Annotated in this window: 46 protein-coding genes and 1 pseudogene; 31 read left to right on the top strand and 16 right to left on the bottom strand. The window is 46.6% G+C overall.

Annotated elements, in window-relative coordinates; all coding sequences use genetic code 11:
- Nucleotides 1-58: 58 nt before the first annotated feature.
- The 8 genes from ATB78_RS14300 (at nucleotide 59) to ATB78_RS14265 (ending at nucleotide 9,178) form a co-directional block, all read left to right on the top strand.
- Nucleotides 59-490 carry a Spy/CpxP family protein refolding chaperone gene (locus ATB78_RS14300; RefSeq protein ID WP_009706585.1) on the top strand — a complete coding sequence of 144 codons (432 nt, stop codon included), beginning with the start codon at nucleotides 59-61 and terminating at the stop codon, nucleotides 488-490.
- 534 nt (nucleotides 491-1,024) lie between these two features.
- Nucleotides 1,025-1,825, top strand: a complete 801-nt coding sequence (locus ATB78_RS14295; RefSeq protein ID WP_038894649.1) for a tyrosine-type recombinase/integrase — start codon at nucleotides 1,025-1,027, stop codon at nucleotides 1,823-1,825.
- A 379-nt stretch (nucleotides 1,826-2,204) separates the two neighbouring features.
- A complete protein-coding gene (locus tag ATB78_RS14290; protein WP_307718076.1) occupies nucleotides 2,205-2,951 on the top strand; it encodes a helix-turn-helix transcriptional regulator in 747 nt (248 codons plus the stop codon).
- Nucleotides 2,952-3,287: 336 nt separating this feature from the next.
- Nucleotides 3,288-3,821: a fimbrial protein gene (locus tag ATB78_RS14285; protein WP_009706582.1), complete on the top strand. Its 534-nt coding sequence runs from the start codon at nucleotides 3,288-3,290 to the stop codon at nucleotides 3,819-3,821.
- A 69-nt stretch (nucleotides 3,822-3,890) separates the two neighbouring features.
- Nucleotides 3,891-6,356, top strand: a complete 2,466-nt coding sequence (locus ATB78_RS14280; RefSeq protein ID WP_081096598.1) for a fimbria/pilus outer membrane usher protein — start codon at nucleotides 3,891-3,893, stop codon at nucleotides 6,354-6,356.
- Between the two features lie 17 nt (nucleotides 6,357-6,373).
- On the top strand, nucleotides 6,374-7,132 hold the full coding sequence (locus tag ATB78_RS14275) for a molecular chaperone (RefSeq protein WP_061008982.1): 759 nt from the start codon (nucleotides 6,374-6,376) through the stop codon (nucleotides 7,130-7,132).
- A complete protein-coding gene (locus ATB78_RS14270; protein ID WP_061008981.1) occupies nucleotides 7,132-8,172 on the top strand; it encodes an adhesin in 1,041 nt (346 codons plus the stop codon). The genes ATB78_RS14275 and ATB78_RS14270 overlap by 1 nt, the downstream gene beginning before the upstream one ends.
- A gap of 10 nt (nucleotides 8,173-8,182) precedes the next feature.
- Nucleotides 8,183-9,178, top strand: a complete 996-nt coding sequence (locus tag ATB78_RS14265) for an OmpA family protein (protein ID WP_061008980.1) — start codon at nucleotides 8,183-8,185, stop codon at nucleotides 9,176-9,178.
- Nucleotides 9,179-9,294: 116 nt separating this feature from the next.
- Here the strand turns inward: ATB78_RS14265 and ATB78_RS14260 are convergent, their stop codons facing one another.
- Nucleotides 9,295-9,681: a DUF2541 family protein gene (locus ATB78_RS14260; protein WP_005434277.1), complete on the bottom strand. Its 387-nt coding sequence runs from the start codon at nucleotides 9,679-9,681 to the stop codon at nucleotides 9,295-9,297.
- A 505-nt stretch (nucleotides 9,682-10,186) separates the two neighbouring features.
- Here ATB78_RS14260 and ATB78_RS14255 point away from each other — a divergent pair.
- From ATB78_RS14255 to ATB78_RS14205, 11 genes are all read left to right on the top strand, one after another.
- Complete coding sequence (locus ATB78_RS14255; protein WP_005434280.1) at nucleotides 10,187-11,164, top strand: LacI family DNA-binding transcriptional regulator; 978 nt, start codon at nucleotides 10,187-10,189, stop codon at nucleotides 11,162-11,164.
- Between the two features lie 390 nt (nucleotides 11,165-11,554).
- Nucleotides 11,555-12,793, top strand: a complete 1,239-nt coding sequence (locus tag ATB78_RS14250; protein WP_061009123.1) for an extracellular solute-binding protein — start codon at nucleotides 11,555-11,557, stop codon at nucleotides 12,791-12,793.
- Between the two features lie 11 nt (nucleotides 12,794-12,804).
- A complete protein-coding gene (locus tag ATB78_RS14245; protein ID WP_005434283.1) occupies nucleotides 12,805-13,899 on the top strand; it encodes a sugar ABC transporter permease in 1,095 nt (364 codons plus the stop codon).
- Nucleotides 13,892-15,310, top strand: coding sequence for a carbohydrate ABC transporter permease (locus tag ATB78_RS14240; RefSeq protein WP_061008979.1), 1,419 nt, complete (start codon nucleotides 13,892-13,894; stop codon nucleotides 15,308-15,310). The genes ATB78_RS14245 and ATB78_RS14240 overlap by 8 nt, the downstream gene beginning before the upstream one ends.
- Before the next feature lie 18 nt (nucleotides 15,311-15,328).
- Entirely contained in the window at nucleotides 15,329-17,716 is a 2,388-nt protein-coding gene (locus tag ATB78_RS14235) for a glycosyl hydrolase family 65 protein (RefSeq protein WP_061008978.1), read from the top strand.
- Nucleotides 17,664-18,299 (top strand): beta-phosphoglucomutase, encoded by a 636-nt coding sequence (gene pgmB, locus ATB78_RS14230; protein ID WP_061008977.1) that lies wholly within the window; start codon nucleotides 17,664-17,666, stop codon nucleotides 18,297-18,299. Before ATB78_RS14235 ends, pgmB begins: the two co-directional genes overlap by 53 nt.
- A gap of 96 nt (nucleotides 18,300-18,395) precedes the next feature.
- Nucleotides 18,396-19,529: a sn-glycerol-3-phosphate ABC transporter ATP-binding protein UgpC gene (ugpC, locus tag ATB78_RS14225; protein WP_039987398.1), complete on the top strand. Its 1,134-nt coding sequence runs from the start codon at nucleotides 18,396-18,398 to the stop codon at nucleotides 19,527-19,529.
- Between the two features lie 194 nt (nucleotides 19,530-19,723).
- On the top strand, nucleotides 19,724-20,728 hold the full coding sequence (locus ATB78_RS14220; RefSeq protein ID WP_005434293.1) for an OmpG porin family protein: 1,005 nt from the start codon (nucleotides 19,724-19,726) through the stop codon (nucleotides 20,726-20,728).
- Between the two features lie 261 nt (nucleotides 20,729-20,989).
- On the top strand, nucleotides 20,990-22,471 hold the full coding sequence (locus tag ATB78_RS14215) for a glycoside hydrolase family 32 protein (protein ID WP_061008976.1): 1,482 nt from the start codon (nucleotides 20,990-20,992) through the stop codon (nucleotides 22,469-22,471).
- A complete protein-coding gene (locus tag ATB78_RS14210; protein WP_061008975.1) occupies nucleotides 22,465-24,387 on the top strand; it encodes an alpha-amylase family protein in 1,923 nt (640 codons plus the stop codon). Before ATB78_RS14215 ends, ATB78_RS14210 begins: the two co-directional genes overlap by 7 nt.
- 230 nt (nucleotides 24,388-24,617) lie before the next feature.
- A complete protein-coding gene (locus ATB78_RS14205; protein ID WP_061008974.1) occupies nucleotides 24,618-25,334 on the top strand; it encodes a GntR family transcriptional regulator in 717 nt (238 codons plus the stop codon).
- Nucleotides 25,335-25,386: 52 nt separating this feature from the next.
- On the opposite strand, the gene ATB78_RS14200 is transcribed toward ATB78_RS14205, so the two are convergent.
- Nucleotides 25,387-26,586 carry an enolase C-terminal domain-like protein gene (locus ATB78_RS14200; protein ID WP_061008973.1) on the bottom strand — a complete coding sequence of 400 codons (1,200 nt, stop codon included), beginning with the start codon at nucleotides 26,584-26,586 and terminating at the stop codon, nucleotides 25,387-25,389.
- Between the two features lie 286 nt (nucleotides 26,587-26,872).
- Here ATB78_RS14200 and ATB78_RS14195 point away from each other — a divergent pair, with 286 nt between their 5' ends.
- The 4 genes from ATB78_RS14195 to ATB78_RS14180 all read left to right on the top strand — a co-directional run bounded on the left by ATB78_RS14195 (nucleotide 26,873) and on the right by ATB78_RS14180 (nucleotide 31,271).
- Nucleotides 26,873-28,279, top strand: a complete 1,407-nt coding sequence (locus ATB78_RS14195) for a PTS transporter subunit EIIC (protein ID WP_227742621.1) — start codon at nucleotides 26,873-26,875, stop codon at nucleotides 28,277-28,279.
- 75 nt (nucleotides 28,280-28,354) lie between these two features.
- Nucleotides 28,355-29,320, top strand: a complete 966-nt coding sequence (locus ATB78_RS14190) for a sugar kinase (RefSeq protein ID WP_061008972.1) — start codon at nucleotides 28,355-28,357, stop codon at nucleotides 29,318-29,320.
- 16 nt (nucleotides 29,321-29,336) lie between these two features.
- Nucleotides 29,337-29,975 (top strand): bifunctional 4-hydroxy-2-oxoglutarate aldolase/2-dehydro-3-deoxy-phosphogluconate aldolase, encoded by a 639-nt coding sequence (locus tag ATB78_RS14185; RefSeq protein WP_061008971.1) that lies wholly within the window; start codon nucleotides 29,337-29,339, stop codon nucleotides 29,973-29,975.
- Between the two features lie 171 nt (nucleotides 29,976-30,146).
- Nucleotides 30,147-31,271 carry a carbohydrate porin gene (locus ATB78_RS14180; RefSeq protein ID WP_039974016.1) on the top strand — a complete coding sequence of 375 codons (1,125 nt, stop codon included), beginning with the start codon at nucleotides 30,147-30,149 and terminating at the stop codon, nucleotides 31,269-31,271.
- A 67-nt stretch (nucleotides 31,272-31,338) separates the two neighbouring features.
- On the opposite strand, the gene ATB78_RS28465 is transcribed toward ATB78_RS14180, so the two are convergent.
- Together ATB78_RS28465 and ATB78_RS14170 are read right to left on the bottom strand one after the other, a co-directional pair.
- Complete coding sequence (locus ATB78_RS28465) at nucleotides 31,339-31,770, bottom strand: polymer-forming cytoskeletal protein (protein ID WP_080642206.1); 432 nt, start codon at nucleotides 31,768-31,770, stop codon at nucleotides 31,339-31,341.
- Entirely contained in the window at nucleotides 31,674-32,627 is a 954-nt protein-coding gene (locus tag ATB78_RS14170; RefSeq protein WP_061008970.1) for a M23 family metallopeptidase, read from the bottom strand. The genes ATB78_RS28465 and ATB78_RS14170 overlap by 97 nt, the downstream gene beginning before the upstream one ends.
- A 445-nt stretch (nucleotides 32,628-33,072) precedes the next feature.
- Here ATB78_RS14170 and ATB78_RS14165 point away from each other — a divergent pair, with 445 nt between their 5' ends.
- The 3 genes from ATB78_RS14165 to ATB78_RS14155 all read left to right on the top strand — a co-directional run bounded on the left by ATB78_RS14165 (nucleotide 33,073) and on the right by ATB78_RS14155 (nucleotide 37,604).
- Entirely contained in the window at nucleotides 33,073-34,806 is a 1,734-nt protein-coding gene (locus tag ATB78_RS14165; protein WP_061008969.1) for a hypothetical protein, read from the top strand.
- 246 nt (nucleotides 34,807-35,052) lie between these two features.
- Entirely contained in the window at nucleotides 35,053-36,066 is a 1,014-nt protein-coding gene (locus ATB78_RS14160) for an HlyD family secretion protein (protein WP_061008968.1), read from the top strand.
- A gap of 5 nt (nucleotides 36,067-36,071) precedes the next feature.
- Nucleotides 36,072-37,604 (top strand): hypothetical protein, encoded by a 1,533-nt coding sequence (locus ATB78_RS14155; protein WP_061008967.1) that lies wholly within the window; start codon nucleotides 36,072-36,074, stop codon nucleotides 37,602-37,604.
- 105 nt (nucleotides 37,605-37,709) lie between these two features.
- Here ATB78_RS14155 and ATB78_RS14150 read toward each other — a convergent pair whose 3' ends face one another.
- The 5 genes from ATB78_RS14150 to ATB78_RS14130 all read right to left on the bottom strand — a co-directional run bounded on the left by ATB78_RS14150 (nucleotide 37,710) and on the right by ATB78_RS14130 (nucleotide 42,140).
- On the bottom strand, nucleotides 37,710-38,312 hold the full coding sequence (locus ATB78_RS14150; protein WP_009706559.1) for a TetR/AcrR family transcriptional regulator: 603 nt from the start codon (nucleotides 38,310-38,312) through the stop codon (nucleotides 37,710-37,712).
- A 143-nt stretch (nucleotides 38,313-38,455) separates the two neighbouring features.
- Nucleotides 38,456-39,217, bottom strand: coding sequence for an ATP-binding cassette domain-containing protein (locus ATB78_RS14145; RefSeq protein WP_005449633.1), 762 nt, complete (start codon nucleotides 39,215-39,217; stop codon nucleotides 38,456-38,458).
- 11 nt (nucleotides 39,218-39,228) lie between these two features.
- Nucleotides 39,229-40,179, bottom strand: a complete 951-nt coding sequence (locus tag ATB78_RS14140) for an iron chelate uptake ABC transporter family permease subunit (protein ID WP_061008966.1) — start codon at nucleotides 40,177-40,179, stop codon at nucleotides 39,229-39,231.
- Nucleotides 40,172-41,128, bottom strand: coding sequence for an iron chelate uptake ABC transporter family permease subunit (locus ATB78_RS14135; protein ID WP_005429179.1), 957 nt, complete (start codon nucleotides 41,126-41,128; stop codon nucleotides 40,172-40,174). The genes ATB78_RS14140 and ATB78_RS14135 overlap by 8 nt, the downstream gene beginning before the upstream one ends.
- Nucleotides 41,129-41,219: 91 nt before the next feature.
- Entirely contained in the window at nucleotides 41,220-42,140 is a 921-nt protein-coding gene (locus tag ATB78_RS14130; RefSeq protein WP_081096597.1) for a siderophore ABC transporter substrate-binding protein, read from the bottom strand.
- A gap of 202 nt (nucleotides 42,141-42,342) precedes the next feature.
- Between ATB78_RS14130 and ATB78_RS14125 the strand changes: the two genes are divergently transcribed.
- From ATB78_RS14125 to ATB78_RS14115, 3 genes and pseudogenes are all read left to right on the top strand, one after another.
- Nucleotides 42,343-43,284, top strand: coding sequence for a LysR family transcriptional regulator (locus ATB78_RS14125; protein WP_005434330.1), 942 nt, complete (start codon nucleotides 42,343-42,345; stop codon nucleotides 43,282-43,284).
- Between the two features lie 135 nt (nucleotides 43,285-43,419).
- On the top strand, nucleotides 43,420-45,438 hold the full coding sequence (locus tag ATB78_RS14120) for a TonB-dependent receptor (RefSeq protein ID WP_061008965.1): 2,019 nt from the start codon (nucleotides 43,420-43,422) through the stop codon (nucleotides 45,436-45,438).
- Between the two features lie 117 nt (nucleotides 45,439-45,555).
- Nucleotides 45,556-45,989: pseudogene (locus tag ATB78_RS14115) on the top strand (EamA family transporter).
- A 147-nt stretch (nucleotides 45,990-46,136) separates the two neighbouring features.
- Here ATB78_RS14115 and ATB78_RS14110 read toward each other — a convergent pair.
- The 7 genes from ATB78_RS14110 to ATB78_RS14080 all read right to left on the bottom strand — a co-directional run bounded on the left by ATB78_RS14110 (nucleotide 46,137) and on the right by ATB78_RS14080 (nucleotide 54,277).
- A complete protein-coding gene (locus tag ATB78_RS14110; protein ID WP_061008964.1) occupies nucleotides 46,137-47,291 on the bottom strand; it encodes a crosslink repair DNA glycosylase YcaQ family protein in 1,155 nt (384 codons plus the stop codon).
- Between the two features lie 41 nt (nucleotides 47,292-47,332).
- The gene (locus ATB78_RS14105) at nucleotides 47,333-48,517 is read right to left on the bottom strand and encodes a multidrug effflux MFS transporter (RefSeq protein ID WP_009706552.1); all 1,185 of its coding nucleotides are present in this window, start codon (nucleotides 48,515-48,517) and stop codon (nucleotides 47,333-47,335) included.
- On the bottom strand, nucleotides 48,514-49,143 hold the full coding sequence (locus ATB78_RS14100) for a recombinase family protein (protein ID WP_061008963.1): 630 nt from the start codon (nucleotides 49,141-49,143) through the stop codon (nucleotides 48,514-48,516). Before ATB78_RS14100 ends, ATB78_RS14105 begins: the two co-directional genes overlap by 4 nt.
- A 192-nt stretch (nucleotides 49,144-49,335) precedes the next feature.
- The gene (locus tag ATB78_RS14095; RefSeq protein WP_005429187.1) at nucleotides 49,336-50,343 is read right to left on the bottom strand and encodes a LacI family DNA-binding transcriptional regulator; all 1,008 of its coding nucleotides are present in this window, start codon (nucleotides 50,341-50,343) and stop codon (nucleotides 49,336-49,338) included.
- Between the two features lie 257 nt (nucleotides 50,344-50,600).
- On the bottom strand, nucleotides 50,601-51,686 hold the full coding sequence (locus ATB78_RS14090; protein ID WP_061008962.1) for a porin: 1,086 nt from the start codon (nucleotides 51,684-51,686) through the stop codon (nucleotides 50,601-50,603).
- Between the two features lie 177 nt (nucleotides 51,687-51,863).
- Entirely contained in the window at nucleotides 51,864-52,880 is a 1,017-nt protein-coding gene (locus tag ATB78_RS14085) for a nuclear transport factor 2 family protein (RefSeq protein WP_005374772.1), read from the bottom strand.
- Between the two features lie 101 nt (nucleotides 52,881-52,981).
- The gene (locus ATB78_RS14080; protein ID WP_017634479.1) at nucleotides 52,982-54,277 is read right to left on the bottom strand and encodes an MFS transporter; all 1,296 of its coding nucleotides are present in this window, start codon (nucleotides 54,275-54,277) and stop codon (nucleotides 52,982-52,984) included.
- A 337-nt stretch (nucleotides 54,278-54,614) separates the two neighbouring features.
- Between ATB78_RS14080 and ATB78_RS14075 the strand changes: the two genes are divergently transcribed.
- Both ATB78_RS14075 and ATB78_RS14070 read left to right on the top strand, forming a co-directional pair.
- Nucleotides 54,615-56,156 carry a sodium:solute symporter gene (locus tag ATB78_RS14075; protein WP_039840591.1) on the top strand — a complete coding sequence of 514 codons (1,542 nt, stop codon included), beginning with the start codon at nucleotides 54,615-54,617 and terminating at the stop codon, nucleotides 56,154-56,156.
- Nucleotides 56,157-56,167: 11 nt separating this feature from the next.
- Complete coding sequence (locus ATB78_RS14070) at nucleotides 56,168-57,538, top strand: L-serine ammonia-lyase (RefSeq protein ID WP_061008961.1); 1,371 nt, start codon at nucleotides 56,168-56,170, stop codon at nucleotides 57,536-57,538.
- Nucleotides 57,539-57,671: the final 133 nt, after the last annotated feature.

Below are 57,671 nucleotides of genomic sequence, written 5' to 3'. Positions count from 1 at the left end.
ATGTGGTATCGATTGAGTCTCACCTAACTCCAAACTGAAGTTAATGAAGGTTCCCCCAATGAAACGCTACCTATTGTCGACGATTCTACTACTAAGCAGCGCAAATGTATTTGCAGAAGCAGCACCAACTCAACCTGCTGCGCCAAAACCATTCGGTTTAGAGAGCATTACGGCTGATCAACAAGCGAAGATTGAAGAAATTCAAATCAATTTAAGCAGCAAACTAGCGGGTCAGCAGGATCCTAAAGCAGTACAAGAAAGCGCGAAGCAGTTCGAGAAGTTAGTGAAAGCGTCTTCTTTTGATGAAGCAAAAGCCAAGCAACTTATCCAACAAGCGCATGCAAAACAGCTGGACACGCAGTTGGCTCAACTTAAAGCACAGCACGACATCTACAATGTTCTAACCGCAGAGCAAAAGTCGACGCTAGAGAAGCGTCAACAAGAGCAACTTAAAAAGTTAGAAGCGATGAAGCAGCAACAAGCGCAGTAATCGAAACCACTTTTTACTCCCCTGTAGAATGTTCAAGGCTCCCAATTGGGGGCCTTTTTTGTGTGGTTTGCATCGGTTTGAGCATAAAGGTCTGGCTTTCCGTCGGTGATTACTTACTCAGCGACACTTCGAGAACGTGTGTGATGTCGGTTCAATAAAACTGTCATGAGAAGTAGATCACAAAAAATGCGCTACAAAACAATTTCATACCGTTCATATCACCAAATAAACCGCCATCTTTCTGAGTAAAAAATCAATATAGTTATGAATCCAGATAAATTATCGAGTTAATACATAAATTTACTTATCAAATCATCACTGTGAGGGACTTGAATCAAATTGATATAGTGAAAGCGACTGATAAATCACTTGATTGGAATTATTCAATTAATACATCAATTAAATTAATGGTATAGAAACAAATATAACCGTGGCAATTGAGATTAATAACAGTAAGTAATATTAACTCAAATGCTTATTACTGCTTGAGCTATATTTAATATTAATAATTATAACGTAATGGAAGGTATGTTCATGAGTACCGTGCAGGCAATTAGCGACAAGCGTATTTTAAAGAAAGCAGAAAAATACCTGAAGCGACACCACGATGAAGTCTATTGGCTAATTTGGCGAATAGGCATTGAAACGGGATTACGAATTACCGACATCACCAAACTGGGCTACGACAACATTAATTTCGAATCGGGTGAAGTGGTGGTGATTGAGAGTAAAGGAACGCTGGCTCGACAAGCAAGAGCGCGACATAAAGTCTTAAAAAGCATCAAAAATGAATTGCTCAACTACTACAAACGAGATCATACCAAGTTGCTCTCAGTGTACGTGTGTGATTACCGAAACGTAGCGGGGTTAGTGCCTCGTAGTTGGAAGAACAGCGTCCAAGCACGCTTAGAAGAAGCAACGAAAAACGCGCCGGTGAAAAAGCGCATCGCTTATCTTAGCCCGCGTACTTTAACCGCACTGAAGAAACGCCGAAGAATGTGGCAAGACAAGGATAACGGTCTGATTTTTTCGCGCTCTACCCTAGCCAGTAATCGAGCTAAAAGACAGCGAGGCGTTATCTCGCGTCAGGCTTGTTGGAGTGTCTTCTCGTGCTTATCTCGATGTATTGATGAGCTGCGTCAGTACAAAATCGGCTGTCACAGCCTAAGGAAAATATTTGCACGTCACCTTTATCACTCAAGCGATATGGACATTGGCTTAGTAGCGACCATTATCGGCCATCAGTCTGTTTCGACAACGCTAAGATATATTGGTATTTCAGATGAAGATACCAAACGGGCGCAATTGCGGCTGTTTGACTATTTCTTCGCGTAGCGAATAACACAACGACCTTTTCGTTTATAGGTTGAGGAAGCCAGCGCGACCTCAGGCATCCCAGTATCTCAAGCCCCAAACTCTCGCAATGAGAGGCAATTTTTGACGTCTGTTAGTAGGTCGATTGCACGCTTTTGCCCTCATTCCTGTAGGAATGGTACTACGTGCTACACACCTTTTTCTGAAATTGAGCAATTGTTCTTTACCATTGAATCAAAATGCCGATTTTAAGCGTTTCCCTTTATTTTTCAGGAATATAACCTCGCTCAATTCGGGGCATATTCTACCCTTGTTCAAATTCAAACCGACAGAGCATGCCCATATTGCTTAACTTTGTTATGCCTATTTAACTGTTTGATTCATAAGTCAATTAAGGCATGTGGAGGTAAAGGTGGAGTCGAACTTTTCTCAACACCTTCGAAAGGCACGAAAGAGAAGAGGTTGGTCGCAAAGAGAGCTGGTGGATCGGTTACGCCATTTCCCTTTCTCTTTGTTTGTTGGGCTCGATGTTAACGCGCTCTCTCGGTGGGAAAGTGAGAAAGTCCAACCCACTGCAGAGCGGATGGTTCAGATTCTCAGAGTGCTTGAAAACAGTGTAGATGAACTCAAGGCATGCTGCTTTCCGACCAAGCCTCAATTGATCAAAAGGTTCGAGCGTTATCGTCATGGCAACTTTGGCCTTGTCCCGCTTCCTGAAGGAAAGGGGAAGTGGCGACGTTTGAACGAAAAGGGCAGTGGTCGTCAGTTTTTAAGACAGCTTTGTTCACTGACAGAGTATGAGCGTTTTCTCAATGGCAAAGAGTCGACGGAGCAATGGTCCGTTGGTGGGAGTGCCTTGGCTTCTTTGACTTACCGAGTCGAAGGTGATGCGTTCATTCTCATGCATACCGAGAGTCTCAGTTATTCGGCTTTGCTGTCTAGCATTGAGCGATTGATTGAGTTGTTGTACGCCAGTCGGGCAAGGCTTTTCTTAATGGTTGCGCCAGAAAAGAAAACCGTTAAGCAAGTACGAGTGTTCCAACTTGAAGAAGTCGGAGCGAGTACCGGTGTTTATTCCGCGGGGGCCGATTATGTATTGGGTGAGCTGCTTACGATTCGTTCGTGGAGCCACTCAAATCGCGCGTAATGTTCACGGAGCGTACACCCAATAATAACTTTACAGTTCGGGTCAACGTTTAATTGGATAAATCTCATTAGGAACAGGTAATTAAATATATAGGCTCATAACAAGAATGCATTATTTCTTGATGAAAATGAGCGAATAATTTAGGGAGAATTAATGGTTTAGAACTTAATAACATTCACGCTAACCAAAAATCATAACGTTTGTAAAACGATACAAACACATCGAGTTGGAAATAAAACTATTCCATCCACACATTTATTAAAAACTAAATTGCAATGATAAGAAGTCATCACTTCTTGTCTGCATTTATTCGCTAAAAATACACGGGATTTAAAAATGAAAGCTAAATTCATTCGCTCATCAATCGCAGCTACTTTTCTTTTTGGACTGATGTCTGCAACCCCTGCTTTGGCAGAAAACACGACCAACGTTTACTTCAAAGGTGAAATCGTAGAATCAGCATGTGGTCTATCACCAGACAGCATCGATCAGACAATCCAACTTGGTCAACAGCCAACACACATCTTTAAAGCAAAAGGTGACCGCTCTACACCAGTGCCTTTCCAAGTGAAGCTGACAGATTGTGATACGACTGTAGCAACAAAAGCGGAATTCACATTCGATTCTAACCCAGACACTACTGGCGACCTATTCAGCGTTGAAGGCGGTGCAACGGGCGTTGGCGTACGTATCCTTCACGATGGTAACCCAATCGACAACGGTGACGTAGCGGCAAGCAACGTAATCGTAGACGGCACAAACATCGCGTCTTTCTCTGCAGCGTATGAAGCAAACGTAGACGTAACAGCAACACCTGTTACTGCGGGTGTTGCAGAATCTTGGGCGCTACTACGCGTAACGTACCCATAAGCAGTTGCCGAGAGAGCTTTGGCTGTTTAGCCAAAGCTCTCGTTCTAATAAAAAACACTGGTTGATAAAATGCGTCGTCATTTACTCGGTTTAATAATTGTACTTTCCTTTCCTTCTTTTTCTTACGCGACCAGCTTCAATGATTATTTTATAAGAAGTAAAAATAGTGTCGATTTAAGCAAATTCTCGAATGCGAACTTTGTGGAAGACGGTAAATATGAGCTAGAGGTTTATATTAATGGGGAGTTCTTAACCAAAGAAAATATTGTATTTAATAACAATAAACCCTGCATTTCTGATGCATTAATGGACAGCCTTCCTCTTAGCGAGCGTGGTTATAAAGTCTACAAAGAAAACGCGATCTCAGTTGATGGTGGTGTGTGTTATCAGTTTGAAGATGTCGGCTACACCAAAGTTACGTCCGATCTCGGTAAAGCACGTTTAGACATCACGACGCCTCAAGAATACATCGCCAATGAGTACAAATATGGTTTTGTACCTGATCGTTTATGGGACGATGGCATCGCTGCTCTCTATCTGGATTACAACGTTAACTATTTTTCCAGCCAACAAGACGATGAAAACGGTTGGAATGACGATCTATCCACCTATGGCATTGTTGGGTTAAATGCCGGAGCGTTTCGCTTTCGAGCAAATTACCAAGCATCCAACAACTACTCGGGTGACTTTACGTCATTGTATGGCTACGCGCCGATCCGCAGCATTAAATCGAAATTGACGTTCGGTAACACCCAGTTTGGTTCGGACGTGTACGACTCGTTCCAAATGACAGGTGTTCGTCTGCAAAGCGATGACCAAATGTTGCCATCTAACTTGCGTGGTTACTCGCCAGTGGTCTCTGGCACGGTCAATACCAATGCGGTGATCACCATTCGCCAGCAAGGCAACGTACTTAAAGTGGTGAATGTGAATGCGGGGCCGTATCTGATTGATGACCTATCACAAGCGTCTCAAGGTACGTTGGATGTTGAAGTAAAACAAGCAGACGGGACGATTCAACGTTACCAAGTGAACGGTGCAGATGTGCTGTACCTAACGCGACCTAATCACGTGCGTTATAGCGTTTCTGCGGGCGTACCGGACAGTGATGCTTATGAGCACACGCCAGAGTTTTTCTCCGCCGAAGCGTCCTATGGTGTTAACAACTACCTGTCGTTGTTCTCTGCAACGCTGCTTTCTGAAGATTACCAATCTTACACTTTCGGTAGTGGTATCAACCTGAATTACTTCGGGGCGGCTTCATTCGATATTTCTTCTGCGCAGGCGAAATTAGGCGACAATACGGATGCCTCTGGCTTGTCTTATGGCTTTACCTACAACAATACGCTGACCGACTTTGGCTTGGGTTTACGTGTGGCAGGGTATCGCTTTTCGGAAGAGCAATACTACGAATTTGATGAGTATTTGAAGTCTTATGATGACCGCACTTCTTCCATCGTCTATGCCGCGAACAACAACCGCAAAGATGAAAAGTACATTGCACTAACCCAGAGCTTTGGCTCGACCAGTGCGTATTTGTCTTACACCTCAAACAACTATTGGGACAATCGCCGCGACAGTTCTCGTTACGACGTCAATATTTCGCATCCGTTGAAGATCAACGGGATCGATCTCTACTTAACGATGAACCTGTACAAGTCGAACGATTCATACATCAGTTACGACTACGAGTCGGGCATTAATGAATACTCGCCAAGCATTGACGAAAAAGGCTGGTCATTGGGGATCTCTATTCCTATTGGTGGCAGCAACACTGTCTCAGTTCAAACCAATTCACGCAGTAGCGACTACTCTCAAAACCTTGCCTACTCGGGATACAACAATGATGACGGTTCTAACTATCGCGTTGCTTACGATGTTTACGAGGGTGAATCCAACGGCGTAAGTGGCAACTACAATCGCGATTTCTCATTCATGTCGACGTCTGTGGGTGGCAGCTACAAAACCAACTCGTACAGCCAAGTAAACGCCAATGCGATGGGCACGGTGCTGCTTTCAAAACATGGCTTGGCTTACAGCGCACTTAACTCTGGTACGTCGCGCATTCTTATCGACTCGAATGTACCGGACGTCACCATAAACGGCAGCAACAACGAAGAGACCAATGCATTTGGCTTGGCGCTGATCAATGGCGTGACGCCTTATCAAAAGAGCTACAACACCATCGATTACAAATCACTACCTGATGATGTTGAGGTGCTCGGCAGCGTTAAGAGCATGGTGCTGACCGAAGGTGCGATCGGCTATCAAAAAATCAAGGCCCGCCAAGGCAGCAACTTCATGGCGCGCTTGCAAGGCGAACAAGACATTCCGTTTGGTGCATTGGTGTTTGACGACGAACTCAATCAAGAGATTGGCATTGTTGGGCAAGACTCGACGGCTTATCTGGTCGGCGTCAATCTCGATTCAAAAATCAGTGTGAGCTGGGGGGATAACCAAAGCTGCCACTTAATCATCGATGACTCAATTCTAAACAGTAAAGAAGTCATCCGTTCCGTTCATTGTGATAATTAATCAGTAGTTGAGAAGTTATGAAAAAATCAATTCTAGCCGTCATGTGTTGTTTGATGGTCTCGGCATCGGCGAATGCGGCATTGGCTTTAGACCGAACTCGTGTGGTTTATGAAGGTAACTCAAAGGTAGAGACCGTCAAAATAAAGAACCCCGCTGACATTCCATTCTTAGCGCAATCTTGGTTGACGGACATGGACGGAAAGGATGTAGAAGACAAATTCATCGTTGTTCCACCCGTGTTGAGAATCGAGAGTAAAGATTACGCCATGTTGCGCATCAAATCTTTGCCAACCGCTTCCCAGCTTCCGCAAGACAGGGAAACGGCTTACTTCTTACATGTTCGCGAAGTGCCGCCTTCGGAGCATGACAAGCACGATGATGCTGTCGCAGAGACCGCCAGTGGTTCTATCCAAATCGCAATTGAATCGGTGATCAAATTTTTCTATCGACCTACCAGTCTGGACAAGATTAAGCGCGTCGATAAAGCGGTGGCGAGCGCGACCAAAATTAAGCGCACGGGCAACAATAAGATCTTGGTAGAAAACGGTTCGCCATTTTACGTGACTTACTCTGAGTTGATGGTGGGGAAAGCGAAGAAAGACGCGACAGGTTTCACCCCTTTGATGCTTGCGCCGTTTACCAGCAGAACATTGAAAGTAGAAAAAAGCGACCGATACACGTTAAGCCACATCAATGATTATGGTGCTACGGTGAGCAACACCTATTTCTGCAATTCAAAAAACATTTGCACGGCCAAAGACGAAAGTGAGGGGTAATGATGAGAGCGTTATTTCTAACACTTTGTTTGCTTGTCACGGGGCTCTCAGTGGCTCCCAATGCGTGGGCATTAGCCTGCTACAGCACAGAAGCCGGTGGTAGTTTTGGTGGCAGTGGTCCTGGCGGTGTAAGCAGTTTCTACATTGACCCTTCTGCATCGGTACCCATTGATGCGCCTGATGGGCAAGTGGTATGGCGTGGCCCCTCTCAAACGGTGAATGTTACTTGCTATAAAGATGCGACGAATTTCCCTCACCTGAAGGACTTCCCCGAGCAAGTGTTCTTTTGGCCCGGTAAAACGGGTGATACCGTCGTCCCGAATATTCCTGGTATTAAGGTGGGGTTTCGATATGAAGGCCGAGATATTTATGGCGTAAAAACGGCGGTCGATGGCTTCAGGGTCCCTCAATGTAGTGCTAGTGAAGACAACAACGCTTGTGAATCACGCACTAAAACATCCAAAACCATTACATATCAGCCCATTATTGTTACGGGGCCGGGGGACTTCTCTGGATATAGCGCGCCGGTCAACATTTTCCAGTTAGATGGGGAGTTGGGCTACAACGGTGCGTATGCGAACTACCGCAGCGTGATTCAGAACATGGACATTCTTAAGCCTTCTAAATGTTTGGTTGAGCTGGAGATCAAGAACAATAACATCGACTACGGGCGCATTGGTGTGGACGATATTGTGCAAACCGAGCCTCGACCTCTTACTATTATCGTTCGCAACTTAAAGTACGGAGCCGATTGCCCATCCGTTAAGCTGCGTGGCTACTTTGATAACGTGCGTGATCTGACCAACCGATCTTATGTGCCTGTCTTTGACGAAAGCGGCAAAGAAATCAAATCCTACGGCATCAAGCTTTACACCCCAAGTGGTGAAGAGGTGCAACTTAATGAGCCTGTCGGTGATGGCTACGAAGTAGAGCAAGTCGGGTATGATCGTTATCTTGCCAAACTGGTGCCTTTTGACCCTGACAATATCAAGAAAGGGAAATTTGAAGGAATGGTGGTGTACACCGTTTCTTACTTATAGGGGAAGGCTTGTGAATTACAAACAAATGATTTTGTTCGCGATTTCTGTTTTTGCACTCTCCCCAGTTTTGGCACAAGAGGCTCAGCAAGTCGACGAACCCGAGAAAGGCGTTATCGATACTTTGGTATCCAATGGATTGTATTTTCAAGTGGGAGGGGGACTTGCTCAGTTTAAAGACGATCCTTACAAGCACGATAACGACATTACCAGTTTGAAGTACAGCTTAGGTATCTCGACGCAGCCTTTTGATTATGAGTTAGGCTATCGCAGCTTATCGGACGGCAATGGTTTTGACATGAAAGGTTTGGACATTCTCGCCAAACACAAATGGTCACTGTGGCGCGATGGTGGTTTGTTTGCTGGTGTGGGTGGTTACATCTATAACGCCGACATGGACAAGCCGCAGTTGGACTCGCCGACGGAAACCAGCGGCGTGGCACCGTACCTGTCGTTGGGTGGCTACTATGCCTTGAGTGAGTACATCGACGTCTCGTTGCAATTCGACAATCTGTTTAATGTCAGTGTGCTCGATCAGTACTACGACAAAAAAGACACCAAACAGCTGCGTCAGGTGAACTTATCTCTGGTGCTTCATCCGTGGTCGAGCAGCAGTTACGATCCGCAACCTATTGAGTACATAGAAGATGCGCCAGAAGAGCAAACCGTGATTCTAGCGGAGAACAGCCCGGTTTATAGCTACGACGATGCAGCGCTCAACCCACAGATGGAAGCTCAATTGATGCAGTTAGCCAGTCGAATTACTGAGTTAGAAAGCTATGAAGTGGTGGTAACAGGAGGGGCAGATAGTAAGCCTGCTTATCTGGAGTACAACAATCACTTAGCGAGAGAGCGAGCAAAAGTCGTGGCGGATTTCTTGATTTTGCATGGCGTGAAAGCGGACAACATTCGTCTTGAGACGTCAGTCATTGAACAAGAACATCGCGAGCAAGCCGCCCGCAAAGTTGAAATTACGGTCAATGGAACCGAATTGGTTGCGCCAGAATAAGAGTCTTCTTCGTTTCTGACCAAAAATAAAAATCCCTCGCCAATCGACGAGGGATTTTTGTATTCGTAGAGAGGAGGTTAATTCTCATCCCTTTTAAATGTCGAGATCAGTAACGATTAATCGTTCTTCTCTTTACCGTAAACGCGTACGCCCGCTTTAGAGCCTTCTGAGTTACCGTATACTTCGATGTTTTTCACACAGCGACGGTAACCGAAGTAACGCCAATCGGTCATCTTGTCTTTCTTTAGATCACGGTGGAAGCGAATGGTTTTCTCGTCACCGTTTTGGAATCGCACAACGACCTTTCTTAGTTCTAGGTCTTTCTCTGCTTTCACTTTGATCGCGTTGGTGTTGCGGCAAATCACCATTGGGATTTTTGCAGCTAGGTTACCGTGCTCAAGCAAGATAGTACGACCTAAAGTGAATTTATCGTCTGCGTGTGCAGGAGCGATAAGTGTTGTTGCAGCCAATGCTGCCGTGATAATAGCGGTATAAATTCTCATTTAAAAAATCACCAAAACACAGGAGCGCGAATCATAGTCGAGAGGAATGAAAAACAGCTAGCAATATTTTCTGATGTGGATGAAGTTTCACAATTCGCTGACTTTAGGCGAAGAAAGCATCAGTTGTATTAGGGAAGGGGCTGAGACTGGTATTTGGCGGTTTTCATCGCCCGCAGATAGCCCAATAAGGTTTACGTAAATCGATTTACGTAATTTCTTAACAGGCAGTGCGAGAAAAACATCCAGTTTCTGAGTGCTTTCTCGACGTTCGTTATCAGTCTGTTGTGCTGATATTCATCTTGTTTCTATTCTAACTGTCAGATTATTCGATGTTTTTATAAAAGAATGGGCCTTGTCTGTGCTTGTGCTTATTGGTTTTATACAAAATGTGACATATGAGTCATAAGTTTACGCTTTGCTATCGTTTTACGTATTTCTCGCTTGCTTTTTCTCTGTTTACTCACATAATGAACGTAAATTTTACGTTTTGCCGTAGGAGAGCGCCGTGAGTGCACCAAAAACTGATGCGGAACTGAAGAAAGCGACCATACACGAAGCTGCAAAAATTGCTGGTGTATCAATCGCTTCTGTTAGTCGAGCTCTAAATAATAAACCGGGGATCAGCGAAAAAACACGTAAAAAGATTCTCGATATATGCAAAGAGTTGGGTTACGTACCAAGCACGTCTGCACGTGAATTGACTGGTAGTCACAAAAATACCATCGCAATTTCGCTTGGTCCGCACGATTTTTACGCTTCTCGTTACCTCGGTATGCTATGGCCTTCTTTGTCTGCTTCCATCCGTAATTCTGGACGCAACTTGTTGCCAGTAAGCTTTGGTGAAGTGGATTTAGAGCAGGTTGGCGGCGCGATTTTACTTGGTATTACCCACAACGACCCACGCATCGAAACCTGTAAAGAGATGGACTTGCCTTACGTTTGTATCGGCATGAGTGAAGGCTCTTTTTGGGTAGCTCCAGATGATTTCAATGGCGGCCGTGAAGCTACGCAACACCTTGTTGATAAAGGCTTAACAGATATTTGCTTCGTGACGCCAACGACTTATGGCGACGGTTATCAGTTCCGTCATCAAGGTTACATGTCAGTGATGGCAAGCAACGCACTTCCTGTTCGAGAGCTTAGAACGGGTGCTGATCCACTGGGTGAAATCGCGGCTTATCGCTACTTCATGAACATTGATAAAAAGCAGCTTGAGGGCTATCAAGGCTTTGTTTGTGAGTGTGACGAAACGGCACTTGGTGTTATCGCGGCACTAAAAGACCGCGGTTACACGCTACCTGATGACTTCTCTGTGGTGGGTTACGATGGTTTACCTGGTATTTCACGTGAACTCACGACTATTGAACAAGACACGGACAAGATCGCGGCGCGTGTTGCGAGCATGCTAGAGCAAGCCATGCTGCGTGAACAGCCTGTTGGCTCCGTTGTACCTGTGTCTCTGAAGCTAGGTAAAACCAGCTAACTCGCATTCCTCATATTGGTAATCGAAAGCAAAGAGCATGGCTTAGTCCATGCTCTTTTTGTTTACGGCTTTCATCCTCTTTACCCATTTCTTTGTTTCTCCGTTTCGTATCTCCAATCGAGTTTTATTAATCGTTATCTCTGTATCTGTTTTACGTAAATTTTTCGTAAGAATGAGATGGTCTTACGAATCATATTTCGTTACATAACGGCCTTTTATGGCGTTTTTCTGAATTTACGAGCGAAAAATGCACCATTTTTGTAAGCGAGATCACCATTCTTGTGCGTTCTGATACGTAACTGAGTTTTTTGTGATCATCTTAACGTAAGCGCTTACGTTAATTTCGCATAATACCCTCAGATTTTGAAAGAAATGGGATTTGAGGGCGAGATGAAAAAAACAATATTGGCAGTATCCCTACTAGCTGCTGGCCTATCTGCAAACGCAGTTGCAAATACAGAAGTCACGATTGCCGGCTGGGGCGGTAATGATGTTGTGGTTCTGAACAAATTGGTGAACGAGGTACTTGCTGACGATTTTGATAAAGAAGGTCTTACTGTTAAATATCAAGCAGTTGAAGGTGATTTTTCTCAATTTATCACTAACTCTCTTTCAGCTGGCACTGCACCAGACGCCTTCTACATCGACGTTGTATTCGCTAACACGTTAGTTAACTCTGGCAAAGTTTCTCCAAATAACAGCAGCTTAGAAAAAGTCGCCACCAACATGATCCCAAGCTTGAACTCGGCGTTTACGTTAGAAGGTAAACAGTACGGCGTAGCTAAGGATTTCAACACAATTGCACTGCAGTACAACAAAGATATTTTTGATGATGCTGAAGTCGCTTACCCAACGAATCAAGATTCTTGGGAAGATTTACGTAAAAAACTACTGGATGTGAAAGATGCGCTAGCAGATGAAGTGTCTGGTATCTGCGTTATGCCTGATTACGCGCGTTTCGCACCCTTTGCACTCGCAACAGGTTGGACGCCATTCAACGCTGAAGGCAAAACCGTTCTGGATGAGAACTTCGAGCGTGCATTTAACTTCTACACTGGCTTAGTTACCGAAGACAAAGTGGGCATTTTGGCGACTGACCTTGGTCAAGGTTGGGGTGGCGGCTGTTTCGGTACGGAAGAAACGGCAATCGCTCTAGAAGGTAACTGGATCAGTGGTTACTTACGCGATAAAGCGCCAAACCTGCCTTATGGCACAACGTTGATGCCAAAAGATCCAGTAAGCGGTGAACGTGGCAATCTACTGTTTACTGTTGCTTGGGGCGTAAATGCAGATGGTAAGAACATCGAAGCGACGCAAAAAGCGGTAGAGATCTTAACTAGCCAAAAAGCACAAGAATGGGTGTTGGATTCAGGTCTTGCTCTGCCAAGCCGTGAAGCGCTTGGTAAGTCAGAGTTCTTTGCACAGCAAAAAGCAGAAAACGAATTGGCAAAACAAGTGTTTGAAGGTGCTCTTGAAGGAAATGTAGAGCCATTCGCATTTGGTAACTACGGCACAGCATGGATGACTCCGATTAATGAAGCATTGAACTCAGTGTTGCTTGGTCAGATGACGCAGAAAGAAGCGATCAAGATGGCGCAAGCTAAATACGATGCACTGATGGCGAAATAACGGGGCGAGGGATGAACTCTTTACGTTTACGCCAACAAGTTTACGGATGGCTCCTAGCTGGGCCATTTGTACTGACTTTGGTGGTGTTCTTTCTATACGCATTGATCAGAACGGTTTACTTCAGCTTTACCGAGTACGACTTGTTCAGCGATGCAATCTGGGTTGGTTTAGCGAACTTTAAAGCTCTGCTTACTGACGATTTATTCCTGCTTTCACTGGCAAACACCATTTGGTTCTCTTTAATTGTGACCTGTGTACAAACCGTGTTAGCACTTGGCTTAGCGATTTTAGTGAACTCTAAAATTCGCGCAAAAAGCTTCTTTAGAACCGCATTTTACTTACCAAGTATTTTGTCGAGTGCAGCGGTGACATTGATCTTCATTTGGTTCTACCAAAAGAACGGCTACCTGAACGGCTTTGTCACCGATGTGGTGAACCATTACCCACACTTGAGCTGCTTTGTGCTTGTCGCTATCGCTACTCAGTTTGTGTTGGTAACCAAAGACCGTTTGAAAGGCTTACCGGTAGGTTGGTTGGATCCAGCATGGGGCATTCTCTCTTTCATCGTTGCGGGTGTGGCGACTTTCGTAGCCAGCGCAATGGGCTGGGTCGAAGTGACAGACCAAATCGTGGAAGTGAACTGGTTGAACACGCGAGACAATGTGGGGCCGATGCCTTTAACACTTTGGGCTATCGTGATTCAGAACATTTACACCACTATCCCGACCTTCATGCTGTTGTTCCTAGCGGGCTTGCAAGGCATTCCGGGTGAGCTTTACGAAGCGGCGCACATTGATGGTGCGAACAAGTGGCAACAACACTGGAACATTACAATTCCTCAGTTAGCACCGGTGACGTTCGTTGTCGTGACCTTCTCGATTATCGGTACGCTACAAATGTTTGACCAAGTAGCACTACTTGGCTCGGCAGCACCGTTGGAATCACGTATTACGCTGGCTTACTACGTTTACCACAACGCCTTCCCACCGGGTGGCACGCCACAAATCGGCATGGCAAGCGCAGCAGCATTGGTATTGGCATTCATCACGTTGGCAGTGGTTTATCTGCAGAAAATCTTTGGTGTGAAGGAGAAAGCAGATGACTAATCCCGTTTCAACCATGAATCACGATGATGCGAAACCTATGGCATCAATGGAAGAGATTTCCAAGTTCCAAGCGCGTCGTCGCTGGGCAAAAGTGGCGTGGGTTTACAGTGCTTTGCTACTGGTTGCGACTGTCATGCTAGGTACGTTCGTGGTGGCTTTCTTAGCGAGTTTGAAAGATGACCCACTAGAGCAGCCATTTAAGTTCAACTTTGCACAGGTTCAGCCAAGCAACTGGGGTGCTGCTTACCAACTCGGTAAAGAAGGTAACGATGCGCCAATGTTCGGTGGTTTTGCTCCGGGCGCAGAAGTGAACTTCACCGTAACTTACGCGGTGGAAGACGGCAAAGAGCTGACAACGCCAGAGATTGAAGTGCCACGCCGTCGTCCAGGTACAGGTATGGCTGCGGCTATCGTGACCGACTTTGCTGCCGATTACGCGCAAGTCAGCGAGCCAGTGCTGGTAGACACCAACGACAACGTGACGTTTGTAGAGAAGCGTGGTCGTCGTGAACTGACTAAGCAAGGTCACAGCCAAACGTGGGCATTTTCCATCAAGTATCAAGGGCAAGGTCCTGAGATTGCAACGCTACCCCTAACGGTAGAAGTGCCGCGCGGCCAAGTGCTGATTGATAGCACGCTAGCGCCAAGCAAGATGGAACGTCGTGGCCGTGTCGCGGCATGGGATAACGCAGCGCCGGGTTTGATTGGTTATGTATTTAAGTCTTACGTTCGCGTGTACACCGAGTCGGTGAGCCTAGATACAGGTAAGAGCTTGTTCATGAGCTGGACCATCAACTCGTTCTTCATTGCGATTGGTAAGGTGATTCTGACCCTGTTCTTTGCATGTACTGCTGGTTATGCCTTAGCTCGATTGAAGTTCACTGGTGCGCGTGCTGTGTTCGCTTTCATGTTGTTCAGCATGATGATTCCGGGCCAAGTAACGTTCATCTCTAACTACTTAATTTATAAAGATATCGGCTTATTGAACACACCATGGGCGGTCATCACTGCGGTCGTTGCTTCGGGTCAGGTTCTGATCATGAAACAGTTCTTCGAGAACATTCCGAAAGAACTGGAGGAAGCCGCAATCGTAGATGGCGCAAGCCCTGCTGTGATTCTTTGGAAGGTATTCATGCCACTGGCGAAGCCAGCCATCTTGTCAGTCACCATCCTTGGTTTCCAAGGTGCTTGGAACGACTTCTTCTGGCCGCTTGTGGTGATTAACAGCCCAGCTGACGCATTCACGCTTCCTGTTGGTCTATTGAGTTTACGTAACGCCTATGGCGTAGCAGGTGACTGGAACCTGATCTTGGCGGGGGCTTTCCTGTCAACAATCCCAGTACTGATTGTATTTATGGTTTTCCAACGTTACTTCGTGGGTAACGACATTTCTTCCGCTGTTAAAGGTTAAATTTCGGGGATATTTAAGATGTTTATGAACTACAACGCTGGTCAAGGCGAACTAAAAAACTGGATCGTTGAAGAGACGGCGTTTGACTCAGCTTTCCAAGGCAAATGTGAAGTGGTAATGAGCCAAGGTAATGGCTACATGGGGGCGCGTAGTGCAACGGAAGAAAAATACGTGGGCCAAGTTCGCAACCTTTTCGTTGCTGGTACTTACAACAAGTTTGATGCAGACGAAGTAACTGAGCTGCCAAACTCTGCAGACATGAGCTCGATTGAAATCTTCATCGATGGTCGCCGTTTCCACCTAGAAACAGGTGAAGTGAGCAACTACTCTCGTCGCCTAAACGTGAAAAACGGTGAGCTAATCCGTGAATTCACATGGACAAACAACGAAGGTAAGAGCTTTGAGATGCGTTTCCGTCGCTTCTTCTCGCAAGCAAACCTTCACCTAATGGCATTCGACGTTCAAGTAAAAGCACTGAACAGCGATGCGAAAATCGAAATCCGCTCTGGTGTGGATGCGCAGCTTTCTAACTCAGGTGCCCAGCACTTCCACGAAGGCGAAAAGCGTATCTACGACAAGCGTTTTATCGAGCTACTACAGCACACAACAGAGAGCAAAGTTGACTTTGTATTCCTAACGTCTCACCGCTACCTAGTTGACGGCCAAGAGACAGAAATCGACCCATCACTTGCGATGGACCGTCGTAAAGTATGGGTAAACATCAACTACGATCTGAAAACGGGCGAAACGTTCGGTACAGAAAAAGTCGGTGTGGTTCATACGTCTCGCGACAAGCAGTTCGATGTGGAAGGTTACGAGCTTCAAGCACTTCGTGACCATGCACTGACGAACCTAAAGAACAACGCTGACCGCAGCTTTGATGAGCTTCTAGAAGAGAGCGCAGCAGAGTGGGATAAGCGTTGGGCAGGCATGAACATCACCATTGGTGGTAGTGATTTCGACCAACTTGCAATTCGCTTTGCTCAATACCAGTTGAACATCTTCACGCCAATGCACGACTCTCGCTTCGGTATCGGTGCGAAAGGTCTATCTGGCGAAGGCTACAAAGGTCACTCGTTCTGGGATACAGAAGTATTCATGCTTCCGTTTTTCATCTACACCATGCCAGAAGTGGCGCGCAGCCTACTTGAGTACCGCTTTAAGACGCTAGATGGCGCTCGTAAGAAAGCGAAAGACAACGGCTACATCGGTGCACAGTTCCCATGGGAATCGGCACTAACGGGTGAAGAAGTAACGCCTGTATGGGGCGCAGTAGACATCATCACGGGTAAGTCGACGAAGATTTGGTCTGGCTTTATCGAGCAGCACATCACGTGTGACATCACTTACGCATTGTGGCAGTACTACCAAATCACGGGCGACCAGAAGTTCATGGACGACATGGGCTACGAGATCATGTTCGACACAGCAACGTTCTGGACAAGCCGCCTAGATTGGCTAGAAGACCGCAACATGTGGGGTATCTGTGACGTCATCGGTCCTGATGAGTACAAAGAGCACATCGACAACAACGCGTTCACTAACTACATGGCGGTAGAGAACATCAAACTAGCGATTCGTTACTACGAGGATCTAGAAGCGTCGAACCCAGAGCTACTGGCTAAGCTGTCTGACAAGCTAAACCTAGTGGAAGCTCGTCAAATGTGGCTAGACCGCGTAGACAACATCTACCTACCGAAGCCACGTGCTGAAGATAAGGTAATCCCACAGGATGACACTTACCTACAGAAAGAAATCATCGACCTGACTAAGTACAAAGAGCAGCCATTCGTTGGTGGTCTGTTCCAAGACTACAACCTAGAACAGGTTAACGACATGCAGGTTTCTAAGCAGGCGGACATCATGGTGCTGTTCCTACAGCAAGAAGATAAGTTCGACCTAGAAACCAAGCTGGCTAACTGGAACTACTACGAGCCGAAGACGCTACACGATTCGTCGCTAAGTCTGTCTACGCACTCGGTATTAGCGTCAGATGTTGGCAACCCAGAATTGTCTTACGACCTGTTCCAACAAGCCGCGTCTATCGATATCGGTCAGAACATGAAGAGCTCCGATCACGGCATTCACGCGGCGTCTATCGGCGGCATGTGGCAGTGTGTGGTTTACGGCTTCGGCGGTGTTCGTATGCTAGGTGGCAACCTGCGTATCAACCCTAACCTTCCTAAGCAATGGGAAAGCCTGAACTTCCCGATCTACTGGAAAGGTGAGCGTCTAGAAGTGACCGTTGACCAAGAGCAAGTTCGCATCGATCGCCCTGAGTTCAACGGCCAAGTGCTAAACATCGAAGTTGCAGGTGAGCCACGTGTTATCGATTCAACAGAGGTGACGTTCAATGTGTACGGCATTTATTTTCGACCTAGATGGCGTTATCACCGATACCGCTGAGCTGCACTACCAAGCGTGGCAACGTATGGCGAACGAAGAAGGTTACTACTTCGACCGTGAAATCAATGAGCAGCTACGTGGCGTATCTCGTCAAGCGTCGCTGAACATCATCTTGAACGGCAAAGAGATCAGCGAAGAGAAGTTTGCTGAGCTAATGAAGCGTAAGAACGATTACTACGTGGATCTGCTGAACACGATTTCTGCGAAAGACGTTCTACCGGGTATTGAGCAATTCCTACTTGAGCTAAACGCACGTGGCATCAAAGTGGCACTGGCGTCAGCAAGTAAGAATGCTCGTCCTATCCTGCACCGTCTTGGCCTAACACCACTGTTTGATGCTATCGGTGATGGTTGGTCAGTTAACCGATCTAAGCCAGCGCCAGACGTGTTCATCCACGCGGCAGGCCAAGTGGGCGTAAACGCTGACGAGTGCATCGTAGTTGAAGATGCAGAAGCGGGTGTAGACGCAGCAAAAGAAGCAGGCATGCGCGTAGTGGGCATTGGTCCTAACGACCGTGTTGGTCACGCGACTTGGCGCTTCGATGACACCAAAGGCATCAACTTGGGCGAGATCCTAGGTTAATCCAAAATAAGAAGTGTGGTGGGGCAGTCGTTGATATCGGCGTGCTGCCCCCGAATCACCTAAAGCCCAGACTCTTAAAGAATTATAGGTAGAACAATGGCACGTTTAGAACTGAAGAACATCAACAAAATTTATCCTGATGGTGCACACATCATCAAGGATGCCAACCTGACCATTGAAGACGGTGAATTCACGGTATTCGTTGGGCCATCAGGCTGTGGTAAGTCAACCATGCTGCGTATGGTCGCAGGTTTGGAAGAGATTTCATCAGGGGACATGTGCTTAGACGGTGAGGTGGTTAACAACCTTTCACCAACCGATCGTGGGATTGGCATGGTGTTCCAATCTTATGCGCTTTACCCGCACATGACGGTCTACGAAAACATCGCTTTTGGCCTAAAACTGGCGAAGAAAAGCAAAGACGATATTGATTCAGCAGTGCGTCAGGTAGCGGAAATGCTAGAGCTGACAAACCTTCTGAAACAAAAACCAAGTCAACTATCGGGTGGTCAGCGTCAGCGCGTGGCGATTGGTCGTGCGATCGTTCGCAATCCGAAGTTGTTCCTACTTGATGAGCCGCTATCTAACCTAGACGCATCCCTACGTGTTCGTATGCGTTTGCAGTTAGCGGAATACCACAAAAAACTCAAATCTACCGTGATTTACGTAACCCACGATCAGGTTGAAGCCATGACGCTAGCCGACAAAATCGTGGTACTTCGTGCAGGCGTTGTAGAACAAGTTGGCTCGCCTCTGGAGCTGTACTACTTCCCTCAAACATTGTTCGTAGCAGGCTTTATCGGCTCTCCAAAAATGAACCTGCTGCCAGCGACACTGGTTTCTGCTTGCGATGAAAAAGCAACGGTAGAAGTGGGTGACTACACCTTCCAAGCGGACGTAAACGCAAAAGGCGCAACACAAGGCGCATTGATGACGCTTGGTATCCGCCCTGAAGACATCCACCTTGATGAAGAAGGTGTGGGTGTAATTGTTGAGGGCTTCGAACGCCTAGGGACAGAATCGCTGCTTTACACCACGCTAGTACGCGGTGGTCAGGAAGTATTGGTTCGCGTGCCAGGTACTGTGCATGTCGAAATCGGCCAGCGTTTGAACATCCGCATTCCGGCTGAGAAATGTCACTTATTCGATAGCAAGGGTCACGCGTTCCAACGTGGTATGACGTTGGACGATTTGATTACGCCTCCGCCGCAAGTCAAACAAGCTATCTAATTCGGCGTACGCCGACACCATTCTAAAAACAATAAAAAAGCCCGCTACAGCGGCGGGCTTAGGATTACTGCATTCAAAATTCGGGTTCTGGATGAATTTTGAATGTGACCTTAATGCCTGTTGGCGCAGGCATCAAAAAAACTATCCCGTTGGCGCGGGACAGACAGTAACGACGAAATAATAAGGTAAACATCATGAAAAAAACAGTAGTGGCTTCTTCCATCCTCTTTAGCTTGACCCTTTCAGGATACGCTTTTGCCGAAGAAGAGAAGAAAGAAACGCAGGACGCTGAGCTTGCTGTAAAAGTGGAACAACTGAAAGCGGATTACTCAACCGCAGAACTGCTCACCGCATTGGACGTGCCAAAGCAGGAAGAAGCGAAGTTCCACGGTACACTGGGCACCAACGTGGAAGTGGAACGTGTGATCCGCGATGACGGCGTGAACGAAGGTAAAGTGAAATACACTTTGCTGCAAGGTAACTTCCGCCATGATGATTTACCGGGTTGGGACTTCGGTTTCTACTCTGGCCGTGAAGAACTGTTCAACGGCAACCTAAAACACGCAAAATACGACAAAGGCGTGAACGCAATTCAAGAGATCTTTGTGAACCGCAGTTACGGCCACGACAAAGGTCACATCGGTTGGGGTGTAAAACTGGCGGGTGAAAGCATTGATAAACGTACCACGCCAGAAGCGAAAGTATTCGGTTCTTACCAACTGACCAACAATTTAGAAATGCACGGCTACGCGCTTTACCACGTGGAATACAAACGCGGTACGGGTGAGTTCCCTTACTGGGAAGTGGAGCCGGGCTTTGGCTACAAAATCTCTGACAACTCAGGCGCATGGCTAAACTTCCGTTACCAAGTCGGTGAGTGGAACGCAAAAGACGGTTACGCAGAAACGGAAACCGAGTGGATCATCAAACCGGGTATCTGGTACAGCTGGGGCAAACTGTCGGCGTCTCTATGGGGTGAATTTGGTTCATTCGAGAAAGAGCGCAACTCAGACAGCGCACACCTATGGACTGAAGATTACTCAAAAATCGGTATCTCAGCGAACTACCCACTGTCTAAGAGCTGGCGCATGTTCGGTGAGGCAAGCTACAAGAAACTTGACCTAGAAAGCGGCCCAGAGCGTGATGCGTTCGATGGATACATCCCACTGTTCATCCTAGGTGTGAACTACAGCTTCTAAACCCCAATAGCTTTCTCCTCTGGGGGAGAGGAGAAAGCTATTTGCTTATGAAGTGCCCATTCAGATTGTCTTTTGGACGTTAACTTTTCCTTTGGGGCTAATTTGTTCCGCGAGGCAAGGTTATTTGAAGGGTACTTAGAGTAAGCCTTGTTTTGGACGCGCTTTGGCAGCAACGACTTTGTCCGGGAGTTCTATGGGACTCCTTTTTTCTTCCTGCTGGTTCGCTCAAACCAAGTTTTACTTACAACGATCAGATTTGCTATGACAGAAAAATACCGCCCATACCTTCACATGACACCGGATTCGGGTTGGATGAACGATCCAAACGGATTGGTGTTCTTCAATGGTCATTATCACCAGTTTTACCAGTATTACCCAAGCGATACGGTTTGGGGACCAATGCACTGGGGACACAAAATCAGTACCAACCTGATAGATTGGCAAGAGCTTGAGCCTGCACTGTATCCAGATGAATCTGGCATGTGCTTCTCGGGCAGTGCGATTGTCGATTGGCATAACACCTCAGGTTTATTTGAGACCGACAAACCAGGCTTATTGGCGTTCTACACCTCGTTCATTCAACCTAAAGTGACATTAGCTGATGGCACTGAAGTTGAAGATCCAATCCAACAGCAGTCTCTCGCTTATAGCCAAGATGGCATGACGTGGAAGAAGTTCGCCAACGGTGCACCGATCATTACTGCACGTGGTAATCCGGATTTCCGTGATCCCAAGGTGATTTGGCATGAGCAAAGCCAAGCGTGGGTGATGGTGGTGTCTTGTGGTCAACATATCGAGTTCTACCGTTCGACCAACCTATTGGACTGGCGTTTAGTGAGCGAGTTTGGCTACCGTCATGGTGCGCACAGCAAAGGCCCGTGGGAATGCCCAGACTTGTTTGAACTGCCTATCGAAGGTTCACAAGAAACACGTTGGGTATTGGTGGTTGGCATTGGTGAGGGTGCGCACTGTGGCGGTGCTGGTACGCAGTATTTCATTGGCGACTTTGATGGCGAAACCTTCATCAATCACAATCATCCAGAGACCGTATTGTGGCTCGATTTCGGTCGTGATTACTACGCGACTCAGTCTTTCTCTGACATCCCAGTTGAAGACGGTCGCCGTATCGTTAGTACATGGATGAGTAATCATCAGTACTCGCTTGAGTTACCAACCCAAGAGTTTCGCAGTTCGATGGCTATGCCTCGTGAGCTCTTCCTGTTTGAAGGGAAAGCAGGGTTACGTGTTGGACAACGTTTTGTGAGAGAGCTTAATCAGGCGTTAAGTCTTGATGTGCAAACTCCAGAGCCAAGTGACGAACAAGCGATTAGTCTTTACAGCCAGCAAGAAGTCATGAAGTTCAGCGCTGATGTGACGCTACAAGACACACAAACGTTGCACCTGAATGTGTACCAAGACAATCCAGCTTACTTTGAGTTTGTTGGTGTCGAACAAGGCATAGAAGTGCGCTCTGTACGTCGCGGTCAGTTTGGCTTGGAACGCATTGATGAACACTTCCCACATGACTACCGCGTGACCTTACCGATTGAGAATGAATTCCAAGTCGAAGTGTTGATCGACAAAGGCTCAGTCGAGTTGTTGATCAATGCTGGTCAATTCAGTTTTAGCAACCTTGTTTACGCCAAAGAAACGCAAGCAAGTGTCGCCTTGAATGTGGATAGCGGCTCGCTGGCACTGCGCAACGTTCAAGTATCTAGCTTGGCAGGAGAGAAAACATGTTAAACGAACGACAAACCCAGCAAGCACTGCAGCAAGTTCTTGATTCGGTTGAATTGCCAAAGCTAACCAAGAAAGATGAGAAGGTGTTTCTTGAACGTCTGGCGCAGTACTTTCCATCTTTAGTTGGGCAACTGCACACGCTTTATGGTGAGCGTTATGACTTCTTCTTGCATCTACAAAAGTTGGTGGTTGTGCTTGCCAAAGCCTTTGCAGGTCGCAAACGCAAATGGAAGAACTTGGATGAGAAGCGCCTCGGTAATCCAAGTTGGTACCGCAGTGAAAAAATGCTCGGCATGGCGGTGTATGTCGACTTGTTTGCGGGTGATTTGAAAAAGCTACAAATGAAGATCCCGTACCTCAAGTCTCTGGGGATTAACTATCTTCACCTGATGCCGCTTTACAAAGCACCAGAAGGGGACAGCGATGGCGGTTATGCCGTGTCGGATTACCGCAAGGTCGATCCAAAGCTAGGCACAGAGAAAGATCTGGCGCAGTTAGCAGAGGCATTGAGTGATGAAGGCATCAGCCTAGTGCTGGATTTCGTGTTCAACCACACCTCAGATGAACACCACTGGGCAGAGCAAGCACGTAAAGGCAACCCTGAGTTTGAAGACTTTTATTACTTCTTCAGCGATAAGCAAGAAGTGGATGAGTACAACCAAACTTGCCGCGAGATCTTCCCAACCGTTCGTCGTGGCAGCTTCACTTTCTTAGAAGATGTAGAGAAGTACGTTTGGACGACATTCAACAGCTTCCAATGGGATCTCAATTACTCAAATCCTGCAGTATTTAACGCGATTACTGATGAGATGCTGTTTCTAGCTAACATCGGTTGTGAAGGTCTGCGTTTGGACGCCTTGGCGTTTATTTGGAAAGAGAAATGGACCCAATGTGAAAGCTTGCCGAAGGCGCATACTCTGATTCAGTGTTTCAACACCTGTTTGCAGATTGCAGCGCCTGCTGTGTTATTCAAATCAGAAGCGATTGTGCACCCAGATGAGGTGGCACAGTACATCGACAAAGATGAGTGTCAGTTGTCCTACAACCCACTGATGATGGCGCTGATGTGGGAAAGTTTGGCAACACGTGAAACCAAGCTACTGACAGCATCATTAAAGAAAAGCTTTGAGATTTCAGACCAGTGTTCATGGGTGAACTACATTCGTTGTCACGACGATATTGGCTGGACGTTTGATGATGCAGTCGCTGAGCAGCTTGGCATTAATGGCTATGAGCATCGCCGCTTTTTGAATCAGTTCTACACTGGCAAATTCGACGGTTCATTCTCTCAGGGTGTGCCATTCCAAGAAAACCCAACTACGGGTGATTGCAGAGTATGTGGCTCTTTGGCCTCTCTTGCTGGGCTAGAAAAAGCGATAGAAGCGGATGATTCACAAGCGATTGAGCACGCATTGAAGCGTATTCGTCTGCTTAATAGCATCAACTTGAGCATCGGTGGTATTCCGCTGATTTATCAGGGCGATGAGCTAGGTATCTTGAACGATCACAGCTACTTGAATGATGAGTTTAAACGCGAAGATGCACGCTGGGTTAACCGTCCTCAAATTAGCGCAGAAGCCGTCGCACTGGCAGAAACCAAAGGCAGTTATCAGCATCGTATTCACAGTGACTTGCTGCAAATGGTCAGTTTGCGCCGTCAAAGCCAAGTCTTTGGCGCGGCGAAAACCGAGATCTTAGAAACTTATCGCCCACACCTGTTTGCTTACTGCCGACAACATGACAAGGGCGATAAACTGCTGGCAGTGTGCAACTTCAGCGAACATGAGCAACGTATCCCAATGTCGATTTGTGATGTTCTAGGCTCACGCCAAGTCGTAGACATCCTAACGGGAGACGAGAAAACTGGCGATGAACTGGTCATGGGCGCATACGACGTCGTCTGGCTGAAAGCCAAGTAACTTCGACGGTTCATCACCCCAAAAACGCCAAAAGGGCACGGAATGTGCCCTTTTGGCGTTTTTTAGCCAAGGTAATCCTCACTCTTATAGTGAATGCTAAGTAAATAATCACTCGGAAATAAAATAAGGTGCGCGCATTCTCTATTTTGCTTCTAAGTTTCGGTATTTGGATTATATTGATAAGTAAAAGATGGTATAAATCACCCATTGTCGATAATAATTGAATGCTTATGAAGAAATACGAAGAATTAGTTCAAGATATCATCAGTAAAATTTGCCAAAACGTCATCGATGTGAAGTTGCCGTCTGAGCGTGAATTGGCGGAAAAGTATGATATTTCTCGTTTTTCGGTACGAAAGGCGCTGTCCAAACTTGAAGCGATTGGTATTGTGAAATCCAAAGTAGGTTCGGGTTATTTCGTTAATACCTCAATTATTGGTTCGCCACTCATCTATAATTCGGTCACTGAAAATAAATTTGGAGAGATTTCATACAAGAAAATAAAACTGAATAAACGTCTACCGACTACGCATGAAATGCAGATGTTTTATATCGAGGAAGATGAATATCTGTGGAATATTAAACGTCTGCGATTAATTCAGGGTAAAGTGACACAGATTGAGGAAACAAAATTACCCGTAAGTATGTTTCCTAAAATTACCGAAGAGATTATTGAGAGTTCATTACAGAAACACGTGTTGTCTTTAGGTTTAGAAATCGACAGTTATTTAACCACTTATCAAGCAATTAATGTTTCTAAAGAAGATGCGGATTTATTGGGTTGTAAACGTAATAGTTCCGCGATGAATATTACTAATCGAGGATTCTTAAAAACAGGTGAAGTCTTTGTGGTGAGCGATATTATTGATATTAATTACCAGTGTACTTATCACACCAAGTTTAATCCCGAGAGTCTTAACTACCGAGATCAAAACGACCGCGAGTAGCGGTCGTTTTTTTAGGTCTGCATTTAACGCCATCGCTAGGACAAATGAGGCATTAAGGCGTGTGAATACTGCCGTCTGGTAAACGACTTTGCGTCCATTCGTGTGGGCGGTATTCAACAGGGAAGTCTTGTGCCGCTTCGCGATCCATCTCCACACCGATACCTGCAATTTCAGATGCGTATAGGTAACCGTTGATTGGCTCTGCTGCGTTCGGGAAGACGCGCTGTGTATTGGCTTTGTATTTCACATGTTCTTGAATTGCAGCGTTGTGTAGATGCACATTTAAGTGAGTGTTCACTGCGGCTCCAATAGGCGTCATATCTGGTGGGCAGTGCCAAGCAATACGAACGCCAAAGCTCTCACAGAAATGACCGAGTTTCAATGCTGGTGTGATGCCACCGATTTGCGACACGTGGCAACGGATGAAGTCGACACGGCGATTGATGATCAACGCTTTCCACTCTTCAGGGTTGTTAAACAACTCACCCAAAGCCAAAGATACGCTCGATTGGTTGCGAATATTATCCAACCATTCTGTTTGACTTGGCGGCAAAATATCTTCAATAAAGAACGGGTTATACTGCTCGACTTGCTTCGCGAATTGAATCGCTTGGTTCGGGAACAAACGCTCGTGTACATCGTGAAGAATATGGAATTGCTTGCCATATTTTTCACGTAGGTTTTTGAACATTTCTACCGTGTTTTCAATATATTGGTCTTGGTCGTAGTAAGAACCTTGGGTTGGGTTTTGCGCCGTTTGAATATTTTCTGGCACACCACCATAAAAGCCTAACTGACAACGAATATGTTGATAACCCTGTTCTAAGTATTTATCGACTTGCTCATACAAGCCTTCCATCGTATCGCTGGTGGCATGCGTATATACTTGAATAGCATCACGAGACTTACCACCAAATAATTGATGAAGCGGCATGTTGGCTATTTTTGCCTTAATATCCCAAAGTGCCATATCAACACCAGAAATAGCATTGTTGATCACTGGGCCATTGCGCCAATATGCATTGACCATCATCATTTGCCACAGATCTTCAATATTATTTGCATCTTTACCAATTAATAATGGCCTAAGATATTCATCAACCATGGTTTTTACTGCCAATGGTCGTTGTTGGAATGTCGCACAACCGTACCCCGTTACACCAGATTCTGTTTCTACAATAACAGTAATCAGGTTATGTCTGTCTGGCTTGGTAATCACGCACTCAATATTTGATATGGTATTTTTGTTCACTTCAAACTATCTCTAGTTAACAGGATTTATTTTATATAAGCGTGAAAAAATACAAATTACAAGCGGTAAATTATGCTTAAATTTAACTGGTTCGTTCCTGTTTTGAATTCGGCAAGAAAAACGAACCAATTGGCGAAAAAAGCCGAAAGTTTAATTTTTAGCCGTTTTAATGTGAGTTTAATCACTAATTTGTCGATTGGATAAATACCTCCAGTAGCTAAGATGAGCGCAGTGAATGAGCAGACAAAGCACATAGGAAAGTATGATGCAATTGACACAAACAAACATGGCAACTGGCGATGCGTCGTCAGGTAAGGCAGACAGCTTTAGCATGAAACTACAAGAATTGGTCGCGGCACTTGGCGGCAACGAGAACATTGCTAACATTACCCACTGCATGACCCGCTTGCGCTTCAAGCTGGTGGACGAATCGAAAGCCGACAAAGCAAAACTTGAAGCAATTCAAGGCGTAAAAGGCGTGGTGCTTGGACAAGGTCAGACGCAGGTGATCATCGGTGTCGACGTTGAAAAATGGTACTTAGCCTTGTCCGGAGCAAGTGCAGCACCAGAAGATGCAGAAATCGAGCAAGAGAAAGGCAAGCTATTCCAAAACGCAATGCGCGTGGTGGCGGGCATCTTTGGCCCTGTCGTACCGGCGATTGCGGGTTCGGGCATGTTGATGGGGCTGCTATCGGGCTTAATTGCGACCAACGTGATTTCAGAAAGCTCAGATACCGTTTTCTTCTTCCGTTCGATTTCTCTCGCGGTGTTCTTCTTCCTACCTATGTTGGTCTCTTTCTCTGCGGCGAAAGTGTTTAAAGTGAACGAATACATTGCGTTAGCAGTGGCTGCGGCGATGATGTCGCCAAAACTATTGGAAAAAGCGACCATTCTTTCTGAAGCTGGCAATGCACCGGAATTGAACGTATTTGGTGTGATTCCAATTGAGCTGCTTAACTACGGCGGCGCGATCGTACCTGCGATTCTAGCGGTTTGGGTTCTGTCTAAAATCACCCCTATGGTAGATAAGTTAGTTCCTGCTTCTGCCAAACCAGTATTCACGCCGCTACTTGCTTTCACTGTGACGTCGACTCTCGTACTTTCTGTTGTAGCCCCTGCGGGGATGTGGCTAAGTAACGGCGCAGGTTGGGTAGTGAGCTCATTATTAGAGATCTCACCAACGCTGACGGGCTTTGTGTTTGGTCTAACTCGTCCAATTACCATTGTGTTTGGTATTCACCACAGCATGACGCCAATCAGCTTGAACAACTTCGCGCTGTACGGAAAAGATTTGCTGATGCCAATTATGTGTCTGGGTAACCTAGGTATTGCAGGCGCGACGATGGCGATTTGGTACAAGCAACGTAAATACGCAAGCAAAGAGCAATCTTCAGTAACCGTAAGCTCGGGTGTGACCGCAATCCTTGGCATCACAGAGCCAGCACTATTCGGCGTACTGACTAAGTACACTAAAGCACTATTCATGGCGAGCTTGGCAACGGGTATCGTAGGCGCGATTTCAGTGACTATCGATACTCACCTAACAAGCTACATCCTATCTTCGGTATTCAGCCTGCCTGCTTACTTGGCAAGTGGTACTCAGAACTTTGTTCAAGCGGTATTGGGTGTGATTGGCGTGTTCACGCTGTCATTCGCAATGACCATGATGTTTGTACGCATCGATAATAAATAATCCCTTTCTTCTCTCTATGTAGATCTGTCGTGTCCATTTACGACAGGTCTCTTCAGCATGCTTAAAAGAACTGTTATGAAGACAATCGCAATACTTGGCGAATGCATGATCGAGTTGAACGGCAAGCCGTTTGGCGACATGCAGCAGACGTTTGGTGGCGACACCCTTAACGCGGCGGTTTACCTCAGCCGTTGCAGCCAAGCCTTAGAGGCATCACCGCAAGTGCAGGTGCAATACGTCACTGCCATGGGGACAGATCCACTGAGTGACGGCATGGTGGCGCGTTGGCAACAAGAAGGTGTGGCTACGGAGCTAGTCTTGAGACACGAAACGCGCACGCCGGGCCTATATCTGATTCAGTTGGATGACCAAGGCGAGCGCACTTTTCTTTACTGGCGTAATCAATCGGCAGCGCGCTACTTGCTGCAACACGCTGAGTTTGAACGTGTGGCGGAGTCACTCAAGCAAGTTGATATGGTGTTTGTTAGTGGTATTAGCTTAGCGATTCTGCCTGAGCAAGATCGTATCCAACTGCTTGCGCTTTTGAGTCGTTTGCGAGCTACGGGTGTTGAGATTGCTTTTGATAGTAACTTCCGCCGAGCACTTTGGCCGCAAGACCAAATGAAGACCGTTCAAACATGCTACCAAGCCATGTATCAAACCACAGATTTGGCTTTGGTCACTTTCGATGATGAGCAGCTTATTTGGGGTGATGCAACGGCGCACGACACAATCACGCGCTTGCAGATGCAAGGAGTGAAAAATGTGGTGGTTAAGCTCGGTGCAGAAGGTTGTTTAGTTGCGGATTCAAATGCATCTAAGCCTTACTCTGTGGCAACAACGCCCATAGACAATGTTATCGATACTACATCGGCAGGCGATTCATTTAACGGTGGCTTCCTCGCGACTTACTTGTCGGGCGGCTACATCAAACAAGCGTGCATGAATGGTAATACCCTTGCAGGCACCGTTATTCAGCACAAAGGCGCCATCATCCCACAAGCGGCAACCGATGCGGCGATTGCCCAGTTCAAGAAATAGATTTACAGGAAACAACATGTCGAATTTAAAAGCTCAATTGAAAGCGTTAAAAGTGATCCCAGTGATCGCCATTGATCGCGCGGAAGACATCGTCCCACTGGGTAAAGTTTTGGCAGAAAACGGTCTGCCAGCAGCCGAAATCACGTTTCGCTCCGATGCCGCTGTCGAGGCCATTCGTCTATTGCGTGAGGCGCAGCCAGACATGCTGATTGGGGCAGGCACAGTGCTCAATCGTGAACAAGCTACTGCAGCTAAAGAAGCGGGGGCAACCTTTGTGGTTTCTCCGGGATTTAACCCTAACACCGTTAAAGCTTGCCAAGAGATTGGCATTGATATTGTACCTGGTGTGAACAACCCAAGTGCAGTTGAAGCGGCGTTAGAAGTGGGACTGACAATATTGAAGTTCTTCCCAGCAGAAGCATCTGGTGGCGTCAATATGGTGAAAGCACTGTTGGCTCCTTATGGTGATGTGGAAATCATGCCAACTGGCGGTATCAATCCTTCGAACATTAAAGACTACCTTGCCGTACCGCGAGTGCTAGCGTGCGGTGGCACGTGGATGGTCGACAAAACACTTATCGAAGCGGGCAAGTGGGAAGAACTGGCTCAGCTAACGCGTGAAGCGGTGGAGCTGGTCGCGCAGCAATCTGCTTAATTCTCAATATTCCAAATTTTCCTAACCTCGAGATTTTCGACGGTTAGGGGATACTCAAATAACAACAATAAATCTTACTAAGTCTTTCTTTTTTAATAAGAAGGGGCGGGGCTTTCTGTCTCTAAAATCAGCACATTTACACAATAAAATCTAATACATATAGGGTTTAACATGAACAAAGCACTGAAACTATCTCTGAGCGCCATCGGCGTATGCACGGCACTATCGGCAAATGCGGGCATCAGCATTATCGACAACGAAGACGGTAACTTTTCTATCGGCGGCGACGTTGAATTGAACTTCAACTACCAAGATCGTGAGTCTAATGATTCTGGCGATCAAGAATTCAACCAAGATGGTCGTGTACTGATCGAGTTTGCCGGTGAGAAATTCACAAGCAACGGTCACTACGTTGGCGTGAAAGCGCAGCCTTTGTTTGAAAGCACGGGCGACGTAAATCTTGATGACGCATACTTCGAGTTCGGTAAGAAAGACAGTTGGGCAATCAAAGCGGGTCGTTTTGAAGCTTATGATATGTTCCCTGTTGGTTTGGATGTGTTCCTAGAGTACTCAGGTGATACCTCTAACGAGCTTTACACTGATGGCTCGGCTTACACCTATCAGATGAAAGAAGCGCGCGGCCGCGGATCTGATGGTCAGCTGATGTACAGCCAAAGCTTCGGCAATCTTTATCTGGAACTGAGCACCATGATTGGTGACCGTTCGGATCTTTTCCATGAAGGTACCGATGGCGGAACATACCATGGTCAAGCCATTACAAGCAGCAAAGACTCCTTCTTAGTACGCCCTGTTGTTGCTTACCAAATGGGTGATTTCAGCCTAGCAGCCTCGATGGAAACCAACCTCGTTTCTGATGCGGTGGTGACCGACCAAGGTGTTGATATTTCTGACCGTACTGGTTACGGCTTAACAGGTAACTGGACCAGCGGTGATTGGTCGGTGAATGCAAACGTGGCTTACTTAGATGCGGTTGACGAAAACAACTTCTCGACAGGGGTTAACGCACTGTGGAAAGGGCTAGGTATTGGTTACGTTTACGCGCTGAACGAATACGAAAACAAAGAGATCAAAGACTGGGCAGAAGGCGATGTGAAGGTATCGACGCTTTACGCTTCTTACGAGTTCACGGACGTGCTAGAGGTAGAGAACTTCTCAGTGCTACTGGGTTCTTACTTCACAACCGTTACCAACGATCTTAGCGCGAACTCACCAAGCGAAGCGTTTAAAGAAGAAGACGATTTCGGCGCACGTGTTCGCTTGTTCTACGAATTCTAATTTGGTTTAACGTACGAATCGCAACAACTCAAAAGGGCACAGTCAGTGCCCTTTTTGATATTCTTAATTACGCGCTTTTGCGAGCTTGTGACTTGTCCGTTTTATTGGTTTCAGTGGACTTGTCTTTTAGCGTCACCACTTCTTTTTCTGGTAGTTCTGCAGCCTCTCCGAAGAACTTACCGCCCGCTTCGATACTCAGGTTGTTACTCCAGATTTTGCCACTGACACGGCCTTTTGCTAACACTTGGATGTGCTCTGCATGGCAGTTACCATCAAGCAGGCCATTGACGATCAGTTGTTTGGCGTAGATGTCGCCTTTAACACGGCCACTCTCTGCGACGACCAATGTGCCCTCTACGTGCAATTGGCCTTCGATGATGCCATCAACCTGAATATCGCTTTCTACTTTGAGCTCTCCGCTAACAGAACAGCCTTTGGCGATGAGAGTTGAAGCTGATGAGCCACTCGTTGTTCCACGGTTTTGATTAAAGATTCCCATCGTATTCTTCGCTCCTTGGTAAAGATGTCTTCAAAATTATTGAGGTTCCAATCCACGAATGGCCTTGGGTTTACGGCTCTTCCAATAAATCTCACTTCATAATGAAGGTGAGGACCAGAAGAGAGCCCGGTGTTACCAGAAATGGCGATGAGCTGGCCTTTTTTGACGAACTCACCGGTTTTGACTTTGAACTCTTTCAAGTGGGCATAAGCGCTCGAAAAGCCAAAGGAATGCTGTATACGCAATAAGTTTCCATACCCTTTGCTACTTCGGCGTGTGGTCTCTATTACGCCATCAGCAGAGGCATACACTTTGGTACCAGTGTTAACCGCAAAATCTAATCCTCGGTGCATTTTTGTTTTTTTGGTAACCGGATGAACGCGCTTGCCAAACCCTGATGAAAGCCGTGCTTTACCGACTGGAGAGCCGTTTGGGATCTGGTTGAGCATTACCATTCGAACATTAGACGTGATAGCTGCAGTATCAAAGCGCGCATCCAAACTTTCAGTGTTGGATTCGTTGGCGACACCGAGCACTTTCTCCAATTCACCTAAACGCTCCGAGACCAATTGAACGCGTTCTTCTCGCTCTGAGAGGTCATTCTCAAGCTCTGATTTCAGAGCCTTTAGCTCACTTAACTCCTGACCCATACTGCGCGATTGCTCGGTTAACTTTGCTTGCTCAAGTACGGCGTCATCGACCTGAGAGTAAAGATGATTGATCAAGATAGCGGTTGCGGTTAATCCCAAAATAAATGCCACCAAGCCCGTTTTAAAGTTGCGCTGCATGGCTTTGCTGAAGTACCAATGCTTAGAGCCATTGATGTTGGAAATAGAGATAGTCAGCTGATCTTTCATGGTGATTAATGGCGCGATAGACGTTCAACATTCGTTATTGATAGCTCTGACTTTAAGTAAAAGTACGACCGTCTTCTAGAGGAGGAATCGACGAAAATGTCAGGTCGTGAGCTGTTTTCAGACAATAGAGAAAAATCGGTAATTGGATTTAATATTGCGTGGATTTTGGCCGATAGGGTATAGCATTTATGAAATTTTATTGAGTGACTTGCTAATAGTGTGGTCGCGCAATTTAACCCACTTCACGGTTCATCTTATAAATGTTGGATATCTTAAGAAATTGGCATTCAGCAAATTGATAACTCTGTTAGGCCGTTTATCATGGCATTGCAGATGAATAAATGCCGAAAATTGTCATCCTTCCTAAGCATTTATTCGGGGCTTAATGCTCACTCAAACCAATCTGTTGGTTTGAGGAAATAAAACTAAGACAACGGAGTTGGTCGTGAAAAAACTATTATTAGCTACTGCAGTGGTCGCAGCAGCAGGTGGTGCCGCGTATGTGTACCAAAATAACCTTGCCCAAGGTGAATCTTCAACCTCGCTACTTTCCCAAGTTCCAGCGGATACCTTGTTGATTACCTACCAAACGGAACCTTTTAATCACTACGAATACATGAACGCATTCGGCACGTCGCAGCAGCCACCAATGGGAGAACTGTTCGCAGAAGAAGATCTGACTCCTGGTTTAGAGTTTGCGGTTAACTTCTTGGATGCGTACATGGCAGCGGCGTCTTCTCCTGAGAGCTTAAAAGCCTTCTTGGGTACGGGCGATATGGTGAGCCCAATTATGTACACCCTAGGCCTTGTTCCTGTTTACAAGGTACAGCTAGAGAACCCTGCGGCACTATGGAAAACCTTGGATGAGCAAGAGCAACTTGCTGGCATTCAACACGAATTTGTTAAGTTAGATACGGTTGAGTTCCGCCGCTACGAGCTAACAGATTCGCAAGACCCACAATTGGGTATTGGTCTGGCAGTGGCAGTGGTTAACAACGTGCTGACCGTAACTTTCGACATTCCTGAACTTGGTGTTGAGAACCCACTTAAACTGGCTTTTGGTCTTGAATCTCCGAAGAGCAGCATTGTCGATTCTGGCCGCCTTGAAGCGGTACAAACTAAATACGGTGCGAGCAACAACTCATTCGGTATTTTCGACATCCGCGAAATCATTAAAGGTCTAACGACACTTGATGGCAACAGAATGGCGCGCCAACTGAAGATGGCCGACTCTGACCCAACGCTAGAGCAACTGCGTTCTCCTGCGTGTCACACTGAGTTCACTCAAATCGCTGAAAACTGGCCGCAAATGGTCGCGTTTGCCGAGTACAGTGCGGGTGACGATAAAGCTCGCATCAACGGCAGCTTTGTTGTTGAATCGAAAAACCAAGTGATTCTTGAAGCATTACAATCAGTGCGCGGTGTCTTGGCGGAATCAAATGGTGAGCAGAGCATGTTTAGTGTGGCATTAGGTCTAGACGTTGCAACGTTGGCTCCGGCGATTGGTAAGATCTGGACAGATTTAACAACCCCTGAGTACCAGTGTTCAATCCTAGCGCAAGCGCAAAATGACATGCGTGGCCAAAACCCAGCTCCGGCGATTAGCATGGGCGCGGGTATGGCAAATGGCCTGAAAGGTTTGAGCATGGAAATGTTCGGTCTTGATGTGAACATGAATGGCCAATACGGACCTGAGCTAGGTCAGCTGGATGCGATCTTCTCTATCTCAGCGGACGATCCAAACATGCTGCTGCAAACGGCACAAATGTTCATGCCAGAGTTGGCACAGATTCAAATCCAACCGGATAACCAACCAGTGAACATCGGTGGTCTGCTTGAACCATACGCGGGTAAACCAATGGATGTATTTGCTCGTCTAAACGGCAGCCACCTAACGCTTTATAGTGGTGAGGCAGCAGCGGCAGCAAGTGAGAAAGTCATGGCTCAGCCGCTAACGGCCAATGGTCTATTGAGCTTCACTATGGACTCAGACCGCGTACTGGAAGTGATTGAAACAGCATCGGAAGTGTCTGGCGAGCCAGTGCCGGAAGACGTGAAGATGAGCCTGCAAGGTGAGCTTATCGGTGGTATGGCTTTGGACGTAACCAAAGATGGCATTGTGTTTGACTTCGATTACACAAGCTCAACCAAACCACAAGCGACGGTAGCGCAACAATAAGCGTGATTCACCGGCTTCAATCTCGAAGCATTTCTTCATAATCAAAAGGCGACCTCGGTGTCGCCTTTTTTGTTTTTCTCGCGATAGCCCTCCAACTCCTCCTCTTTCATCCAAAAGTGGCCATCAAATAAGATCGATAAAAATCAGTGAGATGGATCTTTTCTTCTTATCAATGATCAAATGTATCTTTACTAAAACTGTACGGTACAGTACAGTTTGTAAAAATCATTAAGTTGGGTTTCAAAAATGAAGAAGAAAGTCATTGCGTTGTCGCTTGTTATTGGTTCGTTAGTCGCTGCAGGTTGTGCGTTATACCAACCAAATACGGTGACCACTGATAACGCTTATGTTCACTCGGATGTGACGGCGATTTCTCCGGAAGTCGGTGGGCAGGTAAGCCAACTTTTTGTCGAAGATAACCAGTGGGTCAGCAAAGGTGCGCCACTGTTTTCGATTGATGATGAAGACTTCGTTGCCAACCAAGAAATCGCGAAGTCAGCGTTAGATGTCGCAAAAGCTGCGCTGACCGCAAACCAAACCAAAACCGAAATGCAGTTGGTAAAGATTGAGCAGGCGAAGCAGGGCATTCACAGTGCAAGTGCGAACGCGGAACATCAAGCGGCGGAGTTCAAACGTCTTTCACGCTTGGTACAAAAGCAGTCGGTGAGCAAGAACCAATTTGAAGCGCAAAGAACGCGTTCTATTGAAGCGAGCAGCAATCTTGAAACTGCCAAGCTAGCACTAGCCGCTGAACAGAAGCAGCTCGATGCGCTAGTAACAGAAAAGATGCAGCTAACCGCGCAACGTAAGCAAGCCGAAGCGAACCTGAGATTGGTGAATATCGCCCTTGAGCGAACCATCGTTCGAGCGCCATTTGATGGTTATGTGGCAGACAGACAAGTGCAAGTCGGTAAGTTTGTTCAACCGGGCATGGGTTTGATTGTGATGGTGCCGGATTACGTTTGGATTGAGGCAAACTTCAAAGAAACTCAACTAGAGAACGTCGCACAAGGGCAAGATGTAGAAGTGGTGTTAGACATGTTCCCCGATCATCCGTTGCATGGTCGTGTATCTTCTATCACCCCTGCAACAGGCGCGCAGTTTAGTTTATTGCCACCGCAAAATGCGACCGGTAATTTTGTGAAAGTAGTACAGCGTGTGCCAGTGCGTATCGAGTTGGATATCCCACAAGAGCTTAAACAGCGCATCTATCCTGGCTTGTCGGCTGAAGTGTCGATTGAGACCGCAACGCAAGGTTAATCGCCATGAAAACACGTTCACCATTGCTGATTTTTGCGCTGTTCGCCATTGCGGCTTTTGGAATCAATTCGGTGATGTTTACCGAGTTGTCCCACGAGATGGCAGCCACATCCGGTTTGTCCGCAGATGAAGTCGAGTTAGTGAAAATCGGCTTTATGATTACTCAAGTGTTGGGGTTTATGTTTACCCCTATCTTGGTGCGTAAGCTTGGTACGTCACTGCCATTGCATTCTGCATTGCTGGTGGGTTTGGGAACGAACCTTGTGCTCTATTGGACTGGTCAGCATGCTTTGTTGTTTACGCTAACTTGGCTAGTAAGCGGCTTTTTCATGAGCATGTTATTGGTGGTGGTGAATCTTTATCTACTCAATACCTTTGAGCAGCGTTGGTTGCCTGCGATTATTGCGCTGACACTGATCTTCTCAACACTGTTACCAATGGGCGCTTATCCGTGGTTGGTGGCTGAGATTGTCGAAGTGTTTGATTGGTCGTTTTTGAACGTTGCCTCGGCTTGGTTGTACTTTTCAGCTCTAGTGATGATCGGCGTGTATAGGCCTCAGGCGATTGAGATTGAAACTAAGCCAAAGTCTTCAGGTTCGGTGTACCTTGTACTCGCGTTAACGATGAGTTTGGTGGTGTTCCTACTGATGCGTGGCAGCTACTACAACTGGTTGGATTCAGACTGGTTTGTACAGGCTTCTTCAGTGGCTGCGGCACTAGCTTTGTTGGCGGTGTATCAGTTGGTGAAAACGCGCCAATTGGATACTGCGTCGATGCAATTGCACGGTAAGTTAAAGACCAACGTGTTTATGTATAACGCCTTTCTTGCGGGCTTTGCCGTGATGGCAAGTACAGTGCTGTTTGCCAACTTCCTAAAAATGGCGATGCACTACAACAGCCTCAATGCGGGTTATGCACAATTACCGTCGTTTTACGCCATGTTGGTCGGCATGCTGGTAAGTGTATTGGTGTATTACTTCCGCCGCCCTTTAGCGGATGCAGTGGTGCCTTTTGGTGTGCTGATGATTCTGCTGTCGGTGCACGAGTTCAGCCAACTGCCAAGCTTTGTTGGCACAGAGTCACTACCCATCCCAATGCTGCTGCGCGGTTTTGGTGTTGGCTTGTTGAATGTGTCGGTGACGATTGCGGTGCTTATGTACTTCCAAGTAGGACAGCGATTAGAAGGTATTGCTAACTTCTATTTGTTCCGAACCATGGGCGGAGTGATTGGCGGGGCGTTTTTCTCTCGTGTGATTCAAAGCCACAGCGCGCAAGCCTCGGGCGAAATCGGTCGCACTCTGGACGGTTCAAACCATGTGTTTGCGGCGTATGAACAGGCATTGAGCAGTGCGATTCTGACTCATGGTCGCTTACCTAATCCGGCACTTGGGATGAGCCAAATTAGTGCGGTTGTGAAAGAGCAAGCTACGACATTAGCACTGAGCAATTCGTTGGTGATGTTTATTGTCTCTATTTTTGCTCTTGCGCCAATCTTGTTGATTGGTAAGAAGCTAGCCGCAAAACAAGAAGCGCACTGAGGTTATGTAAACAGAGCAAATTGCCAGCCAAACAACTCGGTAGCTAAGCCGTAAAAAAACAAAGGGAGCCAATGTGCTCCCTTTGTTTTTTTAGTTTTGAGGTTCTTATCGCTGATAAAGCTTAAGGAATGCCGCCACGGCTTTTTGGGTGTGCGAATCCAATTCCTCATCGCTTAAGAAATCAAAGCCCATCAGTGCCATGTTCTGGTAATCCATTTTGATCAGCGCGAGTAGTTGACCGCAGGCTAAATCAGCATCGTCAATGTTAAGTTGCTGGCTGATGGTGTCGGTTTTTAGAAACTCAATTAAGTACTGGTGAATGCGCTGCGGCCCAGTTTGCCAAAACTGATTTGGAACCGAGTCATGTTTATTAAAATCAGCAGAGATGATGCGATAAAGCGATAGGATTGGGTTAGAGCAAATACCTCGTAGATACTTCTTCGCGAAGTCTTCTAAGGTTTCTCTGAGTGGTTCATTCTGTTTATCGGCAAGTTGGAAAACGGACTCTAGGCTGATCTTGGTGTTGTGCGCGAGCACTTCAACAAACAACCCTTCTTTGTTGGAAAAGTAACGATACAGGGTCTGTTTTGAACCACCACAAATTGCAACGATTTGATCGAGTGACGTGTCCTTGTAACCCTGTTCAATAAACAGTTCGGTTGCCACTTCGATGATTCGAGTTCTTTTCTTTTCAGTAGATGCGCGCATAACTAAATCAACCTAAATAAAACTGTTCAGTACAGTATCATTATTGCCGCCGAGACACACCGCTTTTCCGTGTTTAGCGCTTCTTCATTGACCAAAATTAAAAAAGGCGACACGAGGCCGCCTTTGGAATCAGATTGGTTACGTTAACGTCGGTAGTACAACGAAATACGGTTGCCGTTAATCTCTTGCACGATAAATGGAATCTCGTAAATATCGCTCAGCACTTCGGCATCAATCACTTCTTCAACCAAGCCCGCTTTAATGACTTCACCAAGTTTCATCGCCACGATATGGTCAGAGTAACAAGACGCAAAGTTTATGTCGTGAATCACGATCACTACGGCTTTGTTCTTCATTTCCGCAAGCTTACGTAGCGTACTCATGATGTCGACGGAGTGCTTGATGTCGAGGTTATTCAGCGGCTCATCCAAGAAGATGTAGTCGGTATCTTGCGCCACCACCATAGCAATAAACGCCATTTGGCGCTGACCGCCAGACAGTTGGTCGATAAAGCGATCTTTCAAATGGTCGATTTCCAGATGCTGCATCGATTCATCAATGATGCGGTGATCTTCTTCTGTTAGACGACCTTGCGAGTATGGGAAGCGGCCAAACGCCACCAAGTCACGCACCGTAAAGCGCATGTTGATGTTGTTCGATTGGCGCAGCACTGATAGGCGCTTTGCCAAGTCTTCGGTATTCCATTGGTCAAGCGGCTTATCACCAATCACGACGCTACCAGCATCGCTTTCTGTTAGTCGGCTCGCCATCGACAGCAAGGTACTTTTACCCGCACCGTTGGGACCAATAATGCTGGTTACTTTACCAAGTGGAAAAAGGGCATCGGCGTTTTTTACCACGTATTTTTCGTTGTATTTTTTGCTAAGACCTTGAATACGGATCATGTGATAAACCCTTAATCGAATTTGTTTTTCATAAGCAGAAGCAAGAAGTAGCCGCCGCCGATAAAGTTGATGATAACGCTGATGGTGGTGTCGAAATCGAACAGGTTTTCAACCACCCATTGACCGCCGGACAGCAGCACAACTGACAGTACTGAGCTTGCGACAATCAATAAGCGATGCTGATAGCCAGTGAAGATTTGGCGAGCCAGAGCCACAACAATCAAGCCAAAGAACAGAATTGGACCAATCAATGCGGTCGAGATAGACACCATCAAAGTGATGATGAACATGACTTGCATGGTCAGTTTGTGGGTATCCACACCTAGGCTTTTCGCGTTATCGACGCCAAGCCACATTACGTCCAATTTGTGGGCAATACGCATTAGGTACGCGCCACATAGCAGCATCGGAGCCACACACCAGTACACCAATTCACTGTTGATGTTGTTGAAGCTGGCGAACATCGAACTTTGGATGAAGGTGAACTCATCTGGGTCGGTGATCATAGTGAAGAAGCCGGTGACGCTATTGAACAAGCTGCTCAGTACGATACCAATCAACAACAAGGTGAAGATGTTGCGCTGACGACCACGGAAGTAGAAGCTGAACAAAGTCATCGCACACACAATCATGATGCCAGTCGACAACACGAAGTTGAGCTTGCTGTTGATGACCAAAGCACTCAAGCCGCCAAACATTACTACGAGCAGCACTTGAATCATCACGTACATGGAATCAAAACCCAGAATCGAAGGGGTGAGGATTCGGTTGTTGGTGATGGTCTGGAAAATCAGTGACGACGACGAAATCGCCATCGCTGCCAAGACAATCGCCAGCACTTTCGGGATGCGACGTGACAAGAAGAACTGGTAGTTATCTGGAGTTAAGCCCTTGCCAATGAACACCGCACAAATCAAAACCGCCGCAATTGCCAGCAGCGTTACTTTCATAGAATCACGCATTCGATTTGTCTCTCAGAACTAGGTAAATGAAGATTGAGCCACCCAAGATGCTGATGATCATCGAAATTGGAATCTCGTAAGGGAAGATGATAAGACGACCGAGGATGTCGCAAGTAAGCACCAAAATCACACCTGCATATGCGGTCCAAGGTAAGTTGCGACGCATGTTGTCACCAATGAACAGTGAGACAAGGTTTGGCACGATAAGTCCGAGAAACGGAATCATACCAACGATCATCACTACCGATGACGACAGCACAGCGACAAGGATGACACCGACCAAAACAATGCGCTGGTAGTTCAAACCAATGTTTTTTGCGAAGCTCTCGCCCACACTCGCCGCACTAAAGCGGTTGGCGTAAGCGTAAGCCAGAACCGAGACTGGCAGAGCGAGATACAAGAACTCGTAGTTACCACGCAATACCGATGCGAAGTTAGCCACCGTCCATGAACCAAGGGTCTGTACTAGGTCGTATTTGTAGGCAATAAAAGTGGTCATGGATGAAACCACGTTGCCGTACATGATGCCTATCAGTGGGACGAGCACGGTGTTCTTAAACTTCAAACGTTGTAAGAAGCGCACGAAGATCACCGTACCAATCACAGAGAACGCGAAGATGGTGATCAGGTGTACCCAACTGCTCATGTCTGCAAACAGAATCAGCGCGACGATGTAGCCGAACATCGCCCAATCGACCGTACCCGTGGTGGATGGGGCAGCAAAGCGGTTTTGCACGATCTGCTGCATGATCAAACCAGCGATACTCAAGCCTGCCCCAGCTAAGACGATGGCCAACAAGCGAGGTAATCGACTAACCAGCAAGATGTTCAAACTGTGGCTGTCACCGGCCAAAATCTGCGAGAGAGAAACGTTCGCCACCCCAACCAGCAAAGAGGCGCAGGCGAGTACGACGAGCAATAAAAAAGCCAAGATATGATGTAATTTCATGGTGTATTTATAGGGTGATAAAAACAACAATGACCTTTCGCACCGTGAAGTGGGAAAGGTCATCGATTAGAGTGAGATTGAACCGAATTTGTTAGTTAGCAATGACTTGGTTCAGCTCTTTAATCATGGTTTGCGTCGATTGGTAACCACCTGCGGTTAAGTACCAAGCCGCTGGGTCCATAAACAGCACGCGGTTGTTTTTCGCCGCTGGTGTGGACTTGACAAGATCGTTGTCGAACAGCTGTTTTGCTTTACCGCTGCTCTGACCAATTGCTTGCTCGCGGTCAAGGATAAGCAGTACCTCAGGTTGCGCATCAGCAATGTATTCGAATGAAATCAAGTTACCGTGAGTACGTGGTACAGATTTCACGTTCTCAGAAGTCGACGTTGCAAAACCTGCTTCTTCATACACGAATGAGAAACGACTGTTAGTGCCAAACATCGCCAAGCTGTTACCGCTGTTTGAGACGGTCAGTGTGCGTGGTGGCTGAGCTTCTACTTTTGCGTGTAGGTGATTAATTTGTTCTTGAACACCTTCAATCAACTGCTCTGCTTGCTCTTCTTTGTCGAAGATGTCACCCAGCGTGCGCCAGTGTTCTTGGGTTGTTTTCCAGTAGTCGGTAGTGTCGATACGGAACATATAAGTTGGCGCGATGTCGCTCAGATCTTTGTAGATATCTGCCATGCGACCTTCTGCGATGATTAAGTCTGGCTTGAGCATAAACAGCGTCTCGAAGTTCACTTCTTTCACGCTACCCGTATTTGCGAACGAGTCGATTTGGAATTTTTCTAGAGACTTTGGCAGTAGCGTCTTTGGCATGCCGACGGGTGTTACGCCCAAAGCATCAATGTAGTCTAAACTGCCGTAGCCCAATACAACGACGCGTTGTGGTACGCCATCAATGTCTACTGTGCCCAAGCTGTGTTGGTAGGTTTTAGCCATTGCCCCCATAGGAGCAAATGCAAGCAGCAAAGCTCCCGTTGCTACGCGAAGAGAAGTTTTACCAAACATAATGATTTCCAAAAGGTGCGATGCAATCTCGCAAGAGTGCCTTAAAAGCAAATAATGCTTTAAAAAATAGAGCGCGAGATTAGTCGTAAAGCGGTATAACTTATTTGATTAAAATCAAATAAGAATGATTATTGATTGCAGACACATTAGCAGATAGTCTATATGCAGCAACAGAATTAGCGGAATAGTGAGTATTCAAAAAATGAATTTAGCTCAAGTCGACTTGAACTTATTGTTTATTCTCAAACACCTACTTGAAGAGAAGCATGTTTCCAACACCGCGGTATCGCTCAATATGAGCCAACCATCGGTGAGCCGCTCTTTACAGAAACTCAGAAACTTGTTCAACGATGAGCTGTTAGTACGTACTGCACACGGCTATGAACTGACCCCAAAAGCGGAAGTGATCAAGCAAGATTTGAACACGGTGTTAACTGGGCTAGAAAAGCTGATGTACGGCCAGTCATTTGTGCCAGAAAAGAGCAACGGTACGATCCGTTTTTACGGCTTGGTTCCACAGGTAATTTTCTTACTGCCACCAATTGTTTCTCGCATCCGTGAAGAAGCGCCGAACATGATTGTCGATATCGATTCCATCCCGAAACGCCATTTCGATGCGCTGATCGCAGGGGATGTACATTTTGTGCTCTCAACCGCCGAGCCACCTAGCTCTGAGCAGAATTTGTACCGCATGAAAATTGCCAATCGCGACTACCGATTCCTAATGAGCGAAACTCATCCACTTGCCCATGTTGAGGAACTGACGGTGGAGATGCTGCTCGATTGCAACTTCGGTCAAATCTCACTTCAAGGTGGCAAAACCCTGTCGATTTATCACCGTTTTGTTGAGCTTGGCGTGGTGGATAAAAAACGCCAATTATCGATTCCTGTTCAGCTTTCAAACTTTAATGCCGCACCAGCGATTGCTGAGCAAACGGATGTGATTTTCCACTTGCCAACGCCGTTTGCACAAGACGCTTGTCAGGGAAGAAAATTGATCACCAAAACCGTACCAAAAGCGATTCGAATGGACAGTGAGTCGGTCTATTTATACTGGCATAAGCGCTATCATAACGACCCGATGTGTAATTGGGTCAAGTCATTGTTCAAGGAAATATATGGCTCAACTGAGGCTGAATGGTAAAGAATATTATTATTCATTTTCGACATAGTGGTAATTAATCCTACAAATGCTCGGTTGCTTGTCTTCGTCAAATAAAGGTTATTTAATGCGAACCATTATCATTATAAGTTCCATTAAAATTTATAGGTTTTTACCATGTCGAAGACGACTCCGTTTGCGCCAAAACCATTAGCAGTGGTGATCGGTGCACTATGTACCTCTTTTTCCGTCTTTGCTGATACAACGCCAATCGAAACCGATGAGCAGCTTGTTGTAACAGCAACTCGTACCCAGATGGAGCTGAAAGACGCTCCAGCTTCTATGTCGGTGATCACCGCTGAAGACATCGAAAACGATCCAGGCATCACGCTGGCGGACATCGTATCTAACGCAACCAGTGTGGAGTCAGATTTCGACAGCACACGTGCAGGTCGTCAGCAAATCTCGATTCGTGGTATGGATTCGAAATACACACTGATCATGGTAAATGGCCGTCGCATGAGTTCGGCAAGTGCGATCGTACGTGGTAACGACTTCGATCTTTCTGCGATCCCAATGGATTCAATTGAGCGAGTAGAGATCATCCGTGGTCCTATGTCGGCGCTTTACGGCTCTGACGGTATGGGCGGTACGATCAACATCATCACTAAGTCACCAAGCAATGATTGGAGCTCGCAACTCAGCCTAGACAACACCACGCCAAACGATGGCAATGGTGGTCAAGAGTACACTGTGGGTCTAACGACGTCTGGCGCTCTGATTGAAGACACGCTATTTGCTCGTTTCTCTGTTTCTCAAACGAGTCGTAATGCATGGCAGCTATACTCTGGCGAGAAAGGCGGCATTGATCGTGAAGAGGTTACTGCACTTGAAGATCGCGATAGTTTAGCGATGTTCGGTACGCTTTCATGGCATTTGGCGGACAATCAATTTATCGACCTTGACCTTGGTTACAGCGACGACGAGCGTGATACCGCAGCAGAAAGTGGCACGACGGTTCTGTTCTCGGAGTCTCGCGTTAAACGTAACAGCCAAGCGCTATCGCACACCGGTTTTTGGTCTTGGGGTGATACCCAAGTTCGTTACTCACGTGAAAACGTAGAGAACATTGAAGCGGCAAACGATGGTGCTGATTCAATTGAAGAACTCACACAAATTTTTGAAGCGTCAGCAACGACTTACCTAGGTGAAAGCCATACTGTGACGTTTGGTGTGGACTACCAAACTAGTGAGCTAACTAACCCAGAGCACATCGTGGGTAACAAAGCAGAAGCTTACCAAGGGGCGGTATTTATCCAAGACCAATGGGAAATGACCGATACGCTAATGGCGACGATTGGTGGTCGTTTAGATAAGCACGAGCACTACGGTGAAGAGTTCAGCCCGCGTGTGTACCTAGTACACCAAACAACGGACGACTTGGTACTGAAAGGTGGTGTGGGTAAAGCGTTTAAAGCACCAACCATGACGCAAAACCACCCAGACTTCTCGATGAGCAGCTGTAAAGGTAACTGTAACATCGTAGGTAACGAAGATCTGGAAGCAGAAACCAGCGTGAACTACGAGTTCTCGGCGCTATACAGCGGTCGTAACTGGAACTTAGAAGGCGCGGTATTCCGTAACGAAATCGAAAACCTAATCGAACAGACAGACATCTTCTGTGAAGTCGGTACTTGGTCGAGTGCAGTGATGAGCTGTATTGATGACAATGGCAACCCAATCGATCGTGAACTGTCTAACCCGTACAAGTCTTACCAAAACGTATCGAAAGCCGTTATCCAAGGTGTGGAGCTAACGGGTAGCATTCAGTTCAATGAGCAATGGGCGATGTCTGGTAACTACACTTACCTAGACACCGAAGATAAGTCGACAGGTGAAGAGCTGAATGAGCGTTACAAGCATTCTGCATTTGCTCGCCTAAACTGGTACCCAACTCAAGATTTGAATCTGTTTGCGAGCGCACGCTACCGTGGTGACCGTAAGATTGATTCTCAGCTAACGCAAGACGCTTACACCACGATGGATTTAGGTACGGTTTACCATGTGAATGACGCACTACGTATTCGTGCGGGTATCACTAACTTAACTGATGAAAGTGTATCAAGAGAGCTAGAAAACATCGGTTATGTTGAAGCACCGCGTACTTACTATGTTGGTATGACAGCAGACTTTTAAGCTCTAGTTACATACTGATTCGATTGGATTTAAGTCGAATTTAATCGAAGCAAGACATGGCGTTGCAGTACACTCTGTAACGCCTTTTTTGCTTTTAGGGATGAATAGGAAAAGACAATGCTTCAAACTTCTTGGTTATTTTGGGCGCTCATGTCGGCGGTATTTGCGGCGATGACCGCAGTGTTGACCAAACTTGGTGTGGCGAACATCAACTCTGACTTGGCGACTTTATTCGTACTTGCGTGATTCTTGTTTTGGTTGGTTTGATTGCTTACGCGACCAAACAGTTCAGTGCCATCGGAGAGATCTCGACCAAAGGCATGGTGTTCTTGGTGTTATCGGGTTTAGCGACAGGTGCATCGTGGCTGTGTTATTTCCGCGCGATGTCATTGGGGCAAGCCTCTCAAGTTGCGCCGATCGACAAATTAAGCGTGGTGCTGGTGGCGATATTCAGTGTGGTTTTATTGGGAGAAAAGCTCAGTATGGTCAACTGGATGGGGATTGGCTTGATCACCGTTGGCGTGATTTTCGTGAGCCTACAAAGTTCTTAAAGATCACTATCACCTAAATATCTTGTCTCTTTGAATAGCGAGAGACGGATGTAATTCAGAATCGATATGCAGAGTGCATGGGCTTGAAGAGAACAGTTTGGTTTCTCAGCACTTTGCTCTTTGATTCTTCGGGCACTGTTCTTTTCATTACGTCCTTTGCGCGACTTTCTGAATCACAAACGTTTGGCACTGATTAAACTGCGCGAAAGCGTGTAACTCCTCTTCTAAGGCGACGAAAAACGCCTCTCTGTCTTTGAGCGAAGGCTCGTTAACTAGATTAAGAACGTTTAGTGTTGAACTGGTTTTATCCACTTTGCAGTCGGCGCGCGCGACCAGTTTTCCATCCCACAATATTGGCAGACAAAAGTAACCGAACTGGCGTTTTGGCTCTGGAACATAACACTCTAGCAAGTAATCAAAGTCGAAAATTGCACTGGCGCGTTTTCGTTGGATAAGCAGGTTATCAAATGGGGAAAGGATTTTAGCGCGTTTGCGATTGAGCCGTTTGTCGAGCAAGTTCAGTGCATCGCTACAGGCATAGTAAGCTAAATTGTTGATGCTAATGGCTTCAATCTCACCCAAATCGACCAATTCGGACAGAGCTTGTTGTACCTGCTTCTTAACTCCTTTTAGTAGGTAAACCATTTCAGGCAAAGTGCCAAACCCATGAGATCTAAGATAATTGAGGACTAAGAATCGCGCGTGTTCTTGCTCGGTTGGCATCGATGTATCAACGTCTTGAGGCAGAACATGTGAGGTTAGGTCATACACTTTCTGGAAGCCGCGACGTTCGCTAATCATTAAATCGCCCTGCATGTATAAGTTCTCTAGAGCGCGTTTGGTTGGCTTGGTGTTCCAACCATCGGTCTTATGGTTGGCGGATTCGAAATCCTTTGCCATCAATGGGCCTTCTTGCTCAATTCTCTTCAAGATAGACGCCATCAAGTCGTGGTCTTTTTTGTACCAATGCTTTTGCTGATCGGATTTGATCGCCGCTTTGCGAGGTAAACTATGACGGTATTGCGACATAGGTAAATACGCCGCCGCATGAGACCAATATTCGAAGACTTTCTTTTCTGCCACCAGTTGGTCTAGGTGCTCAAGTTGGTAGCTTGGGTTTCGGCTCCACAAAGTATGATGGTGGGCGCGCTGAACGACAGAAATCGTATCAATCTGCACATAGCCCAGTTGTTCAAAAACGGCTAAGGTCTTTGCTTTGGCGCTGCCTTTATTGCTTGCTAGTGGCAATCCTTGAGAGAGCAAAGCCAATTTCTGTGCTTGTGCAAGATTGAGTGATTTCATATCGTTATTTGTCTTCCTTGTTACTTTCTATTGCCCGGACTCTATTGCTCGGAAGGTTGCTCAGTGGCAAAGCCTCGCAGAACGTTGGTTAGTGTAATGGTCGCGAAGACCACAATCACCAATGACAGATGCCATGCTTGGCTTAATCCGAGCTGCACCAATGCCATACTCACAATCGATGACACCACCATTTGGCCGCCGCCCGACATCGCCGCAGCTGCACCTGCTTGTTTCTTATAGGGTTGCATTACCATGGCTTGAGCACAAGGTAGAGCGATAGCATTGCCTAAAATCATCAACAGTTGGCCTAGCATTAAGTACAGCGGCTCAACAGGGCAGAAGAACAACCACGCTGCGGAACTTACATGCAGGATTGGCGTGACTAATAGCATCTTCTTTGTGCCGATGATTGGTCGCACACGGTTACAGATACTGGTGCCGCAAATCATGCCGAACGCCGGAATCAGTGCCCACATCGCGTATTGATCGGATGTCATGCCTATTTGGTTTTGCATGATAAAAGGCATTACCGAAACGGTTGTGATCATCAAGCTGAAGTTAAGCCAACCGATACTGGCAAAGCTCATAAAGTAACGAGAAGTCAGTAGGTCACGATATTGCAGCAGCATCTTTTTCGGTGATGGCAACGCAGAGGTTTGTGTGATGGTTTCTTGGAAGCGAAATACGATCACGGTCCAAGCCAACAATACGTAACCCAACAGCGAGATAAACACCATAGTCCAGCCGAAGTGGGCGTTAATGAAACCACCAATAACAGGAGCAACCAACGGTGTGATAGAGGCAGCCATCGCAATGTAGGACAAAGCGACAGGGAGCTCAGGACCATTAAAGCGGTCGCGAGTAGACGCTCGGGCTAACACCGCGCAACAACCTGTTCCCAGACCTTGCAGAAAACGACCTGCTACCATGCCAGTGAAAGTGTGGCTTAGGAAGATGATCATCAATAGACCGAGCATGGCAATCAACAAGCCAGCTAACAGCACCTTTTTACGGCCTAACGCATCGGATACCGGGCCATAGATAAACTGAGATGGACCGAAACCAAGTAAGTAAACACTGACTAGCAGCTGAGCTTGGTCGAGGGAAATGTCGAAATCTTTGGCGATCCAAGGCAGGGATGGGAACACCAAGCCCATACTGAGCTGACCAACACTGATGATGAGACACGCCAGCAAGATGGTTTTAAATTCAATCGGTCGGCTCATGATTTTTCACCATCGCCACGGCGGCGCAGGCTCCCTTCCTCGTCAAATTCATTCAGTTTGGCTTTCACACGTTTGACCGTCGATAGGCTGACTTTGCATTGTTCTGCGACGCTTTGTAGCGTGTTGCCTTCCAGAAGCAAAGTCGCAATGTGCTGATGCTTCGCTTTGTCTGCAGGGCGACCTCGGAATTTCTGCTTCCACATCTGTGGGTCGTCTTTAAGTGCTTTTCGGCCTTGTTCTGCGGCGAACAAGCGATGTTGCGTTTGCACTTGTCCGTAGCCAGAAAGCAGCGAAAGCAAGGTTTGCGTTTGTACGGAACCAGGTTCAAAGGTCAGTGGTTCACAAACGGTTTTTAGGGTGACGCCTTTGTTAAGCAGAGTTTGAATCGTGCTAAGGGCTTGGCTGAAGTCTCGGCCAAAGGCGGTCAACCACCAAAGTACAACGGTGTCGCCAGTTTGCACGGTAGTTAAGAGTTGTTGAAAGGCTTGTCGCTCGGCTGGTGGCGTGCAGCCGCGTACCTTGTCTTCAAGGTGAATTGCTTCAGGAGCAAAGGCTCTCAAAGCGTTGAGCTGCTCAGGGTAAGCTCGGTTTTTAGGCGAGTGCCGCGTATAGAGAAAGGTAGCCATGGATGCAATGCGTCTCTTGAAATTGGGTCACATACTGTAATGGTCCATAAATATACAGAGGTTCATTAGTAACCACAACACCAAATGAACCATTGGCTCGAAATCTTAGAAGTAGAAGTAAAAGATGGGGGGCAAGAGAAAGAAGAAATGAGGGAATAAAAAAGCCAACCGCTAGGGTTGGCTTCTCTGAGATTAGGCTTTGGTGGTGCTGCGCTCTATCAACTTGACTGGCACCATCATCTTCACCAAGCTGCTGTTTTTATTGTTGATTTGATCAACGATAATTTTCACACACTCACGCGCTAGACGACGGAAGTCTTGGCGGAAAGTGGTCAGTTGGTAGCTCAACCATTCTGTTTGTGGAATGTTGTCGAAGCCGATGACTTTCAGATCTTGCGGGATACGAATACCACACTCAATACGTGCAATATCCATTACCGCCATTGCAAGGTTGTCGGTTGCACAGAACACGGCTTCTGGACGATTCTTATCGGCTAGCATAGCACGTACTTTATCCAGCGAACTTGCGTAGTCGTAGCTCGCTTCAATGATGCGCGGCGTCTTGCCCGTTAAGTCTTCAAACTCAGAGCTGAAGCCACTTTGACGCTCGTCGTTAGTAAAGGTTGGCACTTCACCTGTCAGGTAAACCGCGTTTTTCACCCCACTTTCGTGCAGCAGTTGTGCCGCTTGTTGACCAGCTTCGTAGTTGTCACTGATAACGTAACTGCTCTTAGTGCCTTCTACGACGCGCGCGTACTGAACGATAGGGATATTGAACTCTTCACACTCTTCATACAGTGATTTGTTGAAGGTAGCGGAAGCGGCAATGACACCATCTACGCGGTATTGGAAGATGTTCGGGATTGAGTGGTTGTCTTCATCATCGACTTGCCATGGAATCAACACCGCTGAGTAGCCTTGCTTCTGCAATTCACTTGAAATCAATTGAAGTGTTTTCATGTGGATAGGGTAGTCCGCATCAGGGAATACCAAACCGATCAACTTAGATTCGTTGGTGGTCAAGCTACGTGCAAAAGCGTTTGGACGGTAGTTTAGGGCTTTTGCGGCTTCGAAGACCTTTTGCTTGGTCTTTTCAGATACTGAGCTGCCCGGAACAAACACACGCGATACAGTAGATTGAGAAACGCCAGCCAGTTTGGCAACGTCCTTCGATGTTACGGTTTGTTTTGCAGGATTCATGTGAGTTGATTCATAAGTCAGTTTAACTGTGACTAGGTTAACACAAATAGGTACGTAGTCATAAAGAGAAATAAGCAAGATTTACGTAAATAAAGGGTTAGATTGTCTTTGGTGGCGCAATTTGGGTAGTACCCAAGTCACATTTCATGTTTTGCATACGAAAAAAGCCTTACCCAAAAAAGGTAAGGCTTACTCTTATTTCCCATTTCCACTAAATCGAATAAGTTACGTAACCGGAATAACTTATCTCGTGGTTATCAGAAGTAGTAGCGAATACCTGCCGCGAATTGATCATCACGGTTTTCGAATTTGCTGCCATCGTACTGATCTTTACCTAGGTCGAACTGGTATTCAGTCCAAACTAGGAATTTGTTCTTCTGGAAGTGGTATTCAAGACCAGGGATCAGCAAGTTACGCTCGTAGCCTTGTGTCTCGTCACCACGATCTTCCATGTAGTTGTAGTTCAACGTTGGGCGTAAGCCGTTGTCGAAGTGGTAGTAAGTGTAGATTTCGCCACCTAGGGTATCGAACATTACGTCTGTACCACCTTGGCTCACTGCTTCCCAGTTTTCGCCAACGTGGAAAGTCGCACCCGCGTAGAAGCCACCGTTGCTGTAGTTTGCGCCCAATAGCATGATGCGCATGTTGTCGCCGTTTTCTACGCCAACCACGCTTGCGTCTAGATCAGCAACTTCATTTTGATGGTAAGCCGCACCCAGTGTTACGCCATCAACGGGTTTGTAAGTGATAGACGCACCCATGCCGTTTTTCAGTGAGGCTGTCGCATTGCTTGCTAGAGCAACATCTTCACGCGTGGTTTGGTAAGTAAAGCCGTAGCTCACTTTTTCACTGATTGAATTACGGTACGTAATTGAGTTTTCTGCACGACCAGCACCGGATGCGATACCCCAGTCAGCTAGGTTGTAAACACCTGAGCCACGAGTACCGAATACACGACCTAAATCGGTGTACCATGCTACGTCGTAGAAGGTAGACCACTGCTTAGTACCCGCAGCAATCTTGCCATATTTTTCGTGATCAACACCTGCGTATAGCAAGCGGTCGTAAATGTTGTCGCCGTTCGCGCCAGAGTTGTAGCCCCATTCCGCGTGACCGAAACCAGTCCAGCCGTTATCCAGACCCATTTGGCCTTTCAAACCGAAACGTGAGCTGCCGCTGTTCCATTCGCCGTTGTCATCACCGCCACGGTCTTGGTAGCGAAGATCGAAACGGCCATCGATGGTTAGGCTGTCGCCAGCGTCATTAACAAAAGTGTGTGCAGCAAAGGCTGAGCTAGAAGTAAGCGCTGCTAAAATCACTGCAGAAAGGGTCGACTTTTTCATCATCAATCTCATTATTCAGGGCGCAGAAAGCCACCGTGCGTTCATGCCCGTTTTGAATAAGGGTTCTATCTTGAGGTTGTGCCCCATCCTTGAGGCACGAGTTGGGAGCATGTCGCCTGAACCGAGAGGGGATTCAGGCAACATAAAGGCGGGTTGACAATCCGCCCCTAGGACTTCTTATAGAGAAGGGTTTAGGATCTGTTGAGTACGCTCGAACACGTCTAGACCTTGCTGTTTTAGCCAGTAAGGAAGGTCGATCAGTACCCAGTTCTCAGATAGCTTGTCGCCGTCACGGTAGTAAACGTCAACCACTTGCATGTCTGCACGTACTTCACCACCTGTCATACCTAGGAAACCACCGATTGGCGTGTTAGATAGGTTTGGCCAGCCGAAGAAACAAGAGAAGTTACCTTCTGCGAAACGACATACGTGGCCGTTAAACTTCTTGTCTTTCAGGTTGTTACGGAACGGCAATTGGTGCTGCTGTTGGTAACGAGGGATTGTGTAAGACGCACCGATACCACATGGACCGTACCAGATCATGTCTTTAGACCAGCTCTTCTCAAGAACTTCTGGTGGGCAACCCATAGCGCCGCTGTCGTTTAGTGCAGATAGGTCATCAACCATCTTGTTCACTAGTGCTAGTGTTGCTACGCCTTCTTCTGGTGCTGCGTCTTCGAACAGTAGACCGTCGTGGTTTCGAGGACCAGGGTATACGAAGTGCTTACCTGTTGATGGTGGTAGTGGGTAACAACCCGCTTGGTCCATCGCACCTAGAAGGTCTAGGAATAGGCCAGTCTTAGTGATCTTGCCGTTTTCAACGCAGTTAAACTCTGCGTAACGGATGTTCATGATTTTGCCAGTTGGGCGCATGCCTAGGTATTCAGCGTCGAATAGACCCATGAAGTGACCCATGCTCATTACCCAGATTTCACCTGATGTTACTTCGTTCTCACCACCGATGAAGATGTCTTGACGACGCTGCATGCGAGTCATTGATTTCATCAAAGGAGCCCAGAAAACGTCAGCCGCTGCTTGAGCGCCTTGTTGCTCACGGAATGGGTAAACACCACGCCATAGGTAATCTTCTGAAGTGTGTGCTTTTAGTACTTCTGCCACGTTCTCGTGAGTTGCGTTTTCCATTGCGCTGAAGTATTCACGTACAACGCGTTTCGCTTCTTGATATTTAGACATAATAAACTCTCTTATTTGCTGTCGAGTCGGCTTTGGGAACAGGACTCGAAATTAAGTTTTTTCATCCGGCCGGGGAGCCAGCCGGAGTTCTTGAAATTCAGTTACGCTTTTGCTGCTTCGGCTTTTTTGCTCTTATCGAACACGCCGCCTTTTAGTGTCTCTGGCAGTGATAGCCATAGAAGACCAGCAAGGATCCATACGATTGGTGAACCCCACATTGCGGTTTGTAGGTCGGTACGTTCTTGGATGAAGATAAGTACCATTGGTGCCCACATACCTAGGATACGACCGCCGTGGAATAGCGCCGCGCCGTAGCTACGTAGATGTGCTGGGAATAGTTCTGAGAAGTAACCACCCCATACCGCTGAAGAAGACAGACCGAAGTTGTAAATCAGACCAAGTAGAGCCAGCATGTTTAGGCCGCCAATCACCATGTCGCCAGGTGCAACAAAGAAGATTGAAACCATGATGCCTGCTAGGATGAAGCCAAATGCGTTCACCTTACGACCGAATTTGTCAGCTACCCAACCCCAGAACCATGCACCAAACAGTGAACCAAATGCCGAGATAGAGAAGATGAGACCGATGGTTGCACCGTCGAACATACGTACATCACGTAGGTAAGTGGTTACGAAGCCACCAAAGAATTGGAAACCGTAGAAGTTAAGGCCAGCCAGTAATAGACACGTTAGTGTGATCTTACGGTAAGGCTTGCTTAGCATTTCGCCCCAAGAGCCTTTTTTCGCTGGTGCATTTGATTCTTCTGCTTTTGCTTGCTCTTCTTCACCGTAAGCGATTACTTTGCTGTCGCTAGGTAGTACAAAGATCATGACAACAGCGGCTGCCAATGGTGGGATACCACCTACAAGCATTAGGCTTTCCCATGGTGCATCGATGCTTGCAATAAATGCTGCATACGCACCCATTACCATCAGTGCTACAGAGAACATAGAAGACGCGAATGCCGTCAACTTACCACGTACCGTTGGCGTAAATAGGCCGATCATCAGGCTCACTGCCACGGTGAAGTAACCACCCAGTGACAAACCAATGATGAAACGCATTGCTGCCCATGTTGTGTAGTCGGTGAACATCATATTGATGATCGTTGCGCCACCGTTTAGGGCTGTGATGGTAATAAGAGTGGATTTCTTACCAAATTTTGTTGCGAACCAAGCACAGCTCAATGCACCGATAAGTGCACCAACCGACTGCCATGTATAGAACTGGGCAGTGTCTGACAGGCTAATACCATCATACGCTTCAACGATGTATGGGCGTACGTAGTCAATAATTACAAAGTTATAACAATAGAAAAAGTAACCAACCAGTATCGCTAGATAGGCAGCTACCCTTTGAATCATAGGAACTTCGCTCATGTGTCTTTTGGCATTCATGACCGATAAACCTCTATTTCACTTAGGATTTGTTGCTATTCAAACTTAATGAACACGATCTTATTTGGATCATCTTCGATTTCGTGTCGGGGTGAATCATAGTTTTTTTAAGGTTATTAGATCCGTGATCAAAATCAATTTTAAAATGAATGCGTACCCACTTTGTGAGTTTAGTGACAAGGATCTCACTAATCGGCGTTTTTGGCGATTTTGAATACATTTTCGCCTATATTGGTGATAATAATCACACTTACAGTGGGATTGTCGTTTAAAAATGCCTTTTTACAGTAATATCTGGGCATAATAATTAGCTACCCAGAATTAGGAAAACCTTAAAATGGTTACGTACTCAAGTTTTGTGGTGATTGCGTTATATGTAGCAATTACCATACTAATCAGCTATTTAGTGAATAAGCGCTACAGCAATGGTGGCGACTTTTCCACCGGTGGAAAGCAATTTGGCTGGTTTACGGCAGGGGTTTCGATACTTGCGACTTACATTAGTGCGATGACGTTTGTAGGGATGCCTGGTTGGGTTTATAGCTCTGGCATGGAAGCGATGAGTATTCACCTTAACTATCCCATCGTTATCTTTTTCACTGTTATTTTCTTTGTACCTGTGTTCTATAAGCTGGGTCTGACTTCGATTTATGAATACCTTGAGCACCGCTTTGGGGTGTATGCAAGAACCATCAACTCGATTGTGTTTATTGTGGTTCAATGTATCTCTGCGGGTGTGATTTTGTATGCCGTGGCGCTGATCTTAGTGCAAGTTCTGCCTATCAGTATTTCTGAAGCTATTATCTACATTAGTATTTTCACCGCTTGCTATACCTATGCGGGCGGGATTTCCACGGTGATCTGGACCGATATGTTGCAATCTGCAGTATTGGTGGCAGGCAGCATCGCTATCTTTGCCATTCTAATGACAGAGATTAATGCGGCAGATTATCTTTCTCGTGATCACCTGAATATCATCAACTTAGATTTTGATTTGGGCGTGGATACCACACTCTGGGCTGGCGTGGTTGCCGTGAGCTTTTTGCATTTGAGTGTGTACGGCACCAACCAACTGATCATCCAACGCACGTTAGCGACGAGATGTGAAAAGACGGCGCAGAAGTCGATGCTGTTGTGTGGTTACGGTGCGTTTTTCGTGTACTTGTTCTTCGCGGTACTCGGTGTTCTTTTGAGTGTTTTCTATCAAGATCAATCATTTGAAAACAGCAACGAAGTGATTTTGGATTTTGTATTCAACCACACTAACCCAATCGTTGTTGGTTTGATCATTTCCGCATTGGCAGCGGCCGCAATGTCGACCTTGGATTCGACCTACAACTCGATGGCGACCGTCGCGACGTTCGATATCTACAAGCGTTTCGTTCGCAAAAGTGCCGATGATGAGCACTACGAAAAAGTGGCAAGAAAGATGAGTTTGCTCGCTGCGGCTATGGTGGTAGTGCCAGCTCTTCTGGCGGTATCGAATGAATCGGTACTCAAAACCATCGCTAGTCTGACTTCTATCTTTGTTGGTATCCGTTTGGGTTCATTCGTGCTTGGTTTATTCTGGGCGAAAGCCAATGAGAAAGGCGTGATCGTTGGCAGTATCATGAGTGTGATTGCGGTGTTTACTGCGATGTATCTCGACGTGGCTTGGCCGTGGTTCGCGCCAATTGGTACGTTCGTCTTCCTTTTGTTTGGTGTGTTAGTGAGCCGTCGTTGGGGCGCTGTGACTGCCGAGCAACAAATTTTTATCAATAATCAAAAACATCTTTTTGCAAAGCCAACCGCAAGCCATTACGGGCTGTTGGTGTTCGCTGTGGCGACCATCGCCGCTTGTATGGTTCTCCCTGATTGGCTTTATGCTGCATTGTCGTAATAGGTAAGTTTATGCTGTCCATCTTTGATATTTACAAGATTGGTGTGGGCCCTTCAAGCTCTCACACCAATGGTCCAATGATCGCGGGTTACCACTTCACTCGTTTGATTGAATCGAACTTGGCAAAAGTGGTTCGTATTCAAGTCGATTTATACGGCTCACTTTCGTTAACGGGGATTGGTCACCATACTGACCGTGCAACGATTTTGGGTCTGTTGGGTAATAAACCAGATACCATCAAAATCGCTTCTGCGAACAAAGCGATGCGCAAGGCGATTGAAGAGGGCATGATGTCTGTCGATGGCCGTCATGAAATCGAATTCAACTACAAAACGGATATGTTGTTCCACGAAGAGAACCTTCCTCTGCATGAGAATGGTATGACGATCACTGCCTTAGATGCGCACGGCAATCAGGTTGGGTTTGAAACTTACTACTCTATCGGTGGCGGTTTTATCGCAACGGCAGATGAACTGCAAAATGGCAGTGCGACTGCTCCTGTAGAAGTTGAGTTTCCATTCTCCAGTGCGGACGAAATGTTGGCACAAGCAGAGAAGAACGGCATGAGCCTCGGCGGCATGATTCTGAAAAACGAACAAGCGTTTCAGGATATGGAAGCCATCAATCAACGTGCAGAACAGATCTGGCGTGTGATGACGCGTTGCATGGAGCGCGGTTTCGAGACAGAAGGTATCTTGGATGGTGGCTTGAACGTGACCCGCCGTGCGCCTAACTTGTTGAAAAAGCTTGAAGCAAATGCAGAAATCGAAAACGATCCAATGGAAATCATGGATTGGATTAACCTGTTTGCTTTTGCTGTGAGTGAAGAAAACGCGGCTGGTGGACAAGTCGTAACGTCGCCAACTAATGGTGCGGCGGGTGTGATTCCGGCGGTATTGATGTACTACCATCGCTTCATCAAAGAGCTCGATACTAAACAGCTTAAAGACTTCCTTGCTGTATCCGGTGCGATTGGCATTTTGTACAAAACCAATGCGTCTATCTCGGGTGCCGAAGTGGGTTGTCAGGGCGAAGTTGGCGTGTCTTCTTCCATGGCGGCAGCTGGCTTGACCGCGCTGCGTGGCGGTAGCAATGAGCAAATTTGTATTGCGGCTGAGATTGCTATGGAGCACTCACTAGGCATGACTTGTGACCCAATTGGGGGCTTAGTGCAAGTACCGTGTATTGAGCGTAATGCGATGGGGGCAATGAAAGCGATCAATGCCTCTCGCATGGCATTAAAGCGTAATAGTAAATGTTTGATCTCGTTGGATAAGGTGATTGAAACCATGTACCAAACGGGCAAGGACATGAATAAGAAATACCGCGAAACGTCACTGGGTGGATTGGCTTTGATTCACCTAGCACCGCCTTGCGAATAAGCACAAAAAATGTATGGTCCGCCCCGTTATTGCAACTACAATTAAGTCATAACGGAGTTGGTTTGCGCTAATGTATTCGGAGTCCTTGTTGGGAGCACTAGCTTCCCAGCTCCACGATGATATCTGCGCCAGA

The sequence above is a fragment of the Vibrio sp. CUB2 genome, from assembly GCF_001557945.1.
In the GTDB taxonomy this organism is placed as follows: domain Bacteria; phylum Pseudomonadota; class Gammaproteobacteria; order Enterobacterales; family Vibrionaceae; genus Vibrio; species Vibrio owensii.
This window is presented reverse-complemented; position numbering and strand designations above follow the sequence as displayed.

Excerpts from the sequence above, each read along its gene's own strand:
- ATB78_RS14300 (WP_009706585.1), top strand. The coding sequence starts at position 59 with ATGAAACGCTACCTATTGTCGACGATTCTACTACTAAGCAGCGCAAAT.
- ATB78_RS14295 (WP_038894649.1), top strand. The coding sequence starts at position 1,025 with ATGAGTACCGTGCAGGCAATTAGCGACAAGCGTATTTTAAAGAAAGCA.
- ATB78_RS14285 (WP_009706582.1), top strand. The coding sequence starts at position 3,288 with ATGAAAGCTAAATTCATTCGCTCATCAATCGCAGCTACTTTTCTTTTT.
- ATB78_RS14280 (WP_081096598.1), top strand. The coding sequence starts at position 3,891 with ATGCGTCGTCATTTACTCGGTTTAATAATTGTACTTTCCTTTCCTTCT.
- ATB78_RS14275 (WP_061008982.1), top strand. The coding sequence starts at position 6,374 with ATGAAAAAATCAATTCTAGCCGTCATGTGTTGTTTGATGGTCTCGGCA.
- ATB78_RS14270 (WP_061008981.1), top strand. The coding sequence starts at position 7,132 with ATGATGAGAGCGTTATTTCTAACACTTTGTTTGCTTGTCACGGGGCTC.
- ATB78_RS14260 (WP_005434277.1), bottom strand. The coding sequence starts at position 9,681 with ATGAGAATTTATACCGCTATTATCACGGCAGCATTGGCTGCAACAACA.
- ATB78_RS14250 (WP_061009123.1), top strand. The coding sequence starts at position 11,555 with ATGAAAAAAACAATATTGGCAGTATCCCTACTAGCTGCTGGCCTATCT.
- ATB78_RS14245 (WP_005434283.1), top strand. The coding sequence starts at position 12,805 with ATGAACTCTTTACGTTTACGCCAACAAGTTTACGGATGGCTCCTAGCT.
- ATB78_RS14240 (WP_061008979.1), top strand. The coding sequence starts at position 13,892 with ATGACTAATCCCGTTTCAACCATGAATCACGATGATGCGAAACCTATG.
- ATB78_RS14235 (WP_061008978.1), top strand. The coding sequence starts at position 15,329 with ATGTTTATGAACTACAACGCTGGTCAAGGCGAACTAAAAAACTGGATC.
- pgmB (WP_061008977.1), top strand. The coding sequence starts at position 17,664 with ATGTGTACGGCATTTATTTTCGACCTAGATGGCGTTATCACCGATACC.
- ugpC (WP_039987398.1), top strand. The coding sequence starts at position 18,396 with ATGGCACGTTTAGAACTGAAGAACATCAACAAAATTTATCCTGATGGT.
- ATB78_RS14220 (WP_005434293.1), top strand. The coding sequence starts at position 19,724 with ATGAAAAAAACAGTAGTGGCTTCTTCCATCCTCTTTAGCTTGACCCTT.
- ATB78_RS14215 (WP_061008976.1), top strand. The coding sequence starts at position 20,990 with ATGACAGAAAAATACCGCCCATACCTTCACATGACACCGGATTCGGGT.
- ATB78_RS14210 (WP_061008975.1), top strand. The coding sequence starts at position 22,465 with ATGTTAAACGAACGACAAACCCAGCAAGCACTGCAGCAAGTTCTTGAT.
- ATB78_RS14205 (WP_061008974.1), top strand. The coding sequence starts at position 24,618 with ATGAAGAAATACGAAGAATTAGTTCAAGATATCATCAGTAAAATTTGC.
- ATB78_RS14195 (WP_227742621.1), top strand. The coding sequence starts at position 26,873 with ATGGCAACTGGCGATGCGTCGTCAGGTAAGGCAGACAGCTTTAGCATG.
- ATB78_RS14190 (WP_061008972.1), top strand. The coding sequence starts at position 28,355 with ATGAAGACAATCGCAATACTTGGCGAATGCATGATCGAGTTGAACGGC.
- ATB78_RS14185 (WP_061008971.1), top strand. The coding sequence starts at position 29,337 with ATGTCGAATTTAAAAGCTCAATTGAAAGCGTTAAAAGTGATCCCAGTG.
- ATB78_RS14180 (WP_039974016.1), top strand. The coding sequence starts at position 30,147 with ATGAACAAAGCACTGAAACTATCTCTGAGCGCCATCGGCGTATGCACG.
- ATB78_RS28465 (WP_080642206.1), bottom strand. The coding sequence starts at position 31,770 with ATGGGAATCTTTAATCAAAACCGTGGAACAACGAGTGGCTCATCAGCT.
- ATB78_RS14170 (WP_061008970.1), bottom strand. The coding sequence starts at position 32,627 with ATGAAAGATCAGCTGACTATCTCTATTTCCAACATCAATGGCTCTAAG.
- ATB78_RS14160 (WP_061008968.1), top strand. The coding sequence starts at position 35,053 with ATGAAGAAGAAAGTCATTGCGTTGTCGCTTGTTATTGGTTCGTTAGTC.
- ATB78_RS14155 (WP_061008967.1), top strand. The coding sequence starts at position 36,072 with ATGAAAACACGTTCACCATTGCTGATTTTTGCGCTGTTCGCCATTGCG.
- ATB78_RS14150 (WP_009706559.1), bottom strand. The coding sequence starts at position 38,312 with ATGCGCGCATCTACTGAAAAGAAAAGAACTCGAATCATCGAAGTGGCA.
- ATB78_RS14145 (WP_005449633.1), bottom strand. The coding sequence starts at position 39,217 with ATGATCCGTATTCAAGGTCTTAGCAAAAAATACAACGAAAAATACGTG.
- ATB78_RS14140 (WP_061008966.1), bottom strand. The coding sequence starts at position 40,179 with ATGCGTGATTCTATGAAAGTAACGCTGCTGGCAATTGCGGCGGTTTTG.
- ATB78_RS14135 (WP_005429179.1), bottom strand. The coding sequence starts at position 41,128 with ATGAAATTACATCATATCTTGGCTTTTTTATTGCTCGTCGTACTCGCC.
- ATB78_RS14130 (WP_081096597.1), bottom strand. The coding sequence starts at position 42,140 with ATGTTTGGTAAAACTTCTCTTCGCGTAGCAACGGGAGCTTTGCTGCTT.
- ATB78_RS14125 (WP_005434330.1), top strand. The coding sequence starts at position 42,343 with ATGAATTTAGCTCAAGTCGACTTGAACTTATTGTTTATTCTCAAACAC.
- ATB78_RS14120 (WP_061008965.1), top strand. The coding sequence starts at position 43,420 with ATGTCGAAGACGACTCCGTTTGCGCCAAAACCATTAGCAGTGGTGATC.
- ATB78_RS14110 (WP_061008964.1), bottom strand. The coding sequence starts at position 47,291 with ATGAAATCACTCAATCTTGCACAAGCACAGAAATTGGCTTTGCTCTCT.
- ATB78_RS14105 (WP_009706552.1), bottom strand. The coding sequence starts at position 48,517 with ATGAGCCGACCGATTGAATTTAAAACCATCTTGCTGGCGTGTCTCATC.
- ATB78_RS14100 (WP_061008963.1), bottom strand. The coding sequence starts at position 49,143 with ATGGCTACCTTTCTCTATACGCGGCACTCGCCTAAAAACCGAGCTTAC.
- ATB78_RS14095 (WP_005429187.1), bottom strand. The coding sequence starts at position 50,343 with ATGAATCCTGCAAAACAAACCGTAACATCGAAGGACGTTGCCAAACTG.
- ATB78_RS14090 (WP_061008962.1), bottom strand. The coding sequence starts at position 51,686 with ATGAAAAAGTCGACCCTTTCTGCAGTGATTTTAGCAGCGCTTACTTCT.
- ATB78_RS14085 (WP_005374772.1), bottom strand. The coding sequence starts at position 52,880 with ATGTCTAAATATCAAGAAGCGAAACGCGTTGTACGTGAATACTTCAGC.
- ATB78_RS14080 (WP_017634479.1), bottom strand. The coding sequence starts at position 54,277 with ATGAATGCCAAAAGACACATGAGCGAAGTTCCTATGATTCAAAGGGTA.
- ATB78_RS14075 (WP_039840591.1), top strand. The coding sequence starts at position 54,615 with ATGGTTACGTACTCAAGTTTTGTGGTGATTGCGTTATATGTAGCAATT.
- ATB78_RS14070 (WP_061008961.1), top strand. The coding sequence starts at position 56,168 with ATGCTGTCCATCTTTGATATTTACAAGATTGGTGTGGGCCCTTCAAGC.